The organism is Corallococcus macrosporus (genome assembly GCF_017302985.1).
Taxonomy (GTDB): domain Bacteria; phylum Myxococcota; class Myxococcia; order Myxococcales; family Myxococcaceae; genus Corallococcus; species Corallococcus macrosporus_A.
The window spans coordinates 284,349-339,346 of the sequence record NZ_JAFIMU010000004.1; the positions used below are offsets into that span (position 1 = coordinate 284,349).

The window sequence follows — 54,998 nt, forward strand, 5'->3', positions numbered from 1 at the left end:
GCTCGCACGGCGGGCTCACCCGCGTGGAGTCCGACAGCCTGGTGATGTGGCCCGCCAACGGCCCGGTGGACCTGTCCGGCCTCAGCCATTGCGCGCGGCTGCACGAGCGGCTGGCGGAGGCCTACCTGGACACCGGCTCGCCGCGCATCCTGCATTGAACCCAACGAAGGGGAGGACCATGCGGCTTCCCAACGCCGGTGGACGCACGTGGCTCAAGGTGCTGGGCGGGGTGGTGGGACTTGTCCTGTCCGTGCTCCTGCTCTCCACCGCGTTCTTCAAGTGGAACCTGAGCGGGACCGGGGCCCTGCTGACGCCGCGCTTCCCGCTGGACAAGTTCGTGCGCGACCTGCCGGGGCACCTGGTCTGGCTGGTGCCGTTCATGCTGCTGCAGGCGTCGTTGGTGCCGCTGAGGGCGGTGCAGTGGCAGGCCACGCTGCGCAAGCCCATCCCGTTCAAGGACCGCTTCCAGATGGTCGGCATCGGCGTGTTCGTGCACAACGCGCTGCCGGGAAAGCTGGGGGAGGTGACGCGCTCCTTCCTGCTGTCGCGCACGCACAAGATTCCGTTCATCCGGAGCCTGGGCTCCGTGGGCGTGTGCAAGCTGATGGAGTTCGCGTGCCTGATGCTGCTGGTGGCCCTGTCCTTCCTGGGGCCCTTCGGCGAGACGATGGCCCACTTCCGCACGGAGCTGCACGTGGCGCTGTCGCTGTGCATCGGCCTGGTGGCCCTGGTGGTGCTGCTGGCCCACTGGGCGGCGCCGCTGGGCAGGTGGCTGCACCAGCGCCACACCATGCCCCGCGTGGACAGCTTCCTGAACCACGTGGGCGAGGGCCTGGGCACCGCGCGCTCCTTCAAGGGCATGGCGAAGGTGTTCTTCTTCTCCATCTTCCCGGTGTTCGCCTCCGCGCTGGCGTACGGCCTGGCGCTGCACGGCGTCCACATCCCGGGCGGCCTCTTCGCGGGCGCCGTGGTGCTGGGCGCCATCTCCCTGGGACAGTCGCTGCCGGGCGTCCCGGCGGGCATGGGCATCTACTACTTCGTCACGAGCTGGGCGGCGCGCGCGCTGGGCTCCAACCCGGAGGACGCGGCGGCCTTCGCCACGCTCACGCACCTGGGCACCGTCATCAGCCAGGTGGCCGTGGGCGCTTGGTCCGTGCACAAGTCCAAGCTGCGGATCCGCGACCTGCGCAAGGGCGGGCGGCTGGCCAACGCCGCCGCGCACCACGTGGCGCATGAAGCGGTGGAGCCCGCGCCGCCCTGAACGAAGAGAGCAGGCCAAAAACAAAAAGGGCCCCGACTTGTGGTCGGGGCCCTTCTTTTTACTTCATGCCCAGGAGAGGACTCGAACCTCCATGCCCTTGCAGGCGCTAGACCCTGAATCTAGTGTGTCTACCAATTCCACCACCTGGGCAGGTGGCTCGCGGTGCCTCGCGGCGCCGTGATGGGCGAGACGTATAGAGAACCTCCCCCGCCCGGTCAACACCCTTTTTCAACCCGCCTCGCGGCTACTTCTTCAGCGGCCAGCGGCCTTCGGACTCGAGCTTCCGGCGGATGACCGGGTTCTCGTCCATGAAGGCGACCAGGGACTCCTCGGTGATCTCCACCGTGACGTCCTCGGCGCCGACCTCCGTCTGGCAGGACAGGCGGGAGTACGGCCGGACGTCGAAGCCCATGTCCAGGCGGTCCATCTCGTCGTCCCGCTGCTCGCTCAGCGAGTCCAGGCCCTTGCGGACCCAGACGTGGCAGGTGGAGCACCCGCACACGCCGCCGCAGCTGTGGCCCACCTGGGCCTCGCCCTTCTCCGCGGCGTCCAGCAGGGTGGTGCCCGAGGGCACGTCCACGGCGACCTCCGCCAGGGGACTCTTGAAGGTGACCTTGGGCACGGCTCAGTACTCCTCCACGGAATGGCCGGACACCACCTGGGTGATGGCGCGGTTCATGACCCGTTCAATGAAGCCCCGGGACGCCTCGTCCAGCGCGTGCAGGGCCTCCTTCACGGCCAGGTAGTCCTTGCCGGCGGCGGCTTCGCGCACGCGGGCCATGGCGGCCTGGATGGCCTCCGACTCGCCGGGCTCCAGCAGGGACGCGTTCTCGCGCAGCTGGCGGTCGGCCTCGGAGAGGACGCGCTCGGCCTCCACCTGCTGCTCGCGCAACTGGCGGGCCTGGATGTCGTCCTCCGCGAAGTCGATGGAGTCGAGGAGCATCTTCTCGATCTCCTCTTCCGTCAGCCCGTGGCTGGGCTTCACGGTGATGGCCTGCGCGGCGCCGGTGGTCTGCTCCTTCGCGGTGACGGACAGGATGCCGTCCGCGTCCACCTGGAAGCGCACCTCCACGCGGGCCATGCCGGCCGCCATGGAGGGGATGCCGGAGAGCGTGAAGCGCGCGAGGCTGCGGTTGTCCTGCACCAGCTCCCGCTCGCCCTGCACCACGTGCACGTCCAGGCCGGTCTGGCCGTCCTTGAACGTGGTGAACACCTGCGCCGCCGCCGTGGGGATGGTGGAGTTGCGGGGGATGAGCTTCTCCGTGATGCCGCCCATCGTCTCCAGGCCCAGCGACAGGGGGATGACGTCCAGCAGCAGCACCTCGTCCTCACGGCCGGTGTCGGTGAGCAGGCTCGCCTGCACCGCCGCGCCCAGCGCCACGACCTGATCCGGATCGATGTCACCCAGGGGCTCGCGGCCGAACAGCTCCGCCACGAAGCGGCGCACCGCGGGCACGCGCGTGGAGCCGCCCACCAGGATGACGCCGTCCAGCTCACCCGCCGCCACGCCCGCGTCCTTCAGGGCCCGCCGGCACACCGCGCCCGTCTTCGCCACCAGGGGCTGGATCCACGCCTCGAAGTCCGCGCGGGACACCGGCTGGGAGTGACCCTCCACGCTGAGCGTGACCTCCGCCGCGTCGGTGAGCGCCTCCTTCGCCTTGCGAGCGGCGGCCATCAGCTCCGCCACCTGCGCGGGGGAGGGGGCCTGCACGCCGCGCTTCTGGAGCACGTGCTGCGCGATGGCGCGGTCGAAGTCGTCGCCGCCCAGGGCTGAATCACCGCCGGTGGACTTCACCTCGAAGACGCCGTCCTCCAGCTTGAGGATGGAGATGTCGAACGTGCCGCCGCCCAGGTCGTAGACGGCGAACATCCCCTGGCTGCCCTTGTCCAGGCCGTAGGCCAGCGCCGCGGCGGTGGGCTCGTTGAGCAGCCGCAGCACCTCCAGGCCCGCGAGCTTCCCTGCGTCGCGGGTGGCCTGGCGCTGGGCGTCGTCGAAGTACGCGGGCACGGTGATGACGGCCTGCTCCACCTTGCCGGAGAAGTGCGCCTCCGCGCGGCGCTTCAGCGTGCGCAGGATTTCGCCGGAGACTTCGATGGGCGTCACCGGCTGGCCGCCGGCCACGTTGAAGCGGACGACGTTGGCGCCGGGCGCGAAGTCGTAGTGGCCCAGCTTGCGCGTCTCCGGGTCGTCCGGGCTGCGGCCCATGAAGCGCTTCACCGACACGATGGTGTCCGTGGGGGCCTCGGCCGCGAGCTTCCGCGCGCGCACGCCCACCACCACGCCGCCGTCCTTACCGTAGTGCACGACGGAGGGCAGGAGCAGCGAGTCGCCCTCGTCCACGGGCACGCACCGGGGCTTGCCCTGCGTGACGGACGCCACCAGCGAGTGCGTGGTGCCCAGGTCGATGCCCACCACGTGGCCCTTCGGCTTGAGCGGGTCGTGGATCTGCAGATAGCCGTTGTTGCTCACGCGAGCACCTCCTCCTCGAACGCGTCCACCTGCTCGAGGAAGCGCGTGAAGTAGCGCACCCGCCCCAGCGCGTGCGACGCCTTTCTCACCCCGTCCGGCGAATCCCCCGCGCCCTCCAGCGTCCCGAGCGCCGCGACGGCCTCCTGGAGCGCCGCCGCCTTCCTGCCCGCCACGTCCTTCGCCATTCCTTGCGCCCTCGGCAGGTCCCTGGCCGCGATGGCTTCATCCAGCGCCTCGCGCAGCTCCATGACCTCCTCCAGGAACTCCAGGGGCATGTCCTTCTGGGCGCCCGCGTCCTCGCGGTCCAGGTCCACGCCGTGGAGCTTGAGCAGGTAGAAGGCGCGGCGCACCGGGTCCTTCAGCGTCTTGAAGGCCTCGTTGAGGGCGGTGGTGCCCTCCACGGCCGCCAGGCGCGCCTTCGCGTCACCGGGGCCGACGCGGTCCGGGTGCAACTGGAGCGACAGCTCCCGGTACTGCTTCTCCAGGGCCGGCACGTCCACGGCGTGGGAGCGGGGAAGCCCGAACACGTCGAAGTGGGTCCTCACGGTGCGCACATCCTCACGGGGGAAACGAAAAAGGGGCCCGGCACCGGGCCGGACCCCTGCTGCCCGCTCCCTGACCGACGGGGCGGGCGGGAAGGCCACTTCAGGCTCAGACGGAGAAGCTCTCTCCGCAGCCGCAGGCGGCCTTGACGTTGGGGTTGTTCAGCTTGAAGCCGGACGCCATCAGCGTCTGCTCGAACACCAGCTCCGTGCCGATGAGGTACAGGTAGCTCTTCGGGTCCACGAAGACGCGCACGCCGTCGCGCTCGAACACCTTGTCGCGCTCGCGGGACTTCTCCGACCACTCCATGGAGTACTGGAGACCGGAGCACCCGCCGCCCTTCACGGCGATGCGCAAGCCCGCGTCCGGCGTCTGCCGCTCCGCCAGCAACTGCTTGAGGCGCGCCACCGCGCTGTCCGCCAGGCCAATGCCCTTGGGGGCCGGCTTGGGGGGCGTCGTCTGAGGGGCCTGGGTCGGCTGGGCCTGCTCGTTCATGGGTCGTCCTCGGTTCCTGGAAGAAGTGCCGCGAGCTGTTTGACGCTACGCCTGCCGCGACGCGCGCTTCTTCTTGAAGTCTTCGATGGCCGCCTTGATGGCGTCCTCGGCCAGCACGGAGCAGTGGATCTTCACCGGGGGCAGCGCCAGCTCCCGGGCCACGTCCTTGTTGGAGATGGTCATGGCCTGATCCACGGTCTTGCCCTTCACCCACTCGGTCACGAGCGAGCTGGACGCGATGGCGGAGCCGCAGCCGAAGGTCTTGAACCGCGCGTCCTCGATGACGCCCGAGTCGCTGATCTTCAGCTGGAGCCGCATCACGTCGCCGCAGGCGGGGGCGCCCACGAGGCCGGTGCCGACGTTCGGGTCGTTCTTGTCGAGCGTCCCCACGTTGCGGGGGTTCTCGTAGTGCTCGATGACCTTCTCGCTGTAAGCCATGCGTCTCACGCTCCTTCTGCACAACGCTTGAAAGGATGCGCTCCGGGGGAATCCGATGCGCGGCCGGGCGGGCGGGGGCTCCCGTGCCCGGCGGGAAGTCTTGAGGGGAGGGGAGCGCCTAGTGCGCGGTCCACTCGATGCTCTTGAGGTCGATGCCTTCCTTGGCCATCTCGTACAGGGGGCTCATGTCTCGCAACTTGCGGACTTTGTCCACCACCAGCCGGATGACGAAGTCGACCTCCTCCTCCGTGTTGAAGCGGCCCAGGCCGAAGCGGATGGAGCTGTGCGCCATGTCCTCCTCGACGCCCAGGGCGCGCAGCACGTAGGAGGGCTCCAGCGACGCGCTGGTGCACGCGGAGCCGGACGACACCGCGACGTCCTTGATGGACATCATCAGGGCCTCGCCCTCCACGTAGGAGAAGGAGATGTTGAGGCTGCCCGGCATGCGGTGCTCCAGGCTGCCGTTCACCGTCACCATGTCCAGCTGCTCCATGATGCCGGTGCGCAGCCGCTCACGCAGGCGCAAGAGGCGCGCGGCTTCTTCAGGCAGGTCCAGCCGGGCCACCTCCGCCGCCGCGCCGAAGCCGACGATGGACGCCACGTTCAGGGTGCCGCTGCGCATGCCGCGCTCGTGGCCGCCGCCGTCCACCATGGGCGCGATGCGCACGCGCGGCTTGCGGCGCACGTAGAGCGCGCCCACGCCCTTGGGGCCGTACATCTTGTGCGCGCTGATGGAGGCCAGGTCGACGTTCATCTTCTCCACGTCGAAGGGCACCTTGCCCACGCCCTGCACCGCGTCGCAGTGGAAGAGCACGCCGCGCTCACGGCACAGCTTGCCAATCTCCGCCACCGGCTGGACCACGCCGATCTCGTTGTTGGCGAACATGATGGAGACGAGCACCGTCTTGGGCGTCATCGCCGCGGCCAGCTTCTCCAGGCTCACGCGGCCATCCTTCTCCACGTCCAGGTAGGTGACGCGCGCGCCGCCCGTGGGCATCTCCGCCCACTTCTTGTACGTCTCGTCGGCGTCCAGGTTGAACTTCGCCGCCAGCTCGGGGACCTCTTCCGGGGTGACGTCGCGCTCGGCCAGCTGGCCCAGGCGCAGGAGCTTGAGCTCGTCCAGCCGCTCCTGGCGCACGCGCTCCAGGCGCTTGCAGGTGTCCAGGACGGCCTTGTGCTCCGTCTTCAGGGTGATGATGTGGTCGCCCTTGGACTTGTAGAACTCGATGACGCCCTTGATGGCTAGGTTGTCGGACTCCGTCGCGCCGGAGGTGAAGACGATCTCCTTCTCCGACGCGCCGATGAGCTCCGCCACTTGCCGGCGCGCCTTCTCCACCGCGGCCTCGGCCTTCCAGCCGAACGCATGGTTGCGGCTGGCCGCGTTGCCGAAGTCCTCGCGGAGGTAGGGCAACATGGCTTCCAGCACCCGGGGGTCCATCGGGGTGGTCGCGTGGTTGTCCATGTAGATGGGCAGGCTCAGCATGAAGTCCTCGGAAGAAGTGACGCAGGAGGGTGGAACATCCCTCCGCTCCCCGGCGACGCGGTGGGTCCGCGCGCAGCGGCAGGGTCTACATGGGCCCACACGAATGTGGACCGGACTGGTCAATTATAAAATCGACCCCCCTCGGGTCAAGGGAACATAAGGCGCGAGGCCCCCTTCACCGACGCACCGGGTCGCGGGTGGGCCGGGCTGGTTCAACCCCTGTCCGGAGTGGAGCACTCCGGCCGCGCCGGGTTGGCGCGGGGTGATCCGAAACGGCGCTTCGCGCGCCCATAAGTGCCCGTTTCATGGCCCGGGAGGACATGGCCGGGCGCCTGCACTGGAGCGGACGCGGAGGGTGCCAAACATGAGCGCCAACGCGAAGTCGCAGGCCCGGAACAACGCCCAGGACATGCAGCAGGAGATGGGGCGGCCGTCGCTGATCCGCCTGGAGGGAGGCCTGGAGCGCTCCCGCTACTCGGACGGGTGGCGGGCGGGCAAGCCCGCGGAGGACCCGGACAAGGTGAAGAAGTGGGGCCTCATCACGGCGCGGCCCAGCGAGTTCCTCATCCACATGCGCCGCGGCCGCGTGCGCGAGGTGAGCGGCCAGGGCGCCAGCTGCTTCAAGCTGCCGGGGGACTCGGTGGCCATCGTGCCCACCAGCATCCAGCGGCTCCAGTTCACCGCAGATCAGGTGACCAGTGAGAAGGTGGGCGTCGCGGTGACGGGCCTGGCGGTGTACCGCATCGCGGATCCGCTGATTGCCTTCCGGATGCTCAACTTCAGCTACCCGGAGCGCGCGCAGGAGAAGCTGGCGGAGCTGCTCGGGGAGATGTTCGTGGGCGCGGCCCGGCGCCTGGTGGCGAACCTCTCCGTGGAGGAGTGCCTCACCCGCCGCAAGGAGGGCATCGCCGAGGAGCTGATGCGCGAGATCGCGCCCGTGCTCTCCGGGCGCGGCCGGCTGGAGGACCGCACGGACTCCGGCTGGGGCGTGCTGCTGGACACCATCGAGATTCAAGACGTGCGCGTGCTCTCCGGCGCCGTCTTCGAGCACATGCAGGCCCGCTTCCGCCGTGAACAGGAGCGGCAGGCGCGCGAGGCGGAGCTGGCCAAGGAGCGCTTCGTGCGGCGCGAGGAGACGGAGGCCGAGCGCGTGCTCAACCTCCAGAAGCTCGCCGCGAAGGAGGAGGTCCGTCAGCGCACGCAGGCCACGGAAGAGCAGGCCCGGCTGGAGCAGCTCGCGGTGGAGGCGCGGCTCGCACAGGCGAAGATGGAGCAGGTGCGCCAGCAGCAGGCGGAGCGCACGTCCGTGGAGCGCGAGGTGGCGCTCGCCAAGCTGACCGCGCAGGAGGAGGTCCGCACGCGCACGCAGGCCCTGAAGGAGCAGGCCCGCCTGGAGGCGCTGGCCACGGACGCGCGGCTGGAGGAGGCGCGGCTCACCAGCGAACGGCAGCTCGCGTACAACCGCGCCCAGGGCTCGCTGGAGCAGCTGCGCTGGGAGCAGGAGGCGGAGGCCGCCAAGGCGCAGGTGGAGCTGGAGCGCCTGCGCCGCCAGCAGGAGGCGGAGGCCGCGCGTCACGACGTGCAGCTCGCCGAGGCCCGGCAGGAGGCCGAGCAACTGTCCGCCCGGCTCCAGGTGCTGCTGGCGAAGCAGTCCATCGCGGAGGCGGAGGCCGGCATCGCGGAGCTGGAGCTGCGGCGCACCCGCGCCCATCAGGGGCTGGAGATGGAGCGCGCCAAGGCGCTGCGCGACATCGAGAACTCGGTGAGCGCGGAAGTCATCCAGCTGACGTTGGCCCAGCAGCTGCCGCAGGTGGCGGCGGCCTTCCAGCAGCGGATGGGCGAGGTGCACGTGACGGCGGTGGATGGAGCGAACCCCTTTGGCTACATCGCCGCCGCCGTGGAGGGCGTGATGGGGCTGGCGCGCTCCGCGGGCCTGAAGGTGCCTGCCTCCCCGGCGCAGCAGTAGCCGCGTCCGCTGCCTCCGCGTATAGAAAGGGCCTCGGACACGCGGAGGCGGAAGGCACGCATGGACACGAAGAAGCTGACGCTGGCGGCGGTGGTGGCGGGAGTGGCGGTGGCGGTGGTGCCATGGCTCCTGCCCGCCGGCCCGAGCGCGGGGCTGGACGCGGCCCAATTCCTGGAGAGCGGCAGCCTCGCGTGGGGCGCGCTGGTGGTGTTCGCCGGCGGCCTGCTCACCGCGATGACGCCGTGCGTGTACCCGCTCATCCCCATCACCGTGTCGGTGTTCGGCGCACGGAAGGCGGAAGGGCGGGGCCGCTCACTGGCGCTGACGTCGGCGTACATCGTGGGCATGGGCGTGGTGTTCAGCGCGCTGGGCATCCTGGCGGCGAAGACGGGCCAGGCCTTCGGCTCCATGCTGGGCAGCCCCGCGGTGGTGATGGGGCTGGCGCTGTTCCTGCTGCTCTTGGCCTCGTCCATGTTCGGCGCGTTCGAGCTGGCGCTGCCGTCGTCCCTGCAGACGAAGCTCAGCAACGTGGGCGGCGCGGGCCTGGCGGGCGCGTTCGTGATGGGCAGCGTGTCCGGGTTCCTGGCGGCGCCGTGCACGGGGCCGGTGCTCACGGGCCTGCTGGCCTTCGTGGCGAAGTCCGCCAACACGACGCTGGGCGCGACGCTGCTGTTCATCTACGCGCTGGGCATCGGCGTGCCGTTCTTCCTCATCGGCGTGTTCACCGTGCGCCTGCCGCGCGGCGGCGTGTGGATGGAGTGGGTGAAGAGCGTGCTGGGCATCATGCTGGTGGCGCTCGCGTTCTCGTACCTGAAGGACGCCTTCCCCTGGGCGCGCGACACCGTGAAGGCGCTGGGCGCCGAGGTGGGCCAGGTGCCCGGCGCGGTGATTGCCGCGGTACTGGTGACAGTGGGCGTGCTCGTGGGCGCGGTGCACCGCTCGTTCAAGGAGGGCGCGCGCGACTTCGGCTTCAAGGCGCTGGGCGTGGTGCTGGTGGTGGGCGCGCTGGTGGTGCGCGGCGGCGCGCTGGACGCGCGGCCCACGGGTGAGCTCTGGGTGCGCATGGGCCTCCAGGAGCGTCCGGTGGCGCCGTCCTGGCAGTGGCACCACGTGATGCCGGCGAAGACGGCCACGTTCGACGCGAGCCAGTTCGAGCAGGTGCTCGCGGCGGCGAAGCAGGAGGGCCGCCCGGTGCTCATCGACTTCTTCGCGGACTGGTGCGCGGCCTGCAAGGAGCTGGACCGGCTGACCTACCCGTCCACGGAGGTCATCTCCCAGGCCCAGGACAGCCGCTTCCTCACCATCAAGATCGACGCGACCAACAGCGAGGACCACCTGGACGCGCTGATGGAGAAGCTGGGCGTGGAGGGCCTGCCCACGGTGGCCTTCGTGAACCCGGACGGCACCGTGCTGACCAGGCCGCGCGTGACGGGCTTCCTGGAGCCCGTGCCCTTCGCGGCGGAGATGCAGAAGGTCGTCCTCCAGTAGGCCGCTAGAGGTAGTTCTCCCAGCCCAGCCGGCCCCGGCTCGCGAGCACGCGCTCGATCATCAGCTCGTGCAGGGTGAGGAGCGGCTTCGCGAGCTCCTCGCCCTCCAGCCGCGCGAGCGCTCCAGCCATGGCCTCCAGCGTGGACATCCCGTCCGGGTGCGGCGGCTTGCGCAGCCGGCGCGTGTCCGGCGCGGGCGGCGGCAGCCTCAGGCCCGGCAGCCGGCGCAGGGCGGGGACGCGCTGCACCATGCGCCGCGCCTGCGCCCAGCTCCCGTCGATGACGACCAGCCGCTTCGGAGGAGGCCCCTCCGCCTCCGGCGCGTCGGGGAACAGGAGCCACGTGTCCGGCGTCTCCAGCACCGACGGGTCGAACGGTGCCCCGGGCGCGCCATAGGAGACGATGTGGCAGCGGGGCAGGGCGAGCGCCGCGATGCGCGCCGTGTTGGTGCTCTTCTGCGACTCCTTGTTGTGCCGGATGATCAGCAGCTCCGTGCGCGTGGGGATGACGGGCACCTCCGCGCACAGGCACAGGGCCGTGGGCAGGTAGCACCGCTCACAGCGGCCGGACAGGTCCTCCGGGGTGCTGGACCTCATTTCGCCGCGGTGCGGTAGCGCTCCATCAGGGCCCGCGCCTCGCGCAGCTTCTCCTCGACGAAACGGTCATCCGCGTCCGGCTCGTATTCGGCGTCCGGAGGGTCCAACTGGAAGAGGGCGGACAGGCTCGCGGGGGCGACCTCCAACCACTCGGACGTGCGGGTGAGCGCGGCCTGCCGGCGCCCGGCGAAGGTCTCCGGCCCGTCCTCCGGGCCGCAGCGACAGATGCGCGCGGAGTCCCCGGACACGTCCACGTAGAGCCCCAGCACCTCCGCGTCCACCTCCGCCGCCAGGGCGCAGGTGGCCTCGCTGACGTAGGCCGCCATGGCCTGCGCCGCGGAGCGCTCCGTCAGCGAACGCACCAGGTAGACCTGCCACCCGGCCTCCGTGAGGGCCCCGGCCTCGCTCAGCGGGGCCAGCTCCGCCGGGGGCGCCTGGATGCGCGACAACAGCCGGCGCACGGGGACCTCCAGGCGCTCCAGCCGGGCGTTGGACGCGGGGCAGAAGAAGACCACGCGGTACTCTCGGCTGTCGGCGGCGGTTTCCATGGGCATACGGCGGTGCCCCAAGAGGACCAAAGGACTCCCCAGGCACGCAAGGGGGGAGTTTCGCTCCGGGACGCTTCCCCGGGCTCCCGGGAGGCTGCCCGGGCCCGGAACGCGCCCCGCGGGTTCACGAAAACGCTCCAGGCGCCTCCATCCGCTGGGGCATGCTGCGCCCCATTTATTCGCGCTTTTTCCACGCTGGCGGGGCGCACGCCACCCGGAGGCAAGACACACCCATGGAGAGACATTGAGCCGGGGAGTGCCTGGATGTCTGTCTATTCCATGCAAGGAATTGGCGTCTGCTTGAAGTGTTCCAGCGGCACTGGCCGCCATGACGCCGGATGAAGCGCGACACCGTGTGTCGCATCCGGGAGTGAAAAAGAATCCGACCCTCGGCGTTTTCTGGAGGGAAGGGAGGCGGTCGCATGGTGCCAGGGAGGGAGGAGCCGCCAGTCCGGGAGGGCTCTGGAGGGGAGTTCGCCGCGTTCGCGATCCGCCATCAGCCGGTGCTGGTCGCCATCGCGCGCAACGTCTGCGGCAAGAGTGCCAGTGATTGCGACGACCTGGTGCAGGACGTGCTCTTGCGCGCGCTCCTTCAGTGGGAGCGGCTCAAGCGGTGGCCGGAGCCCGCGCGCCGCGCGTGGCTGGTGCGCGTGCTGCACAACCGGTTCCTGGACCAGTGCCGCCGGCAGGGCGCGGAGACGGACCGCCGGGTGGACCTGCACAACGTGCACATGCTCTTCGAGGACCCGGAGGACACGCCGGAGCCCGAGCAGTGGGAATACGTCACGGAGGACGAGCTGCGCCAGGCCGTGGCGAGGCTCAACGAGAAGCTGCGCCAGGCGTTCGAACTGCATGCGCGGGGCCTTCGCCACGCGGAGATCGCCCGGCGGATGAACACCCCCAGCGCGGGAACGGTGGGCACGTGGCTCTTCCACGCCCGCCGCCGCCTCAAGGCCATGCTCCACGACACCGCGGAACGCCGCCGCCAGGAGAGGGAACGATGAGCACCGCGTGTGAGGACCTCCAGCCCTTCCTGGACGGAGCGCTGTCCGCCGAGGACCAGCGCCGCATCCGGGGCCACCTGGCCCATTGCGACGTCTGCGCCCGGCGCTTCCACGACCTCTTGCAGCTGGAGATGCTCGCGAGGCTCGCGCTGGAGGACGCGGCGGAGAGCGAGCGCTGGGTGTCCGCCCGTCAGGCCCGTGACACGGTGCCCGGCTCCTGGGACGACGACGTGCCGGAGCACTGGCCCGGGGACGTGCTCCCCACGGAGGCGCCGCCGCCCCCAGAGCGCGAGGGCCGCGCGTGGCACCAGGGCGCCCGCCGCTTCCGCCGCCGCTGTCCGGGGTGCGCCAACTGCTGCCCGTGGTTCTCGCGGACCGAGGCCGTGGAGGCCGTCAGCGCGCCACGCCTCCCGTGTCCGCGCTCCAGCCGCTCCGGTGGGACGCTGCTGCGGCCCCGCTCGCGGCGCTGAAGGGGCTCGGGCCGCCTGCTCCTCCCTGGGGAGCAGGCGGGCGGGCCAGCGCCAGAACGCTGTCAGCGGAATCCACCAAGGATTGCTTCCGCTCGCGTTTCGCAAGGGACGGGAGGCGGCCGCGTGACTCGGGGCCCTGACGCTTGATGGATCTCTGGTGCAAGAAGCTCTACCGGTTCCTGGATGGGGAGCTGGAGTCGGGGGACGAGGAGCATTTCCGGCTCCATCTGGCCCTCTGCCGCGCGTGCGCCAGCGGGCTGCATGATGCCATGCAGCTGGAGATGCTCAGCGTCCAGGCCCTGTGTGGAGCGGTGGCCCACAACGACGCCCCACCCCCGCCATCCGCCGTCCGCGAACCGTTCCGCTTCACCCTCCCGCGTGGCCGCTGGCTTCAGGCGCTGGGGGCGCTGCTGGCCATGGGGCTGGGGGCGCTCGCCGCGTTCGTGACGGGGGACGGCTTCCGCACCGGGGACGCATGGCGGGCGGATGCGTCCGCGCGGGAGCTGGAGGCGCGCATCGCGTACCCGGCCGCGGACCGCTACCTCCCCTACGTCCCCGTCCGGACGGGCGCGGGGGACCTGGCGGCGATCGCGGCCGAGCCTCCCGTTCCGCTGCGGACCCTGGCCGCGCTGGAGGACCGGGGGGACCTGCACGGCATCGCGGCGGCGTACCTCGTGCGTGGCGAACTGCGTCAGGCGGCGGACTTCCTGTCGCGCACCGCGCCCTCGCTGGACCGGGACAGCGACCGGGCCGTGGTGGCGATGGAGGCGGGGAACCTGCGGGGGGCGTTGGACCTGCTCGAAGGCGTGCTGCGTCAGGCGCCGGACCATCCCCAGGCGCTGTGGAACCGGGCGCTGGTGCTCCGGGCCATGGGGCTGCCGCTCCAGGCGGCGGAGGCCTTCGAGGCGGTGGCCCGCCGCGGCGAGCCCGGGTGGAGCGAAGAGGCCGGCATCCGCGCCCGCGCGCTGCGGCAGGGGGGACATTTCCTGAAATAAATGAGGCAGGAACGACCCAAGGATTTTCGCGGTCGGCGTCTATTTATTGGGACGCGGCTTTGGCGGCGGCGTGGATGGACCGGAGACACCGCACCCCGGGGGGACGCGATGTACCGCATCGAAGCGTGGAGCCAGGGGGATGGTGCGCTCTGGGCACCCGGTTCCAACGGGGGCGCGGGTGTGCGGCCGGACGACGAGGCCCGGGAGTCCAAGGGATACCGGGTCGACGAATCTGAAGGGGACGGGGAAGAGGCCTCCCGGAACGAGGGGGAGGAAGCGCTCTTCGAGTTCGATGAAAGCGCCCTGTGGGATGGGGTCGCCAGCTACTGACGTGACGGCGCGCGCGGTTGGATGTCCGCGCTCCACGCGGCCTTCGGGGGAGGGCCGCCGCTTCCAGTGGATCCGCCGGCCGTGAGGCCTGACGGGTTCCAGGTGTCCCGGACCGGGGGGGACGGGACCCGGAAGCGTGAAGGAGCGAGGCCATCCGAGCGGGTGAGCAGGTGGGATGCGCCCCAGGCCCTCCGCGCCCGGAACCCATGAGGTTCCGGGGCGGGGGGCTTCGGTTTTCGGGCACGCTACGCTGCCGCACCTTCTTCCCGACCCGGAGTTCCCGACATGAAGCGTTGGCGCAGCGTCCTTCTGCCCGCCCTGAGCCTGGGCTGCCTGGTGGCGTGTGCCACCGCCCCGGTGCGTGACACCGCCGTCTCCACCTCCTCGCCCGTGCCTCCGCCTTCCCAGGAGCGGGCCCTGCGCGAGTCCTGGCTCAAGGAGCGGCACGGCCTGCTGCTGGACATGATGCGCCGGAACAACGTGGGCATGTGGATCGTGGTCAACGAGGAGTTCCACGATGATCCGCTGACGGCCTGGGTCGCGCCGCCCCTGCCGTACGCGGGCAACCGCGACGTGTTCGTCTTCGTGGACGCGGGCGACGCGGGGCTCCAGAAGGTGGCCTTGACGGGCTACGCCACGGAGGCCGTGACGCGCTTCTTCACGTCGCCCGCGGTGGAGCGCAAGCAGGAGGAGGCGCTCGCGGAGCTGGATGCGCGCTACCACCCGCGCACCATCGCGGTGGCCATGGACGGCCGGCGCGGCGTGACGCGCAGCCTCACGCATGACAGCTACAAGTGGCTGGTGACGGCGCTGGGCCCGTCCGCGGAGGCGCGCTTCGTGAGCGCGGGGCCGCTCATTGAAGAATACCTGGACACGCGGCTGCCCGGTGAGTTCGCGCCCTACCGCGACCTGGTGGCGCTGACCGAGTCGCTGGTGAAGCGGGCGCTCTCCAACGAGGTGGTGGTGCCCGGCAAGACGACGGTGGGGGACGTGCGCCGCTGGCTCTACGACGCGCTGTTCGAGGCGCGCGTGGGCACGTGGTTCCAGCCGGACCTGCGCGTGCAGCGCCAGGGCATGAAGGACGGCTTCTCCCGGGGCTTCCTGGCGGTGGCGGACGAGGCGGTGGTCATCCAGCGCGGGGACCTGCTGCACGTGGACTTCGGCGTCACGGCGCTGGGCCTCAACACGGACTGGCAGAAGATGGCGTACGTGCTGAAGGACGGGGAGCAGGACGCGCCCGAAGGGCTGAAGCGCGCGCTGGCGAACACGCAGGCGCTGCAGGACGCGCTGATGCTGCGCGCGTCGCGGCCGGGCCGCTCGTCGGCGGACGTCTACGACGCGACGATGGCGGAGATGAAGGAGCGCGGCATCGAGGCCAAGGTCTACAGCCATCCGCTGGGCGCGCAGGGCCACGCGCTGGGCGCGTCCATCGACTTCCGCGCGGCGTCGCGCAAGGAAGCGCCCCGGCTGTTGCGCAAGGGCTCGTACCTCGCGGTCGAGCTCAGCACCACCACCCCCGTGCCAGAGTGGGACGGGCAGCAGGTGGCGGTGATGCAGGAAGATCCGGCGTACCTGACGGACGAAGGCTGGCGGTTCTTCGTGCCGCGCCAGGACGCCTTCTATCTCATCCACTGATGACACGAAGGGAGCGGACGTGATGCGCGTGGGCAGGCCATGGACGACGTTCGGTGGGGAGGGCCGCGCACGAGTCGCGCGGCTCGCCTTGGGATTGGGATTGGGGCTGACGGGGTGTAGCGCCGCCAGCGGGGACGAAGCCCCCGCGGCACAGGAGCGCCCGCTGGTCGCGGACGCATCCCTCCGGCCGCCGCGCGCGGTGGACAGCCTGCTCAGCCTCTTCGACCAGACGGCCTCCGTGGTGGAGGGAGAAGTGCTGGACGTCCGCTCCGAGTTCTCACCGCGCACGGGTCCATGGACGGTGGTGACGCTGGGCAACGTGCGCGCGCATCTGGGCGCGGCGCCTCGGGAGCTGCGTCTGAAGCAGGCCGGAGGATTGCTGCCGGATGGACGCCAGCTCGTGGTGAGCCACGTGCCCCGCTTCGTCCGGGGCGCGCGCTATGTGGTGTTCCTGCGCAACACCGGGTGGAGCCTGTCGCCGGTGCTGGACGAACACGCGTTCCGCGTGGAGTCGGTGGGAGGCCGCGAGGTGCTGGTGGGGGCCGAGGGCGGGCTCGTGTCCGGCCTGGGTTCGGAAGGCGTTCGGCAGACCGCGCCGGTGTTCGAGACGGTGGACCTGATGGGTGCGCGTCCGACGATGCGCGCGGAGGCCCGGGGGATTCCCGAGGCAATGGACCGGGAGGCCTTCCTCTCGCTGCTCCAGAACCACCTGCGCGCGCGAGGGCTCAGCGTGACGGGGGCGTTCCGCGAGGAGCCCGTCACCAACGCGTCGTCCCTGTCCGTGCCGGTGACGCCCGCCGTGGCGAACCCGGCGGCGCCGCGTGCCGTTCCCCTCCAGCCCGAGCGGGACATCCCGCCCGGCCAGCCGTGATGAGGTCCGCCATGAAGACAACGACATTCCTGGGCGCCGTCGCGGCGCTGGTGCTGGGCGGCACGGAGGCGGCAGCCGCCGCCTGGGACACGTGCAACGGGACGCCGGTGAAGTGGTACAGCGGGCCGGTCGTGTACCGGAACCGGTGCAGCATCCCGGACTCCGGCAACGTCAACACGGCGTACTGGAACGGCCTGCGGCAGTGGGACGACCTGTCGCACATCGTCAGTGGCTTCAACGTGAACGCGGCGACGGACTGCTCGTTGGATCACAGCGACGGGCAGAACGAGATCGGCCTGTGTGACCGGGCGGCCATCGACGGGAACAACGGCGTGACGTACTCCACGGTGGGGCTGTGCTTCATCGGGAGCAACGGCATCGACGAGGCGGACATCTGCATCGCCAGCGACCTGGACTTCACGCCGCGCATCGGCAGCGCGTTCGGCACGTCGGGCCGCAGCACGTTCGTGCACGAGGCGGGGCACTTCTTCGGCTTCAAGCACGAGGGAGGGCACAGCATCCTGCGCACCTCGCCGCCGCACCTGGTGACGGGAGGCTATGAGTCCTCCACGCTGTGGCCCACGAACGCGCAGGGGATGAACACGTTGTACGGCTATTCGGTGACGAAGCCGAACCTGCTGCCGTCGTCGATGGGCGTGGTGGGGGACGTGGCGCAGACGTTGGATCCCTCGGGCACCGTGACGGTGTGCCGGGGCACGGCGCAGAGTGTGAAGTTCTACGTGGGCAACATGGGCAACGCGGCCGTGTCGTCCTACACGATGCGCGTGCGCATGAGTCCGACGGCGCCGCCGAATGGCTACAGCGAGTCGACCACCGTGGTGGCCACGTTCAACCATGCGCTGGGAGCGTTCTCGGAGGGCACGTACTCGCTGGGCTTCACGGTACCGGCGTCGCTGCCCTTCAACACGTACTACGTCTACCTGGACATGGATCCGGCGGGCGTGGTGGACGAGTTGAAGGAGAACGACAACACCACCGTCAGCGCGATGACCCTACGGGTGGGCTGCTGACCATGCGATACGGCGCCCTGATGGCCGCACTGCTCCTGGGCGCCTGCGCGAGGCCGAAGGAGGAGCCGACGGTGTCGCGAGGAGCGCTCAAGGGCGCTCCCGCGGAGGCCTCCTCCTCTGGAGGCTCCGAGCGTCCGCAGCCACGAGGCGCGGCCACTGCACGCACGGACAAGGGCACCTATTCGGCCCCGTCCGTGCGGTTCATCACCGACTTCCGGGGCAGTCCGCCCGAGCCTCGGATGCTGGTCATGCTGAGTGCGCAGTCGGAAGACGGAGGGACCTGGCGCTTCCGCATGCCGGTGGACGCAGAGTTCGTGAAGTCGAAACACGCCACCGCGCGGATCATCCCGCAGACGGTGCTGGGTCCAGGGCTGGCGGTGGTGGACTACCAACTGGCCCAGGGCCCCGAGATGGCGCTCGACGAAGGCACCCTGGAACTGACCGTCACTGGAAACCAGGCGAAGGGCGAGGTGCGAGCGAAGGACGGACGCGTGCGTGCGACGTTCGAAGGGCCGCTCACCGTCGAATGCACGGTACCGCCCGCGTGGCTGCGTGGATCGAACGCGCCAATCCCGACCTCTCCGGACGACGGGACAGTCCGGGTGCCCGACGACGCACTGGCCACACCGCAATGCCGGTCCATGGCGGACGCCTTCCGCTGAGGCCGTGCCGACCCCAGGCCCCGGCCACCCAAGCCGCACCTCCCAGGCCGATGCCATCCCAACTGGTCCGACAGTCGGACCAGTTCCTCCGGCTCGCTGAAACGACCGCCCGGCCGATGCCATGCCAACTGGTCCAACAGTCGGACCAGTTCCTGGCCTCGCTGGAACGAGCGCCCCGGCCCGCGCGGTCCCAACTGGTCCGACAATCGGACCAGTTCCTCTGCCTTGGTGAAACGAGCGCCCCGGCCGACAGGGGTCCAACTGGTCCGACAGTTGGACCAGTTCCTTGGCTTCGCTGAAACGACCGCCCGGCCGATGCCATCCCAACTGGTCCGACAGTCGGACCGGTTCCTCAGCCTGGTGCCGGTTCCTCAGCCTGGTGGGAGACGAGAGCGCGGCCGGCGGGGTTGTAACTGGTCCAACAGTCGGACCAGTTCCTCTGCCTGACGGGAACCGAGCCTCCGGGCCGACGCGGCCCAACTGGTCCGACAGTCGGACCAGTTCATTGGCTTCGCTGGAACGACAGCCCAGCCGACGCGGGCCCCAACTGGTCCGACAGTCGGACCAGTTCCTTGGTCTCGTTGAACGGGTGCCCCGGCCAGCGCGGTCCCAACTGGTCCGGCAGTCGGACAGGTTTCCGCCGCTTGGCGCCTGGGTGGACCGGATGCCCATGGCAGGGGACCAACCTGTCGGACATGTTTCCGCTGCTCGGAGTGGACCGACGCCCCCTACCAGGGCCGTTGTCCAAACCTGTCCGACTGTCGGACAGGTTCGTGCGGTGAGCCCCGGAGGGGGAGCCATCGCGGGATTCTCACCTTCTCATCCCTTAGGCCCGCGAGGGTGTCACTCCGCGTCGCGACCGCTCACGTCCGCCCATGCCAGGCCGAAGCGGGCCAGGTACTTCCGGAGCCGGTCCGCGTCGTTGACGCTCTTCTTCTGCGCACGCGACTGCGCGAACAGCGTCCGGCCCGCATCCGACAACGAGCGCGCGGCGCGGCACACCGTCACCACGTCCGCGAGCTGCACCCGATCGAACCGGTCCAGCTCCGCCGCGCGCTCAGGGCCCATCACCTCCACCAGCACGTCTTCATCCGTTGACACCACCGCCGCGCCCGCGGGCCGCCACTGTGTCCGCAGCCGCTCCAGCTCTTCGTCCACCACCTCGCGGGTCATCCGTCCGCCCGCCGCCAGCGTGGACATGCGCAGCACCGCCGCGTTGAGGTCGCGGAAGTTGCCGCTCCACCGGGCCTCCGGCGACGTGGCGAAGCGCAGGAAGTACTCCTGGGCCTCCTTGCTCATCGTCACGCGTGTGCCCAGCGCCTGTGAGGCCTGATCCAGCTCGTATTGCAGGTTGGGCGCGATGTCCTCCGGACGCTCGCGCAGCGCGGGCAGTCTGAAGGTCCACAGGTTGATGCGCGCGAGCAGGTCCTCGCGGAACCGTCCCCGCTCCACGTCCAGTTGGAGGTCGCGGTTCGTCCCCGCGATGAGCTGGAAGTCGCTCTCCGCCTCCTTGTCCGCGCCCACCGGCAGGAACCGCTTGTCCTCCAGCGCGCGCAGCAACATGGCCTGCTCGTCCGCGCCCAGTTCTCCAATCTCATCGAGGAACAGCACGCCGCCGTTCGCCTGCCGCATCAATCCGGGCCGGTCACCCACCGCGCCCGTGAACGCTCCCTTCACGTGGCCGAAGAGTGTGGACATGGCCCCGTCGCCTCGCAGCGTGGCGCAGTTCAGGTCCACGAACGGCCCCGCCACCTGGTTGCGCGCCTTCTTCAACGCGTAGATGCGCTTCGCGAGCTGCGACTTGCCCGCGCCCGTGGGACCCGTCAGCAAGAGCGGCGCCCGGGACTGCACCGCCACCTGCTCAATCCGCTCGATGATCCGGTTGAACGCCGCGTTGCGCGTGTCGATGCCGGACTTGAGGAACGACAGGCCCTCGCGCTGCTGCTGCCGGAAGCGCGCCGCCAGCGTGTCGTACTTCGACAGGTCCAGGTCGATGATGGCGTGCGAGCCCACCGCCGCGTGTTCCTTCCCCTTTCCCGGAGACGTCTGCACCAGCCGGCCCGGAATCAGCCGGCTCTCCACCAGCAGGAACATGCAGATCTGCGCGATGTGCGTGCCCGTGGTGATGTGCACCAGGTAGTCCTCGTCCTCTGGATGGAAGGACTGCGCGCGCACGTGGTCCAGGAGCGCGCCATACGTCTCCTCCAGGTTCCACGGGTCCCGGATGGGCAGCGACGTCAGCCGCACCTCCGTCTCCGGAGACACCTGCGCGATGTCCTCCTGGATGACCGCTGCCAGCGCCGTCCCATGGGGCGGGTAGAGCAGCTCCAGCCGGTGCACCAGCAGGTCCTCCTGCTGACATAGCGACACCGTGGGCCGCCACCGCGTCCAGCGCTGTGACCCCATCCCCGTGTCCAGCGTCGTCCCCAGCATCCCGATGACGACCGTGCGCCGTGTCTTCGCCTTTTGAGCCATCAGGATAGGTATTTATCCCATGGGATATGGATTTCCAGCCCACCTCAGGGACTTCCCTCGGGAGCGGCGTTGGCACGCCGGCTGCTCTAGCTCCCCTGCGTGACCGGGACACAGCGCCCGGTCGAACGACCGAAAGGTGCAGAGCCATGGACCGCGTGAACACGAACTACGAGGTGCTGTCGGACGAAGCGGGCCGCCCCATCAAGGCGTGGACGGTGGGCGTGCCCTTCGAGGACGAGGCGAAGAAGCAGCTTCGCAACCTCCGCGGGCTGCCCTTCATCCACAAGTGGGTCGCGGTGATGCCGGACGTGCACCGCGGTTATGGCGCGACGGTCGGGAGCGTGGTGCCCACGGTGGGCGCGGTGGTGCCGGCGGCGGTGGGCGTGGACATCGGATGCGGGATGATCGCCGTGCGCACGACGCTGCGCGCGGATCAGCTGCCGGACTCGCTGCGCGGGGTGCGCTCGGCCATCGAGGCGGCGGTGCCGCACGGCCGGACGGACAACGGCGGCCGCAATGACCGTGGCGCCTGGAAGGACTCGCCCGTGACGCATACCGCGGCCTGGGCCCGCCTGGCGGAGGGGTACGCCCGCATCGTCGCGAAGCACCCGCGCATCGGCCGTGGGCCGGAGCTGGCGCACCTGGGAACGCTGGGAACGGGTAACCACTTCATCGAGCTGTGCGTCGATGAGTCGGATGGCGTGTGGCTGATGCTGCACTCGGGGTCGCGCGGCGTGGGTAACCGCATCGGAAGCCACTTCATCGAGCTGGCGAAGCAGGACATGGAGCGCTTCTTCATCCACCTGCCGGACGCGGACCTGGCGTACCTGCCGGAGGGGACCGAGCACTTCGACGACTACGTGTTCGCGGTGAGCTGGGCGCAGGACTTCGCGGCGATGAACCGCGAGCTCATGCTGCACTCGGCGGTGGAGGCCCTGAAGGCGAGCGGTGAGCTGCCGCCGTTCGAGCTGTCCGAGTCCGCGGTGAACTGCCACCACAACTACATCTCGCGCGAGCACCACTTCGGAAAGAACTGCTTCGTGACCCGCAAGGGCGCGGTGCGGGCGCGCGAGGGCGACATGGGAATCATCCCCGGCAGCATGGGGGCCCGTTCCTACATCGTCCGCGGGAAGGGAAACGCGGATGCCTTCCACTCGTGCAGCCACGGCGCGGGCCGGGTGATGTCGCGCGAAGCGGCGAAGAAGCGCTTCACGCTGGAGGACCACGCGAAGGCGACCGCGGGCGTCGAGTGCCGCAAGGACGTGGACGTGATTGACGAGACGCCGGCCGCGTACAAGCCCATCGACGCCGTGATGGCCGCGCAGGCGGACCTGGTGGAGGTCGTCCACACGCTCAAGCAGGTCGTGTGCGTGAAGGGATAGCCGCAGCGTCAACTCCACCCGCCGCCCCGCGGAGGTGCACATGCCGGGATGAAGCCACCGAGGCGCCCGTTCCCCCGAAGAGGTCCGCGCAAGCGGCCGTTAAGGTGGGGGAGCGGGCGCCGCTATTTTTTGTAATCAGGGATGGGATGCTGCATCCGTCCGCGAGCGCGCAAAGGAGCACCACGCACATGGTTCGCATCGATGGTTCACAGGGGGAGGGTGGCGGCCAGGTGCTGCGCACCGCGCTGGCGCTGTCGCTGGTGACGGGCACGCCGTTCGAGATGGTCAACGTGCGCGCGGGCCGCGCCAAGCCGGGGCTCCTGCGCCAGCACCTCACCGCGCTCAAGGCCGCGGAGGCCGTAGGGGCCGCGGAGGTGGCGGGCGCGGAGCTGGGCTCCAAGCAGTTGTCCTTCCACCCGCGCGCGCTGACGGCGGGCAACTACCACTTCGCGGTGGGCACTGCGGGCAGCGCGACGCTGGTGTTCCAGACGGTGCTGCCCGCGCTGCTGCACGCGGAAGGCGCCTCCACGCTGACGCTGGAGGGCGGAACGCACAATCCGGCGGCGCCGCCGTTCGACTTCCTGGAGAAGACGTACCTGCCGCTCCTGCGCCGCATGGGTCCGCGCGTGGACGTGACGCTGGAGCGTCCCGGCTTCTATCCGGCCGGCGGGGGCCGCTTCCGCGTGGACATCCATCCCGCGAAGCTCCAGCCGCTCCAGTTGATGGAGCGCGGCCGGGTGCTGCGCACGGAGGCCGTGGCCCAGGTGGCGGCCATCCCCTTCGACGTGGCGAAGCGCGAGCTGGACGCCGTGGCCTCCGTGCTGAAGCTGCGGCCGGATCAGCAGCGGCCGGAGGAACTCAAGCGCGGCTTCGGTCCGGGCAACGTGCTGCGCGTCGAGGTGGAGAGCGAGCACGTGACGGAGGTCTTCACCGGCTTCGGCGAGCGTGGCAAGCGCGCGGAGGTCGTCGGCGAGGAGGTGGCCACGAAGGTGAAGCGCTACCTGGACGCCGGCGTGCCCGTGGGCGAGCACCTGTGTGATCAGCTCCTGCTGCTGTGCGCCCTGGCGAAGGGCGGGAACTTCCGCACGCTGGCGCTGGACAGCCACGCGCTCACGCAGCGCGAGACGATGGCGCACTTCCTCGACGTGAAGGTGGACGTGCGGGAAGTGGAGCGCGACGTGCACGAAGTGACCGTGCGCGCCTGACACGGGGAAGGGCCCGTCCGGCCGCATGCCTTGCGGACGGACGAGACCCCCGCTCCAGCGGGAGGCAACCCCTGACGTTACCTCGCATCCTTCCTACGTTGTGACCCGTGGGGGAGGCTGCGCGTGGCTGAAGTTCCTGAAGTGGAGATCATCGTTCGTGACCTGAAGCAGGCCGTAGTGGGCCGCCGCTTCGTGGACGCGGAGGTGCTGGTGCCCTCGGCGGTGCGCTTCGCCTCGCCGCCGGACTTCATCCAGAACCTCAAGGGCCGCAAGGTGCTTGGGGCGGAGCGGCGCGCGAAGTTCATGCTGCTCGCGCTGGATGACGGACAGACGCTCGCGCTGCACTTCATGCTGTGGGGGGAGCTGCAACTGCGGCCCTCCGGCAGTGAGCGGCCTCCCGAGACGCTCGTGGTCCTCACGCTGGAGGGCAACGAGGAGCTCCAGCTCACCGACACGCTGGGCTACGCGCGCGTGGCGTTGGGGCCCACGGCGGTGCTGGCCGCGCAGCTCAAGCTGGAGGAGCTGGGGCCGGAGGCGCTGGATGAAGCGTTCACGCCGGAGGTGCTGGCGAAGCTGCTCAGGCGCAGACGCAGCGCGCTCAAGACGGTGCTCCTGAACCAGCGCGTGCTCGCGGGGCTGGGCAACCGCGACGCGGACGAGAGCATGTGGGCCGCGGGCATCGATCCACGTCGCCTGGCGTCGTCGCTGTCTCCCGCGGAGCTCGTCCGGTTGCACCAGGGCATCCGCGACGTGCTGGAGGAGGGCTTGAGGCTGCGCGGCACGCAGCGGGACCTGTTCGGCGTGCAGGGGCAGGCGAAGCACCGGCGCAACATCTTCGGCAAGACGGGGGCGCCCTGTCCCCGCTGCGCCACGCCCGTGTCGCACCTGCGCATCGGGGGCCGCAACACGCACTGGTGCTCGCACTGCCAGCCCGCGGACGGCGCCGCGCCCGAGGCTCCGGCGCAGACGTCACTGCTCTGACAAGGCCCCCGGGTGGCTGGTATGAACGGGAGCGTGTCCGACGTTCCCGCCCCCTCGCCCCTGGCCCTCGAAGAAGCGCTCAACCTCGCGAGCGCCGAGCACCAGCTCCCCAGCTACTACCAGTCCAGCGTGCGCCCGCTCCTGCGCGACCCGGAAGGGCGCTGGCCGCACTGCTGCGGCGGAGGCTGCGAGCCGTGCGCCCAGACGCTCATCCGCGTCGCGCTGCGCACCCTCGAACTCATGGGCACGCCGCGCCAGAGCCCGCCGCCCGAGTTCTAGAGCCGTCTAGAACAGCCGCGTCCCCAGGCCCACGCGCCCGGTGAGGCCCAACCGCGTGTGGCCCGCGCCCGCGCGCTCCTGGAACGTCTCCACGCCCACCTGTCCCGCCGCGAGCAGCGACAGGTTGCCGCCCAGGTAGACTTCCACGCCCAGGCCCCCCAGCGCCTGGAAGCGCCGCTGCTTGTCGCCGTTGAGCCCCAGGTCGATGGGCAGGTCCACCAGCCCCAGCAGCGCCACGGTGTCCGCCACCCGGTAGCCCGCCACCATCCCCGGCAGGATGCGCACCAGCACGCCCGAGAAGTTGTCGTCGTCCATGTACGTGGCGCCGGAGTTGAGCACCAGGCCCAGGCCCAGCGTCGGCGCCAGCGAGAACGATCCGCTGCGCACCACCTCCCTGCGGCCCACGAGCTCCAGCGACGCGCCCAGCTTGAACCAGTCGAAGCGCGCCCGCGCCTCCACCTCCAGCGCGCCCAGCCCCTGCCGGAACCCGAGGCCCACCTCCGGCGCGCCCGTGTAGCCATAGAGCGCCGTCGCCCCCGCGGGCAGCACCACCGGCGCCACCACGGAGCCCAGCGGGTCCTCCTGCGAAAGGGACACTTCGGCGTCCTGGGCCAGGGCCAGGGCGGGCACGACGAGGAGGGCAAGCAGGGGTCCGAGGCGCGTCATGGGCGCGCACCCTAGCGTGGGATGCAGTCTGGCCAAAACCCAACGAATCCAGGGACTTGGGGGTAGGTTGTGCAATTGTTCGGGTTCCCTGGAAGAATGGGGAATCCATGGTTGCCTACCTGCACGCCGCACCCGCCCCTGAGAGCTCCACCCCGCCGGGAGGTCGTGACGCACTCGCCCTGCCGGGTGAGGCGTTGGGCTCGGTGTTGCTGGTGGGCGAGGCGGCGCGGCCGGCGGTGACGCAAGCGCTGGTCGCGGAGGGCTTCGAGCCCGTCCACGTGGAGGGCGCTCGCGCGGCGCTGACGTGGCTGGGCCTGGAGGCGGGCGTGTCGCGGCCGGAGTCGGAACCGATGCGGCCGGCGCCGGCGCTGCCCCGGCTGGTCATCATCGACGCGGACCTTCCGGACGGCGACGGCTTCAGCCTCTGCGGCGTGCTCCGGGCGGATGCGCGGTCCGCGCACCTGCCGGTGCTGCTGGTGGCGCGGCACCCGGAGGAGTTCCACCGCGACCTGGCCGCGGGCGTGGGCGCGGACGAATACCTGGTGGAGCCGGTGGACGCGCGCGACGTGGCGGTGCTCGCGCGGCTCAAGGCGGGGCGGCGCGGCGAGGAGGACGTCTACGACGCGCACACCACGACGCTGCCCCTGGTGGGGCTGGTGCGCGCGCTGCTGTCCGGCGTGCGCTCCGGACGCGTGGTGCTGGCGGAGGACACCGGCGCCTTCGTCTTCCGCCACGGCCAGGTGGTGGACGCGAGCTTCCACGGCGAGCGCGGCAGCCTCGCGTTCCGGCGCCTGCTGTGCTTCGGCGCGGGCGAGTACACGGTGACGTTCGGCCCGGAGCTGCAGCGGGGCAGCTTCTCCCTGGACCGCGCCTTCCTGTGCGAGCAGCTGGAGCCCGGCCTGGAGCGCTTCGAGCAACTGCGCGTGAAGGGGCTGCCCCTGGCGGCGCGGCTCACGGTGGACTTCAACCGGCTGGCGCGCGAGCTGCCCTCGCTCCCTGAAGACGTGGAGCAGGTGGTGCGCCTCTTCGATGGCCGGCGCACCGTGCGCGCGATGCTGCTGGAGTGCCGCTTCCCGGAGGCGCTGGCCTACGAGGCGGCCACCCGCCTGTTCATGCTGGGCGTGCTGGTGCCCGCCATCCTGGTGGAGGAGCGCGAGCGCGCCCGGGAGTCTGCGGGGCCGCCCCGCCTGTTCGAGCCCGTCCTGGCGCCCGACTCGGAGCCGGACGCGTCGTAGGGGTTTGACTCGGGCGGCCTGCTCGGGGCACAAGGCCGGGAGCGCCACGGGCTGAACGCCCGTCCACCCCTCGCCGAAGCCGCCGCCATGTCCGGTCACAACCGATGGTCGAAACTCAAGCGCCGCAACGCCGTCCTGGGCGTGGCCAAGGGCAAGCTCTACTCCAAGGCCATCAAGGAGATGACCGTCGCCGCGCGGCTGGGCGGGGGTGACCCGGCCAGCAACGCCCGCCTGCGCGTGGCCGTGGCCCAGGCGCGCGAGTCGAACATCCCGCGCGACACCATCGAGCGCGCCATCAAGAAGGGCACGGGCGAGCTGGCCGGCGAGGCCTACGAAGAGGTGACGTACGAGGGCTACGGCCCCGGCGGCGTCGCGCTCATCATCGAGTGCCTCACCGACAACCGGAACCGCTCCGCCAGCGACGTGCGAAATCTCCTGGGCAACTACGGCGGGAACATGGGTGCGGAAGGCGCCGTGGGCTGGATGTTCCACAAGAAGGGCGTCATCACCGTGAAGCCCGGCCCCACCGAGGACCAGGTGATGGAGAAGGCCCTGGACGCGGGCGCCGAGGACGTCGTGGACCAGGGGCCGGACGGCTTCGAGGTGCGCACCGCCCCGGCGGACCTGCACGCGGTGGGCGCGAAGCTGGAGGCCGCCGGCCTGCCCCTGGGCGAACAGAAGTGGACCTTCGTGCCGCAGAACACCGTGAAGGTGGAAGGCGACAACGCGAAGCGCCTGTTGAAGCTGATGGACGCGCTCGACGACAACGACGACGTGCAGCACGTGCACGCGAACTTCGAAATCGACGAGTCCCTGATGGAGTCGCTGTCCACGTAAGGCCCTGACGGGCGCGTGGGAAAGGAACGGCCGGTGCGCGTGCTCGGCGTGGACCCTGGCAGCCGCTTCATGGGCTTCGGGGTGGTGGAGGAGAAGAAGGGCCGGCTCGTGCACCTGGGCCACGGCGTCATCAAGGTCGTGGAGTCCGCGCCCCTCGCGGAGCGCCTGAAGGACCTGCACGCCGCCCTGAGCGCCGCGCTCCAGCGCTACCAGCCGGAGGCCGTGGCCGTGGAAGGCCTCTTCACCTTCCGCAACGCCCGAAGCGCCCTGGTGCTGGGCCACGCGCGCGGCGTGGCGCTGCTGGCCGCGGCGCAGGCGGGCCTGCCCGTGCACGAGTACGCCCCCGCGAGCGTGAAGAAGTCCGTGGGCGCGAGCGGCGCGGGCAACAAGGACGCGGTGGCGCGCATGGTGCGCACGCTGCTCGGCGTGGACGAGGCGACGCTGGAGCGCGCGGATGCCAGCGACGCGCTCGCCGTCGCGCTGTGCCACCTGAACCAGTTCCGCGTGGGCATGCCCCGCGCCAGCGCGCCCGGCAACGGCAAGCGCAAGGGGGCCGCGTCGGTGCTCGCGGACCGCCTGTCGTCCGCCTACCAGCGCCCGGAGGCCCGCCGATGATCGCCCGGTTGCGTGGCAACGTGTTGGAGAAGGGCGCGGAGGACGCCGTCGTCGACGTGAACGGCGTGGGCTACCGCGTGAACCTGTCCACCGTGTCGCTGGGGAAGCTGCCCGCGGACGGCCAGCCGGTGGACCTCCGCATCCGCACCGTGGTGCGCGAGGACGCCTTCGAGCTCTTCGGCTTCCTCTCCCCGCAGGAGGAGGAGCTCTTCCAGTTGCTCAACACCGTGTCCCGCGTCGGCCCGCGCATGGCCCTGGGCGTGATGTCCGGCATGGAGGTGGGCGAGCTCATCGCGGCGCTGTCTCGCGGTGAGACGGCCCGGCTCGCGAAGATCCACGGCGTGGGCAAGAAGACCGCGGAGCGGCTCGTGCTGGAGCTCAAGGAGAAGGTGCGCAACCTCCACTCGGAGGGCATCGCGCGCGGCACCACGCCCCGCGCGCCCGTCACCTCCGGCAACAAGTCCGACCTCGTCTCCGCGCTGCTCAACCTGGGCTACAAGCAGCCCCAGGCGGAGAAGGCCGCGGACGTCGTCATCGAGCGGCTGGGCCCGGACGCCACCTTCCAGGCCCTCTTCCGCGAAGCCCTCAAGTCCCTGCGCTCCACGCCGTGACTCCCGGACACCGCCTTGCCCTCCAGGGCAAGACGCGGTGTTTCCGGGGCTGGGAAATCCTCGGAAAATACGCGCAACTCTTTTTCCCGTATGACTCCGCGGACATCCCCCGGCGAACGGTTCTTCCGTTCGCTGGACGGCATCCGCCACTCCACGCCGCTCACGGCCTGACAGTGCTGGGCCATCCTGGCCGGCCATGAGCTGGCTCATTCCGCTGAAAACATCAATTTCCAGCGCAGGTGCGGTGACTCCGAAAGGATCCTGCCGCCCCGAGGAGGCGTGTGTGATGGCGGCGTGGCGTGGTGTTCCGGTCCTCGTGCTGCTGCTCTCCGGCGTCTTCTTCGGGGTGGGGTGTGGCGCGGCGGACGGTGAGGCCGGGGTGGCGTGGGGCAGGGCGTCGGTGGCGATGGAGGACGCGGTGGACGCGGTGGCTTCCGAAGCACCGCAGCCGTGTGGTCCGTCCGCGCGGCCCGTGGGCGACCTGCGTGCCGGCGCGGAGGGCAGCGCGCCGGAGCTGCTGGTGGAGGTGGACGGGCGCGTCTTCTACGGCGCGGATGACGGCGTGACGGGCAGCGAGCTGTGGGTGACGGACGGGCGCGACACGGACTCGCGCCGGGTGAAGGACCTGCGGCCCGGGGCGTATGGCAGCACGCCGCGCTTCCTCACGCGGATGGGCGGGCGGCTGTTCTTCGTCGCGGACGACGGGGTGAGCGGGCCGGAGCTGTGGCGGAGCGACGGCACCGAGGCGGGCACGGTGCTGGTGGCGGACCTGCGGCCCGGAGCGCAGGGCAGCGCGCCGGACGGGCTGCGGGTGGTGGGCTCGCGGCTGTACTTCACCGCGGATGACGGCGTGCACGGCCGCGAGCTGTGGAGCACCGACGGCACGGCGCGGGGCACGCAGCTCACGCAGGAGTTCGCGCCCGGGCCCGGCTCCCTGTTCCTGGACGACCTCACGGAGTGGAACGGGAAGCTGGCGCTGGTGGCGTACGGCGACACGGTGACGCTCTGGGTGTTGGACGTCGGCACCGGAACCTCGCGAGCGCTCTTCCGGGGCACGGCCTGGACGGCGCTCTTCGCGCTGACGCCCGCGGGGAGCGACCGCCTCTTCTTCCTCGTGGACGCGGGCTGGGGGGAGGCGGACCTCTGGGTGACGCGGGGCCAGCCCCTCACCACGTTCCCGCTGCGCCACTTCGAAGGGGACTACCCGTCGGAGCTCACGCCGCTGGGCGGCAGCGTGTACTTCATGGCCGGCGCGGAGGGCTTCTTCGGCGAACCCGGCGACATGCTTCACGGCGGTGAGCTGTGGAGGAGCGACGGCACGCCCCTGGGCACGCGCATGGTGAAGGACGTGTGGCCGGGGCCCGAGGGCTCGCAGCCCTCCGGGCTGACGGTGATGAACGGGCGGCTGTACTTCGCGGCGGATGACGGCGTGCACGGCCGCGAGCCGTGGAGAAGCGACGGCACCGCGCAGGGCACGGGGCTCGTGCAGGACCTGGAACCGGGCCCGGTGGGCAGCGCCCCCATGGCCTTCGTCGTGACGGACGGGTGGCTCTTCTTCTCCGCGATGACGGCCGACCGGGGCCGCGAGGGCTGGTACTCCAACGGCGCCCCGGGCCACGTGGAACCCATGCGCGACATCGCGCCCGCGGGGCTCCACGCGAATCCGCGCGGGTTCGTGCGCGCGGGCGGGAACGTCTTCTTCCTGGCCAGCACGCCGGTCCACGGCGAGGAGCCCTGGACGCTGCCGTTCCTCCCCGCGGCCTACTGCAGCCCCCGCTAGGCTTGGAGTTTGAAGCCGCTCAGGCCGCGCGGCGCACCGCGGGCGTGGGGTGCAGCCCGCCCGTGTTCGGCGCGGGCAGCACCACGGTGGGGCCCAGGCCCGGGGCCAGGAGGTGCGCGGTGAGCAGCGAGGACGGGTGGAAGTTCACGAACGACGCGTCATGCGCGGACGGCCCCGCGAAGAGCTTCTCCACCACCATGGACGCGTACTGCTCCAGCGAGTCCTCGCGCGTGTTGCCGTTGAGCACCACCTCCCAGCCCATCTGCTCCGCGAAGCGGCGCACGCCGGGGATGCGCGACAACAGCGGCGTGAAGCTCTCCGTGCTCACGCCGTTCTCGCTCACCACGAACACTTCGTTCGCGGTGGCCACCGCCAGGGACATGTTCCCCTGCGTGTGGCCGGGCGTGCTCAGCAGCGCCGCGCCCTGGCCCAGCCACGTGTCCCCGTCCAGCAGCACCACGCGCTCCTCGGGGACGTCCGTGCCGCCGGGCACGAACCACACGTGCTGCATGGGGTGCAGGTGCTTCACCATGGTCCACTCGGCGCGCTGCACCAGCAGCTTCGCCCGGGGGAAGACGCCCGCCGAGCCGTCACCGCCCAGCCAGCCGCGCAGGTCCTGGATGTGCAGGTGGTCGAAGGCCAGGTAGTCCACGTCCGACGGCGTCAGCCCCAGCTGCTCCAGGTGGCCCTGCACCGTGCCGTGGCGGGTGGACATCACCTTGTCGGAGAGGAACGCGCCGTAGCGCTCGCGCAGCGCGCGGTAGAAGGGCGCCGCATGGCCCCGCTCGTAGTCGGTGGGGTTGAAGAGCAGGGTGCGCCGCTGGCCGGTGCCGGCCTCCGCGAACTGCACCACCTGCATGCGGTTGGTCATCATCACGTAGGGCGCCGGAGACAGCGCCGCCCCGCTGAAGGCGAACAGCGTGGGGTAGGGGAACGTGATGAGGTCGCGGGTGGCCACCGCCGCCACCGGACCCTCCCGGACGAAGGCCTCGCGCGCCTCCAGCGCGGCGCGGCGCAGCTTCTGCAGGCGGGGACCGGGCGAACGCTCGGCGCGGGCCTCGGGCAGCAGGGGCAGGGGACGGAACGGGGCGGAGGCGGAAACCATGACGCGACTCCCTTCGGGCAGGGGGACAGGCCCCCTGGCTGGCCGGCCGGCGTGCCACTCCGAGTGTAGCGCCGCCAGAAGGGCAGCGACACGTGGCCCCTTCGCTGTATAGGGTCGGAATGGCGATGGCGAGGAAGTCCGACGACACCCTCTCGGGAGATGTTCAGCCGGAAGACATCCGGCTGGAGGCCTCCCTGCGCCCGCGCACCTTCGACGAGTACGTGGGGCAGGGGGCGGTCGTCGAGAAGCTCAAGGTGTACGTGGCCGCGGCGAAGAGCCGGGGCGACGCGCTGGACCACTGTCTGTTCTCCGGACCCCCGGGCCTGGGCAAGACGTCGCTCGCGCACATCATCGCGAACGAGCTGGGCGTGGGCATCCACGTCACCAGCGGCCCCGCGCTGGAGAAGAAGGGGGACCTGGCGGGCCTGCTCACCAACCTCAACGAGCGGGACATCCTCTTCATCGATGAAATCCACCGCCTCAACGCCGCCGTGGAGGAGTACCTCTACCCGGCGATGGAGGACTTCCGGCTGGACATCACCATCGACACCGGGCCCGCCGCCCGCGCGATGAAAATTGATTTGCCGCCCTTCACCCTGGTGGGCGCCACCACGCGCACGGGCCTGCTCACGTCCCCCCTGCGCGACCGCTTCCAGATCCAGGACCGCCTGGAGTACTACGAGCCGAAGTTCCTGGAGCAGATCCTCGACCGCTCCGCGCGCATCCTCGGCGTGCCCATGGACCGCGCCGCCAGCCGCGAGGTCTCCACCCGCTCGCGCGGCACGCCCCGCATCGCGAACCGCCTCTTGCGCCGCCTGCGCGACTTCGCCCAGGTGGAGGGCAACGGCCGCATCACCTACGACCTGGCGCACGACTCCCTGAGCCGCCTGGGCGTGGACGCCAGCGGCCTGGACGCGATGGACCGCAAGATCCTGCTGACCATCCTGGAGAAGTTCGGCGGCGGCCCGGTGGGCGTGGAGACCATCGCCGCGAGCGTGGGCGAGCAGCGCGACACCATCGAGGACGTCTACGAGCCCTTCCTCATGCAGGAGGGCTTCCTCATGCGCACGCCCCGCGGCCGCACCGCCACGCTGCGCACCTACCAGTACTTCAAGAAGACGCCGCCCCCCACCCCACAGGGGACCCTCTTCTAGCCCCAGCCCTTCCGCCATGAGCCAAGCCTCCGCGCCCGCCGTGCCCACGGTCCTCCCCGGTTCCCGCGACTACTACGGCGACCTGATGCGCGCCTCGCAGGCCACGCGCGCGGGCTTCCTCGCGGAGAGGGAGCGCTGGCTCCGGGGCGTGCCGGTGGAGGGCCGCGAGGAGCTGCTCTTCGAGTTCGAGATGTGGCTGCGCGCCGTGGAGCGCTACTTGAACCTCCACAACTCCGTGGTGGACGCCCGCGCCCGGCCGCTGGTCACGCGCGACTTCCACGAGGAGCTGGTGGACGTGCGCGACGCCATGGAGCGCGCGGTGCGCGTCGCCCGGCACCTGCAGGACCCGGACAGCGACCCGAAGATGGTCTTCCGCAAGTACGTGGAGACCCAGCTCGCGGATGACCGCGTGCGCCGGCTGCTGATTGAAGAAGAGCTGGACCAGGAGACCCCGCCGGAGAGCCTCTTCGTCGTGCGCGAGGCCTTCGACGCGCTGAAGAACCTGCTCGACAACCTGCTCCAGCTGCCGCTCATCGGCCTGTCGCTGTTCCAGGACGTGGGCAAGCTGACGCTGCGGGAGATCGTCCTCAACCGCTACTTCCGCCCCTTCCGCCCGCTGGAGTTCCGCGTCGAGTACGACCGGCTTCGCTCCGTGCGCCTGCTGGATGTCCTGGGCACGCTGCCTTCCGACACGCGGCCCCTCTTCACCACCGCGTTCCTGGGCCTCTTCCGCGTGCTGCACTACCTGACGCACGTGGACCCGGAGTCCCAGCCGCCCGTGCCGCGCCGCGTGCGCGTGCTCCTGTCGCTGGTGCGCGGGGAGGTCTCCGCCGTCGCCAGCTACCTGCACACGGAGCTGTCCCCCAAGGCCGGCCCCAAGCACCTGCAGGCCGCCACGCTGCGCGCCGCGCGCGACCTGGCCCGGGAGACGGACCGCATCTCCCGCGATGTGCTGGTGGACCTGGACCGCGACCCCGCCGCCCCCCTGCGCGCCGCGGAGGCCTTCACCACGCTGCTGCGCCAGCAGATCGTCGCGCTGGTGGACGCGCTGTCCCCCAACGGCTCGCTGGGGGACGAGGCCTTCGCCCACCTCACCAGCGCCCAGGACGCCGCGCTGCGCCTGCGCAAGGACCTGTGGGTCTACGCCCAGCTCTGCCGCGCCGCCGAGAGCCACCTGCGCGCGGAGGACGTCGTGGCCGCCGAGCGCGTGCTGGAGGCCCTCAAGTCGTTCCTCGACTACTTCCACGACGGCGGCTACCAGCTGCTGCGCTACGCGGACTACGACGCCTTCGACCGCTTCACCTCGCTCCTGGTGGAGCTGCCCTGGCCCCCGGAAGGCCCCGGCATCCGCAGCCGCCTGGCGGAGGACCTCCGGCGGTTCTCACAAACGCTGGAGACCACCTTCCACGCCGTCAGCCGCCGCTCGCTCCTGCAGGGCCGCGGCTTCGACCGGCCGGACGCGGAAGCCCTGCGCGATCGCTTCCTGCCGCCTTCCGGACGCTGACCCACCCTCCCGGTCATGATTTCCGTCAAGCCCCGGACTCTCCGTGAGTCCCGGGCCGGCGTTTGCTTCCGGGCACTCGCCTGCGATAGAGACGCGCCCCTGTTGCGTGGGTGACACGTACTCCCGGTTGGCGCGAAACCGTCCGGGGGTGGCGGGGTCCGAAGGATGGATTCCGGACATCGCTGTCACGGTGGGAGGAGCAGTGGTGGGTTTCCCAAGAGGGGTGTCCGCGCCCCGGTCCAGGCCGTACCCCGTCCGGGTCCCCGGTTCGCCAGCAGTTCCGGGGGGTTGGGAAGGGCCGGGGGGCCCCTCCACGCAGTCCTTGTGTCACGGCCCCGTGGCATGTTGATTGCTCCTATGTGCACCGCGTCAGACCGCGGTGGAACGGCCTGACGGGGCCATACCCCGCGTATGTCAGTACGAAGCAGTCCCTAGAGGCGACACCGACATGCTCCAGCTCACCGACTTCCAGCGCACCCTCTCCCAGCCGGCCGTCTGCCGCGGCGTGGGGCTCCACTCCGGGTTGCCCGTGACGCTGACCCTGAAGCCCGCGCCCGCGGGTCACGGCATCGTCTTCGTCCGCACGGACCTGGCGCGCCCGGTGAGCATCCCCGCGCTGGCGGAGTACGTGGTGGACACGTCGCTGGCCACCACCCTGGGCCGGGACGGCGTGAAGGTGGGCACGGTGGAGCACCTGATGTCCGCGCTCGCGGCGCTGGGCATCGACAACGTGCGCGCGGAGCTGGACGGGCCGGAAGTGCCCATCATGGACGGCAGCGCGGCGCCCTTCACCCACGCCATCATGGAGGCGGGCTCGCACGAGCTGGACGCGCCTCGCGAGTACCTGGTCATCAAGAAGAGCGTGGTGGTGCAGGACGGCGACAAGCAGGCCTCGCTCACCCCCGCCCGGCGCTTCCGCATCAGCTGCACCATCGACTTCGAGCACCCCGTCATCCAGGGCCAGTCCTTCGACGTGGACGTGAACGACCGGGGCTTCTCGCGTGAGATTTCCCGCGCCCGCACGTTCGGCTTCCTGCGCGACGTGGAGAAGCTCAAGACGCTGGGCCTGGCGCGCGGCGGCTCGCTGGAGAACGCGGTCGTCGTGGACGAGGCCTCCATCCTCAACCCGGACGGCCTGCGCTTCCCGGACGAGTTCGTGCGCCACAAGATCCTGGATGCCATCGGCGACGTGTCGCTGTTCGGCCGGCCTGTCATTGGCCACATGACTGCCTTCAAGACGGGCCACGCGCTCAATCACAAGCTGGTGCGCAAGGTGCTGGCGGACCCCTCCTGCTTCGACATCGTCACCGCGCGCCGCCGGGACGTGGAGGGCCGTGAGTCGGGCCGCGGAAGCCTCGCGGGCGCGTTGGAGCTGGAGCCCCTGGTCGCCTGAACGCCAGACTGGCAATTCCTTGCCAGTCCCGGGGACCTCTATTAAGTCGGCTGGCTATGTCCATGCGCTCTACTCGCATCGCCCTGGCCGCTCTCCTCGCGGCATCCCTCACCGCCGGTTGCAACAAGGAGAAGGCGCCGGCCAATGCCCAGGCGCCCGCCGCGCAGGCCCAGGCGGCCAATGCCGCGGAGCCCTCGGCGGACACCGTGGTGGCCACCTTCGGCAACAACGAGAAGGTCACCTTCGGTGAGCTCAACGAGCGCATCAAGGAGCCGCTGGCCAACCTGGACAAGCAGAAGTTCCAGCTGCGCAAGCGCGGCCTGGAAGGGCTCGTCACGGAGCGCCTGGTGAAGGCCGAGGCCACCAAGCGCGGCATCACCGAGGACCAGCTGCTCAAGGCGGAGATCGACGACAAGATCCCCGCGCCTCCGGAAGAGAAGATCAAGGAGGTGTTCGAGGGCGCCAAGGGCCAGCTGCCCCCGGGCGCGACCTACGAGCAGATGAAGCCGCAGATCGTGGACTTCCTGTCCGGCCAGCAGAAGCAGGAGCAGGCCCAGAAGTTCTTCGACTCGCTCCGCCAGGGCGCCAACGTGAAGTACGAGCTGCCCGAGCCCCCGCGCCCGCCCGCGGAGCGCAAGCAGGTGGCCGCCACCGGCCCGTCCAAGGGTCCGGAGAACGCGCCGGTCACCATCGTGGAGTTCAGCGACTTCCAGTGCCCGTTCTGCAGCCGCGCCATCGCGTCGGTGGACCAGGTGACGAAGACCTACGGCGACAAGGTGCGCCTGGTGTTCCGCCAGTTCCCCCTGGACTTCCACAAGCAGGCGCAGAAGGCCGCCGAGGCCTCGCTGTGCGCCAACGACCAGGGCAAGTTCTGGGAGATGCACGACAAGCTCTTCGCCAGCCAGCAGGCGCTGGGCGTGGATGACCTGAAGAAGTACGCGGGCGAGCTGAAGCTGGACACCGCCAAGTTCAACTCCTGCCTCGACTCCGGCGAGAAGGCCGCGACGGTGAAGGCGGACATGGCGGACGGCTCCAAGGTGGGCGTCAGCGGCACGCCGGCGTTCTTCATCAACGGCATCATGCTGTCCGGCGCGCAGCCCTTCGACGAGTTCAAGAGCGTCATCGACGCGGAGCTCAAGGGCGCGAAGTAGTCCTGAAGCTCGGCAGTGAGGGAGGGCTGCGGTGGCGTCCAAACCCAGGGCCACGCCCCGCGTGAGCGGTGAGGCGGCTTCGCTCGAGCTGGAGCGGCCGCTCGCCGCCGTCGTCTCTCCCACCCGGCCCCTCTCGGCGCACTTCCTGGCGCCGGAGGGGCTGGTGCTCCTCCCGGAATCCCACGGCGCGTCCGGCTTCTTCGCCGGCAGCCTGGAGACGCTCTCGGTCGAGGAGGTGTTCGCTCAAATCCTCTCCGGCATCCGCACGGGCCAGCTCGTCGTGCAGCACGGCGGCGTGCGCCGCACGGTGGCCTTCCGCGACGGGCAGGTGGTCTTCGCCACCTCCAGCGAGCGCTGGGAGCGGCTGGGCGCGGTGATGGTGCGGCTGGGGCTCCTGACGGAGGCGAAGCTCGCCCAGGCGCTCGCGCAGGTGACGCCCGCGCGCCGGATTGGCCAGGTGCTCACGTCGCAGGGGCTGGTCTCCGAGGCCAGCCTCTACAGCGCCATGACGTTCGTGGTGCGCGAGGTGGTGCTCAACCTCTTCGAGATGGTGGAGGGCAGCTTCCTCTTCCTGGAGGCCAAGGCCCCGGCGGTGGACGCGGTGAAGCTGCCGGAGCGCACGCGCGACCTGGTGCTCACCGGCATCAAGCGCGCGGAGGAGACGGGCCGGCTGCGCCGCCGCTTCCCGGACGACATGCGCGTGACGCCCGGCCCCCAGGGCGCGCTGCCCGGCGAGGAGGCCCTGTTCGCCAGGCTGGGCGAGGGCACCACGCTGGGCGTGCTCCGGGCCGCCTACGCGGGCAGCCTGTACGCGTTCTACAGCGGCGTGGAGGAGGCGGTGCGCGGCGGCCACCTGGCCGTGCGGCCCGCGGAGGCGCCTCCCGCCCCGGGCCCCGCGGTGGAGGGCATGGCCTGGGAGCTCCTGTCCGCGGAGGAGCGCTACAACCTCCTCCTGTCCCTGGTGCACCGCGCGCTGCGCGAGGCGGGCCGGGACGTGGACCTGCTGCGCGGCTTCGTGGAGGCGCCGCCCCCGGGGCTGGAGGACGCCTACCAGGGCGTCACGCTGGGGCCGGACGGGCGCGTGGACGTGGCCCGGCTGCGCGCCAACGTGTCCACCAGCGGCGGTGAGGCGGTGGGCCGGGCGATGGCGCTGGAGGCGCTGGACGCGTTCGTGTCCTACGCGCTGTTCTCCGCGCGCAACGTGCTGCCCGCGGACGTGGCCGAGCGGCTGGCCAACACCTACCGGACCCTCCAGGGCGGCCTGACGTAGCCCAGGCCCCAGGCGGGGAGTTTCCTCCGTCGGACAGCGTACACCGCCCCCACGTGCCCCTGGCGGCCCCTGGGGTGGGTGCCCACGTTCCTCGCCACGGCTGGTGGCAGGCGGGGGACGAGCGACATGGGCGCGATGCGGATGTTGGGGTGGGGTGTGCTTCTGCTGAGCACGGCGTGTGGCGCGTCCCGGACGGCGGTGACGAAGGCGGAGCCCGGCACGGGCGGCTCGGGCAGGGCTTCCGATGAGTCCGCCATCGCCTCCACCACGCGGCGCTACGTGGACGAGGACCTGGGCTTCGAAATCGTCCGGCCCACCGCGGAGTGGCAACTGGACGAGACGAACGAGCGCACCCCGGAGGGGCTGGCGATTCCCGTCATCCTGCGCCACCGCGTGACGGGGGCCCAGGTGGTGCTGCAGGTGGCGCCCGGCGTGGCCACGCCCGTGCAGTTCGCGGAGCGGCTGACGCAGGGGCTGCGCCAGCAGCCGGGCTTCACCACCACGGATCCGCGGCCCATCGCGCTGTCGGACAACGCCGTGGGCTTCGACTTCCAGGTGGGGGAGGGCGTGCGCGGCAAGGTGGCCGTGCGCGAGGGCAACTCCGGCCGCGTGCTGATGATGCTGGCCACGTGGCCCACGGAGGCCTCCGCCGACATCACCCAGAGCGTGGACGACCTGATGGCCGGTGTCCGTCCGCTCCCGGAGCCGAGCGTGGCGGTGCGCTCGACGCCCCGGACGCCCTGAAAAGGGAAAGGCCCCAGGCCTCACGCCGCGGAAGGCGTGGGACCCAGGGCCCTTGAAGCCCCGCGCTGACCTTAAGCGCGGGCCGGCTTGCCCTTGGCGGCCTTCGGGGCCTTGGCGGCCTTGGGCGCCTTGGTGGCGGGAGACTCGGCCTTGGTGGGCTCCGGCTGCGAGGCGACCTCCGTGGCCCGGCGGCGCACCAGCTCCACCAGCGTGCGCGCGCCCACGCCCGTGCCACCCTTGTTGAGGTAGCCGCGCTCCTTGGGGCTGTTGGACGGACCGGCGATATCCAGGTGCACCCAGGGCGTGTCGCCCACGAACTCCTTGAGGAAGAGGGCCGCGTTGATGGCGCCGCCCCAGCGCTCGCCGGAGTTCTTCATGTCCGCCACTTCCGAGCGCAGCGCGTCCTTCTGCAGGTCGCTGACGGGCAGGCGCCACATCTCCTCGCCCGCGGCGCGCGCGGCGGCGAGCACGCTGTTCACCGTGTCGTCGTCGTCGCCGAAGGCGCCCACGATGTAGTTGCCCAGCGCCACCATGCACGCGCCCGTGAGCGTCGCCAGGTCGATGATGGCGGACGGCTCGTGCTCGGCGGCCCAGGTGATCATGTCACCCAGCACCAGGCGGCCTTCCGCGTCCGTGTTGGTGATCTCCACCGTCTTGCCGGAGCGCGCCGTGAGGATGTCACCCGGCTTGTACGCCGTGCCGGACGGCATGTTCTCACACGCGCCGATGAAGGCGTGCACGGGGAAGGGCGGCTTCACCACGGAGCCGATGACCTTCATCGCGGCCAGCACCGCGGCGGAGCCGGCCATGTCCGTCTTCATCTCCACCATGCCCTCGGTGGGCTTGAGCGACAGGCCGCCCGAGTCGAACGTGATGGCCTTGCCCACCAGCGCCAGCGGGGCGCGCTTGGCGTCCTTCGCGTTCTTCGGCGTGTAGACGAGGTGGATGAGCCGGGGCTCCTGCACGCTGCCGGCGGTGACGCCCAGGAACATGCCCATGTTCAGGCGTTCGATCTCCTTGCGCCCGCCAATCTCCGCCGTGAGCCCGCCTTCCTTCGCGGCCTGCTGCGCGGCCTGCGCCAGCTTCGTGGGGGTCACCACGTTGGGGGGCTCGTTGACCAGGTCGCGCGCCCAGTTGACGGCCTCCGCCAGCTTCAGGCCCAGGTTCAGCGCGTCGTCCAGCGCGCGCGACTTCTCCGTGCCCTCCGGCAGGGACAGCGTGGCGCGCGTCAGCTTGGGCGCGCCCTTCTCCTCGCGCGCGGCGGACTTGTACTTGTCGAAGCGGTAGACGCCCAGCTCCAGGCCCTCCACCACCGCGCGCACGGCCATCGCCGCGTCGTCCGTGGCGGGCACGCGGAAGCCGATGGCGGTGGCCTTCAGCCGCTGCGCCGTCTTCGCCGCGCGGCCCGCGGCCAGCCGCAGCACCTCCGGCTGGAAGCGCGCGCGGTTGCCCAGGCCCAGCAAGAGGACGCGGTCGGAGCCCAGCTTCCCCAGGGTGTGCAGGAGGAAGGACTGGTCCCCCTTGCCCTTGAAGCCCTCCTGGGTGGCGGCGGCGCGCAGCTTGCCCTCCAGGGCCGAGTCCGCGGCAGCCAGCGCCGCGGGGGCGGAATCACCCAGCTCGCCCTCGAAGAGGGGGATGACGAGCAGCTCACCGCTCACCGGCGCGGCTTCACCGGAGACGAGACTGAATTGCATGGCGACTTGGACTCCTGAAAAGGAAGGGGGTGATCCGAGGGGCGCGACTGTAGACGCGGGCCGTGTTGCTCGCAAAGCGCTGGTTGCCACTCGGGCATTGCAATGCCCCGGCGCGCTGGATAGCTGTGCACTCCCAATGCCCACCCTGCTGCTGCATCTGACGGCCATCGAACGGTTGGCCGCCCATCCGGACGGGCTCCCCGCCGACTGGGTGCGAGCGCTGACCGAGGACCTGCCCTACGCGCGCTTCGGCGCGGCGCTGCCGGACCTGCCCCTGTGCGCGGGCGTGCGCGGGGGCCTGGGCGTGCTGATGCAGCCGGAGGCCGGCTGGCCCCCCTTCGCGCGGCTGTACCACGAGCGCGCCCCGGTGGGCCTGGGCCTGAAGATGGCGGAGCTCGTGGCCTCCGGGGCCCTGGTGGGCACGGAGGCGGGCCTGGCCATCCTGGCCGGCTACTTCACGCACCTGAGCCTGGACCGGCGCCTCCACCCGCTGGTGGACGGGCTGGTGCTGCGCCACCGCCGCAAGGGCGAGCGGGCCTGGGACGCACGGCGTCAGGTGGAGTGGGCCCAGACGCTCTTCTTCCTGCGCGAACAGGACGGCACGGATGGCGTGGGCACCGCGCGCATCCGCGAGAAGTTCCAGGTCGTGAAGAGCTCCGGCATCCCGCTGCGCGGCATCGGCCGGGGCATCTACGAGCTGGTCCGGCTGGCCTCGCAGGACCGCGTGGGGCAGGCCCCCACCAAGGCGGAGCTGGACGGCTGGGTGCGCGGCCTCTACGTCTCCGGCGCCTTCCTCTCCAGTCCGCTCGGCCGCATGAGGGCGCTGCCGGCGTACTCGCAGCTCTCCTTCCAGGAGCTGTACCGCAATGATCACTTTGACTTCGCGGTGGAACTGGACGCCGCGCTGGAAGTGACGCGCGGGCTGATCAAGAAGCTGCACGGCTACATGGCGCGCGGCACCTACACGCCGCGCACGCGCGCGCGCTTCCTGGAGGACTTCCCCGAGGGAACGCTGGGCGCCACCGCCGCGTAGTGAACGGATCCACACGGCCCGCGTCCCAGGGTCGTGTCCGCGTGCAGGGCATCCAACCAATCAAGCCGGTTGCCCTCGGGGATGTGCCGCTATCCGAAGCGGGGAGCGCCTCCTATCCTCGATAGGGAATGACGGTCTTCCTCCTCATGGCGGCGGGTGTGTTGGCGGGTGGGTTGGGGTCGCTCCTGGGCATCGGAGGCGGCATCGTCCTGGTGCCCGCGCTGGTGTTGGGATTCGGAATCCCGCTGGAGCAGGCCGTCCCCGCGAGCCTGATGTGCGTGGTGGCCAACTCCTGCGCCGCCGCCGCCAGCTACGTGGAGAACAAGCTCAGTGACTTGCGCCTGGGGCTCACGCTGGAGCTGGCCACGGTGCTGGGCGCCATCGCCGGCGGGCTCGTCGCCGCCTTCGTCGCGGAGGCGATGGTGGCCGTGGTGTTCGGCCTCTTCACGCTCTTCGTGTCGCTCCAGATGATGCTCCTGCGCACCCCGCGTCAGGAGCCCGCGACGGCGGCCAACTACGTCCCCGGCAACTACCCGCTGGGCATCTCCGGCTCCTTCGTGGCGGGCGGCCTGTCCGCGCTCCTGGGTGTGGGCGGCGGTCCGCTGAAGGTGCCGCTGATGACCTACGGCATGCGCGTGCCCTTCAAGGTCGCCAGCGCCACCAGCAACCTCATGGTGGGCGTCACCGGGGCGGCGAGCGTCGCGGCCTACGCCTGGCGCGGCCAATTGAATCTCGGGCTCGTCGCGCCGTTGGTCGTAGGGGTGCTGGCCGGAGCATCCGTGGGCAGCAAGCTGATGTTGAGGACGCCGACCGCGGTGCTGAAGAAGCTCTTCGCGGCCGTCCTGCTCATCGTGGCCGGACAGATGTTGTGGAAGGGAGGGGAGGGGTTGTGGCCGAGCGTATGGAAATGAGTGAAGCAGAGCCTGAAATACCCGGTGTCCACCCGTCGATGATGGTGCCGGATGCAGGGCCCCCGCGTCGCAACGCGCGGGCGACGTCGGTGGTGCTGGACGCGGAGTTCCCCCAGGAACTGCCGCGGGAACCCATCACCCAGCCAGAGGCAGTCCCTCGCGAGCGCCGGGGGGCGAAGCGGCTCGCGGCGGGAGAACGGTGGATTGCCCGCGTGCTGCGCACCGGGGCCGTGACGAGCGGCGCCATGTTCGTCACGTCACTCGCGCTGGAGCTGCTGCCACGCGACGAGTCCGTGCACGTGGCCATCGACCTGCTGCGCAAGGGCGCGGCGTCCATGCTGCTGGTGACGCCGGTGGCGCGGCTGGCGATGGCGGGCACGCTCCTGGGCCTGCGCGGCGAGTGGCGTTACGCCGCCATCGCCGCGGGCGTCATCGGGCTGCTCGCGCTGGCGGTGGGCGCGGGCTTCCAGGCCTGACGCGAAGCAAGACGCAGGAAGACCGCGCGCGGGGCTACACGCCGCGCGCGGCGAAGTGCGCGAGCACGTTCTTCACCTTCGCGACCTCGTCGTGCTGCTTCAGGTCCTCGTACATGGGCAGCACGGCCTCGAACTGCTCGCGGGCCGCGGGGTAGTCCTGGAGGTAGTAGCAGGACAGCCCCAGGTCCCATCTCGCGCGGGCCTCGTAGACGTGGTCGTGCAGGCCGCCGTACACGTCCACCGCGCGCAGGAGGTGCGGCCGCGCGTTGTCGTGGTGGCCCAGGAGCCCTTCCGCTTCGCCCAGCAGCAGGTGCCCCAGCGCGAGCGCCTCCGGGTCCTCGCCCTGCTCCAGCAGCGGCACGGCCTCCAGGAAGCGCTTGCGGGCGGGCTCGTACTCGCCCTTGGCCATGCGCAGGTCGCCGATGTCCAGGAGCAGCCGCGCGATGCGCTCGTTGTTGCGCGTCTGGCGGTAGAGGATGAGCGCCTCCTGGTATTTCTCCTCGGCGCCGTCGGCCTCGCCCAGCGAACGCAGGGACTCGCCGATGCACGCGCGGCAGAGCGCCTCGCCTTCGCGGTCACGCCCCTCGTTGAAGAGCAGGGCGGCGGTGGCCATGTGCTCGATGGCGCCCTTGTGGTCCTCGAAGTGGGCCTTCACCACACCCAGGCCGAAGAGGGCCTGTGCCTGACCGGGCTTGTTGCCCGCGGTCTTGAAGAAGCCATAGGCCTCCTCGTAGTGCTCACGGCTCTGCGCGTGGTCCTCCAGCATCCCGTACAGCTCCGCCAACTGCACCAGCCCCTGGCCCACCTCCGCGGGCGAGCCGGTGATGCGCAGCGGGGCGAGCGCGTTCTTCTGCTTCTGGATGGCGTCGGTGATGTGGGCGCGTTCGGTGTCGGACGGGTGCATGTCAGTTCTCGTGAACCTTGCGGCGGCGGACGCCCCTGTCCAGCGAATCGTGCTTCTCGGCGCCTTCAGCACCGTTGCCATCGGCTTCGGCGTTTCCGTTGCGCTCGGCCTTCTCCTTCTCGTGGACGAGCAGCGGGGAGAAGAAGCAGTCCTTCTTCGTGTACTCGTCGAAGGCGAACGCGAAGCGGTAGCTGGCCGCCGCGCGCTGGTTGCAGTCCGTGCGCTCGCAGAAGCGGCAGGAGATGCCGCTGGGGATGGCGTCCTTGCGCAGGTCGTTGGTGGGCAGGCCGTACGCCAGGTACTTCGCGTTCTCCGCGTGCGTGCCCAGGCCGATGGAGTACGCCGTGCCCTTCACGATGGAGCCTTCAATCGGCTGCAGCTGCACCTTCGCGAAGCAGAAGTACGTCGTGCCGTCCGGCATGATGGAGTACTGGCGCGTGATTTGAGACGGGTTGAGGAACGCCAGGTGCACCGCCCACTTCGCGCAGCTTCCGCCGCCCGAAGCGAAGCGGATGCCGGTGCCGCTGTAGCGCTTGGAGATGTTCCCGGCGATGTCCGCGCGCAGGAAGTGGAAGGGCAGGCCCTGGCGCTTGGGGTCGGACAGGTTGCAGATGCGGTGGGCCACCGTCTCGTAGGTGGTGCCGAAGATGTTGGAGAGCAGCTCCACGTCGTAGCGCGTGCGCTGCACCTCCTTGAAGAACTCGCCGTAGGGCAGCATCAGCGCGCCGGCGAAGTAGTTCGCCAGGTTTACTTTGATGAGGCGCTCCGTCTCGCCGTGGCGCATGCGGCCCGCGCCCAGGATGCGCTCCACCAGCTTCTCGCGGTCCATCACCATGAGGCCAATGGACGCGGCCACCTGGAACTTCAGCGGCTGCTCCGTCAGGTCCGGTGACAGCGTGAGCGTGCGCGCGTCCAGGTCCAGCCGGCGCACCACGGACGAACCGCTGGCCGCGCGCTCAATCTGGACCTTGAAGTCGAACCGCTCCTCCAGCATGCGGATGAGCTGGCTGCTGGTGAGCTGCTGCTCCAGGCGGAAGTCGCGCCGCAGCCCCTCCGCCTGCTCCTCCAGCTCCGGGAAGTAGTTGCGGTGCTTCTCCAGGAAGTCGCTGACCTCGTCGAAGGGCGAGTAGTCGAAGCGCACGCCCGGCGTGTTGCCCATGCCGGAGGTGGACCCCTGCGTGCGCGTCCTCTCCTCCACGTTGAGCTGCGCGAGCACGTTCTCCAGCTGCGTGCGCGTGTTCTTGTAGAGGTTGAAGAGGGCCGCGACGGTGCCCGCCAGCTTCGGCTCCGCGGACAGCGACTGGAGCGACTCCGAGTCGATGTCCAGACTCTTGAGCAGCGGTTCGTCCAACAGCTTCGCCAGGGCCTCGTCCACGCGGCCCTCGCCCAGCGTGGACATGAACTGCTCGGGGTCCTGCTCGAAGTAGCGCAGCGCCTTCCACAGCAGGGGGAAGGGCATCACGCGCTTCCCCTTCTCGATGAGGTTCAGGTACGCGGGCGAAACGCCCAGGTCCTTGGCGGCGTCCGCCTGCTTGATGTTGCGCTGCAAGCGGAGGCCTCGAAGCTTCAGCCCCACGTTCGCGTTCAGAGCGTTGTCGTTGTTCATGGCTCCAACCCCCGGCGGGCCGCGTCAGGAGGCGCGCTCCAAACGCCGGGTCTCTGGATCCACTCTGCAAATCGATTTACCGATTTGCAATCAACGTTTTCGGTTCGCCGCAGCGCTGTCCCGCAGGCGACGCGCGAAGGGTTGACTGCCCCCACCCTGGCCGTAGCGGGACGTAATCCCATGTAATCACGGCGCTTTCAGGCAGCCCCGGTGTGCGGCGACGGCCCCCGGGAGCCGCGCTGTCAACCCTTGACTGACGCGATGCGACAGGGCTGGGGAAAAGTCAGTAAACGGGCGCCATAATTTTTACAAAGTCTTAACGCGCCTCCGGGGCCCGCTGGAAGACGAGGGCAACGTTGGTGCCGCCGAAGCCGAACGAGTTGCTCATGACGGCGTTCACGCGCGTCTCCCGGGCGGTGTTGGGCACGCAGTCGAGCAGGATGCGCGGGTCCTGGTTCTCCAGGTTGATGGTGGGGGGCAGCACGCCGCGGGTGAGGGCGAGGATGCTGATGACGGCCTCCGCCGCGCCAGCCGCGCCGTTCATGTGGCCCGTCATGGACTTGGTGGAGGAGATGGCGAGCTGCTTCGCCGCGTCGCCGAACACCTGGGCGATGCCCTCCATCTCCAGCACGTCGCCGATGTCCGTCGAGGTGCCGTGGGCGTTGAGGTAGCCGATGTCCGCGGGGGCCAGGCGCGCGTCCTTGAGCGCGGCCCGCATGGCGCGCTGGGCGCCCTCGTGGGCGGGGGCGGGGGAGGTGACGTGGTGGGCGTCGGAGCTGGCGCCATAGCCGGTCAGCTCCGCGAGGATGCGGGCCCCCCGGGCGCGCGCGTGCTCGTACTCCTCCAGGATGAGGATGCCCGCGCCTTCGGCGAGCACGAAGCCGTCGCGGTCCTTGTCGAACGGACGGCTCGCCGCCTGGGGCGCGTCGTTGCGGGTGGACAGGGCCTTCATCGCCGCGAAGCCGCCCACGCCCAGCATGGTGATGGGGGCCTCCGCGCCGCCCGCCACCGCCACGTCGAACTCGCCGCGCTGGATGCCGCGCAGCGCTTCACCGATGGCGTGCGCGCTGGTGGAGCACGCGGAGTTGGTGGACCAGGACGGGCCCTTGATGCCGTGGCGCATGGAGATGTAGCCGGGCGCCATGTTGATGATCATCTGGAGGATGAAGAAGGAGCTGATGCGGTCCGGCCCCTTGTCCAGCGCCTTCTTGTACGTCTCCTCCAGGCTGCTGAGCCCGCCGATGCCGGAGCCGACGATGACCGCCACGCGCTCCGCGTTCTCCGGCGTGATGGTCAGCCCCGAGTCCTCCAGGGCCATGTCGGACGCGGCCACCGCGAACTGCGCGAAGCGGTCCATGCGCCGCACCTCGCGCCGCTCGATGTAGGCCTCCGGGTTGAAGCCCTTCACCTCACCGGCGAAGCGGCAGTCCAGCGGGCTCGCATCGAACAGGGTGATGGGGCCCACGCCGCTCCTGCCATTCACCAGCGCATCCCAGCTCGCCTCCACGCCGATGCCACACGGACTGATCATCCCCATTCCCGTCACGACGACGCGCCGCTGTCCCATCGCGAACTCCTTGACCCCAAGCATTGAACGGGATGGTATTATGACCATCCTTCAATGAGTTCAAGCCCAAGGGAGCGCTGATGAGCGAGCAGCCGGAGAATCCGCGCACGCGGACGGTGACGTGGAAGGACCCACGTGTGGGCGCGTCCGCGGCGAAGACGCTGTCGGGGCTGGAGTACCTGCGCGCCATCCAGCGCGGGGAGCTGCCGGCGCCGCCCATCGCGGAGCTGATGGGCTTCGCTCCGGTGGAGGTGGAGGAGGGCCGGGTGGTGTTCGCGGTGACGGCGGGCGAGCACCACTACAACCCCATCGGCATGGTGCACGGCGGACTGGCCGCGACGCTGATGGACTCCGCGATGGGGTGCGCCATCCACACGCTGCTGCCGGTGGGCGCGGGCTACACGACGCTGGAGCTGCACGTGAACTACGTGAAGGGCATCGCGCACGACACGGGGCGGCTGTTGTGCCGGGGGGAGGTCATCCACCTGGGCGGCCGCGTGGCCACGGCGCAGGGGCGGCTGGTGGACGAGAAGGGCACGCTCTACGCGCACGGCACCACGACGTGCATGGTGTTCCGGCCACCGGGCGCGGGCGGCAAGGAGTAGGAGCGATGCGCTACACCGCCGAACACAAGCAGGCCACGCACGCGCGCATCCTCGAGGCGGCGGAGAAGCTGTTCCGCGCGGAGGGCTTCAGCGGTGCGAGCGTGGAGCGGGTGATGCGCGCCGCGGGCCTGACGGTGGGCGGCTTCTACGCCCACTTCGCCTCCAAGGAGGCGCTGCTCGCGGAGTCGCTGCGCGCCTTCATGACGGCGAACAAGGCGCGCTGGCTGGCGGGGCTGCGGGAGGTGCGGGGCACGGAGTTCCTGGAGCGCTTCGCGAAGCGCTACCTGGGCCAGTACGACCGGGCCACGGGAGACACGCTCTGCATGATGCCGTCGCTCCTGTCGGACCTGACGCGCGCGACGCCGGAGGTGCAGGCCGCGTTCGCGCAGGGACTGGAGGACCTGGTGGGCGAGGCCCAGGCGCAGCTCCCCGCGCGCGAGGGTGCGACGCCCCGGCAGCAGATGCTGGCGACGGTGGCGCTGTGCTTCGGCGCCATGACGCTCGCGCGGGCCACCGCGTCCCAGCCCCTGGCGGGGGAGATCCTGGACGCGGCGCGCGCGCTGCTTGTCGCTGGGGCCCCGTCCCCGAAGCGCAAGAAGCCCCACTGAGCGGAGGACGGACCGTGGGGGCAAGGTGGACGCATTGAAGACGATGGCTGCTCGCGCGGGGCTCCTGTGGCTGGTGCTCACATTGGGGGCGTGTGCCTCCGTGCCCGTCACGCCTCCCTGGGAGGACCTCCCCCTCCGCTACAACGTCACGTACACGCACGACCCCTCGCCACGCTTGAACGTGGAGGTCGTCCTGCCGCCGCCGTTGGCTCCCAGGCTCTTCCTCTTCCGGCAACCCGGGCGCGCGAGCTCCGTGGTCGCCACGTTCGGTAACGGCAGCCGGGTCGAGCTCTTTCCCCGGAACGGTCAGGTGAGCGTGCCCGAGGGCGCGCGCGTCCTGCGCTACCACCACCCACTGGACTCCTCTCCTGGGGGCGGTGGCAGGCACCTGTTCGGAGGCATGGGGGAAGGGGACGCGTGGCACGTGGCCGGCAAGGCCTACCTGCTGACCCCCGGTCGCGTGACGCCGGACCTGCGCGTGGAGCTCACCGTGTCCGGCGCGGACGCGCTCCTGCCCTGGAAGCCCGACGCCCGAGGCGTCTACCACCTGCGCGGCGAGGACCTCATCGACGCGGGCTTCCATGCCTTCGGCGGCAGGCGCTGCGAGGCGCGCGTCGGTGCGTCCGTGCTGGAGGTCGCGCTGCTGGGCCGCTTCACGCACCTCTCCGACGCGGAGCTCTGCGCGTGGCTCGAACAGGCCGGGCGCGAGGTGGTCACCGTGCGAAAGGCCTTCCCGTTCCCGCGCGTCACCGTGCGCATCGTGCCCGTGCCCGGCGACGATGCGCCCGGTGTCTTCGGCATGGTCCAGTGGAGCTCGCCGCCCAGCATCTCCATCCTCGTGGGCCAGGACGCCACCGCCGCGTCCTTCGCGAAGGACTGGGTCGCCATCCACGAACTGCTCCACCTCACCCACCCGACGCTGATGCCCCGCGTGGCCTGGCTCACGGAGGGCCTGGCCACCTACTACACGGAGCTTGCCCGCGCGCGCTCCGGACGCCAGACGTCCCAGCGTGCCTGGCAGGAGCTGACGGAGGGCTTCGCGCGCGGACAGGCCGCCGCGGGCTCACGCACCATGGAAGAGGTCGTCGCCGAGGAGCGCAACTTCCAGGGCATCTACTGGACCGGCGCCTTCTTCGCGCTCCACCTGGACGTGGAACTGCGGCGCGTGACGCACGGCCGCGCGCGCCTGGAGGACGTGCTGGAATTGCTCGCCACGCGTGGTCCCACGGCATCGCTCGAAGGCTTCGGGGCCGCCGTGGACACGGTCGCCGGCCAGCCCCTCTTCGACGCGCTGCTCGCCCGGCATCTGCAACGGCCCGCCTTCTCCGAGCTGGCCCCTTTGCTGGAGAACCTGGGAGTTCGAATTGACCCAGGTGGCGTCAAGCTCCATGCTGCGCCGGGCAGTGGGTTGCGTGAGGCACTGGACGGCGGGAGGACCCCGGACGACGCGGGGTGAACACCCGGAAATGAAAAGGGGCCGTAACCGATTCCCGGATGTCGCGTATCGAATGCATCCGCGAGGTTCGCGGCTTCCGTAGATGAGGTCCGCCATGTTCCGCAGCGTCCTGATGCTCGCCGCCGCCCTGTCGCTGTCCGCGTCCGCCGCCGAGCCCGCGCCTTCCGACAAGCGCTTCGTCTTCAATGATCCGAACAGCCGCGACACGGTGATGTTCGTGTTGGACGCGCCGCTGGAGGTCATCAACGGCCTGTCCAACAAGGTGACGGGCCGCGTGGAGGTGAAGGGGCAGAAGGCCAGCGGCCGGTTCCAGGTGCCGGTGAGCTCCATCAAGACGGGCAACGAGACGCGCGACGGCCACCTGCAGAACGACCGCTGGCTGGACGCGGCGAAGTTCCCGGACATCGTCTTCGAGTTCAAGGACGTGGTCCTGCCCGCGCCGCTCGCCAACGCGAAGCCCGTGGTGCTGAAGACGAAGGGCACCTTCACCATTCACGGCGTCACGCGCGAGGAGCCCGTGGAGGTGACGGCCACGTACCTCCAGGAGACCGCCGAGACGAAGCACCGCGCCGCGGGCGAGCTCTTGCGCGTGCGCGCGAAGTTCCAGATTCCCCTGGAGGCCTACGGCGTCAAGCGCACGGAAGCGCTGGTGCTGAAGGTGGGCGAGCGGGCCGACGTCACGGTCGACGCCTGGGGCTCCACGCAGTTCAAGCCGTAGTTGTCTGTCCCCCGTAGTCACACCCCCTGCGGTACGAAAGGAAGCAACACATGAACGTCAAGGCTCTTGCGGCGGTCGTCGGCACCCTGTCCCTCAGCGCGCTGGCCACCGGCTGCGCGTCCAACAAGGCGGCGGAGGGCAGCAAGGTGCACGCCGCGTCGCCGGGCGCGGCCGAGGGCGCCGAGGCCAGCTGCAGCAACAAGCCGGCCGACGCCGCCGCTCCCGCCGCCGCCCCCGCCGCGACCCCGGAGAAGGGCGCCGAGGGCAGCTGTGGCGCCGGCTCCTGCGGCTCCGGCTCCTGCAGCGGCAAGAAGTAGTCATCCGCCGGGAGGGCCTGCGTGACAGGTCCCCTCCCAGGCTCGCGGGCGGCGGGAAGACTCCTTCCTGCCGCCCGTGTTGTTTCCTCCCCCTGCCTGAAGGAGCGCTGGATGCCGTCCCCCCGCTATGCAGACCGCCATGGATTGAAGCCGCTGGGGGCGGGCATCGGGCTGCGCCGCGACTTCTACGAAGCGCTGCCGCGCACGCCGCGCGCGCTGGACTGGGTGGAGATCATCCCGGAGAACTTCCTCACGCTGGGCGGCCGCTCCCAGCGCGCCCTGGACGCGTGCCGCGAGCGCTGGACGCTGCTGCCGCACGGGGTGGGGCTCAACATCGGCGGGCCGGACGCGCTGGATGACGACTACGTCACCCGCCTGGCCGCGCTGGTGAAGCGCCTGGACGCGCCGTTCTTCTCGGACCACCTGTGCTACTCGCGCCTGGGCGGCGTGCACCTGCATGACCTGTTGCCGCTGCCCTTCACGGAGGCCGCTGTGGAGCACGTGGTGCCGCGCGTGCGCGAGGTGATGGCGCGCGTGGAGCGCCCCTTCCTGCTGGAGAACCCCAGCTACTACGCGGCCATGCCGGGCGGCACGCTGAAGGAGGCGGACTTCCTGCGCCAGGTGGTGGAGGCCGCGGACTGCGGCCTCTTGCTGGACGTGAACAACGTCTGGGTCAACGCGCGGAACCACGGCTACGACCCGCGCGCCTTCGTGGACGCGCTGCCCCTGGAGCGCGTGGTGCAGGTGCACCTGGCCGGCCACGACGTGCGGGACACAGTCCTCGTCGACACGCACGGCGACCGCGTCTGCGACGACGTGTGGGCGCTGTACCGCTACACGCTGGAGCGCACCGGCCCCGTGTCCACGCTGATTGAGTGGGACCAGGCCATCCCGTCCCTGGACGCCGTGCTGGACGAGGCGGATCAGGCGCGCGGCGTGCTCGCGGAGGGAACGCGATGAAGTCGTCGTTGAAGCACTTCTTCGACAGCATGGACGCGTACCTCGCCGGGCCCCCGGGCGCGGAGGGGCTGCTCAAGCTGTCCGCGTCGCACCCGGGCTGGGTGGTGGATCCGGAGCGCATGGCGCTCTACGGCCAGTTCGTGCGCGGCCACGTGCGCTCCACGCTGGAGAAGCTCTTCCCGCTGACGCGCAAGGCGGTGGCGCCGGAAGCGTGGGACGCGCTGGTGGAGGGCTACACCCGCACGCGCCCCGCGCGGCACTACGAGCTCAACCGCCTGGGTGAGGGCTTCGCGCCCTTCGTCGCGGACGCCGCCGCCGCGAAGGGCCTGCCCCCGTTCCTGCCCGCGCTGGCGCGCTTCGAGTGGACCGACTTCGCGGTGTTCGCCTCCGAGGAGGACATCCCGGAGGCCGTGGAGCGCCTGACGCCCAACCCCACGCTCGCGGTGCTGGAGCAGCCCTACCGGCTCTGCGCGTTCATGCGGGCCCGGGGCGCGGAAGGGGCGCCCGCGGAAGGGGAGGAGCTGGCGCTGCTCTGGCGCCACCCGGAGCGGCTGGTGACCTTCTACATGGAGGCCACGCCATCCGCGCTGCTGGTGCTCAAGATGGCCGTGGAGGGCCTGTCGGAAGAGGCCGTCGCCCAGGCCACCGGCATGGCCGCCCCGGACGTCCGCGCGGAGGTGGCGCGCTTCGCGAAGGACGGCCTGGTGCTGCGGCCCCAGGGCTGAGGCCGCGCGCCCGGGCTCAGACGTTCCGGGTGCCAGAGCCGTTCGCCGTGGGCGAGGCGCTGCGGGAGTCTCCCTCGCCGGAGCTGGAGTCCGTGTTGCGGATCTGCTTCCCGGGCACCCACCGCTCGAGGAACTCCCTCACCGCGTGGCCCACCTGCTTGAGGCCGTCACCCCCGCCGCCGAGGGCATCCTGGAGCATCTGGCGGAGGGGACCGTTCAGGATGCGGTCCCACGACGAGCCAAACCCGCCGCTCGCCTGGGCCGAGCCGGAATCGCCACCGCCGACGGTGAGGTCCCTCGGGAAGAACGGGTCGCTCAAGGTGCCACCCGGCCGCGCTCGCGCGTACTCGGGTTCTCCCAGCCGGGCCGAAGACTTGCCGGAGGTCGCGGGCTCGAACCCCGTGGTCGACAGCGCGTGCGCCTTCCGGGCCGCAGCCTGTCCGCCCGCATCCCGACCCGGCGGCGGAGGAGCGGCCTTGGGCGTCGGCGGCGGGAGGGCCTTCGGGAAGAGGGACAGACGCATGGCCGGGGTTCTCCTGGAAGAACTGCTGTTCTTATTGTCCGAGAATCTGGACGGAAGTTGCGGTGGGCGCGGCTCAGGGCAGGACGTGTTCGCTTCTCCACCTCGCCACGGTCCGGGCGAGCTCCGCGCTGGGTTCGCCGGCCTCGGTGAGGGCCGCGAGGGCGGTGTCCGCGAGCGCCAGGGCCTGCGGGCGTGCCTCGCCCGCGTCCCATGAGGCGCGCGCCAGCTCGAACTGGAGCACGGCCATGCGCTCCGGGCTCCAGCCCAGGGGGCGGATGATGGCCAGGGCGCGCTCCGCGGCGTCACGGGCCCGCTTGGGCTGCTTCAGCGCCAGCGCGGTCCGCGCCAGCTCCGTGAGGCTGGAGACGAGCCACGGGGACTTCAGGCCCGCCTGGGCCTCCTTGAGGGCCAGCAGCCGCTCCAGCTCGTCGGAGGACTCGCGCGCCCGGCCCAGCTTGCGCAGGAGCGCGGCGCGCGCCTCTTGCGTGGCCAGCGTGGAGGCGTTCCTGGCATCCAGCAGCCGGCCCTGGAGCGCCAGGACGCGGTCATAGCCCTCCAGCGCCACGTCCAGCTGGCCCCGTCGGGCCTGCATGCGGGCCAGCTCCTGGAGCGACAGGGCGTACTCCGCGTGCTCGCGCCCCAGGCCGCGCTCGGTCAACGCCAGCGCCTGGGCATGGTAGCGCTCCGCGACGTCCCACTCGCCCAGGTCTTCGTGGATGCGGCCCAGGTCGTTGTGCAGCCGCACCGTGGCCAGGTGCGTGTCGCCCAGCATGGCGCGGCGCAGCTCCAGGGCCTGGGTGTAGAGCGGCAGCGTGGCGCGTCCTCCCTCCAGCGCACGGCGCGCATCCGCCAGGAGGATGAGGGTGTTGGCGACGGTGGGGTGATGCGGGCCCAGCTGCCGCCGCTGCGTGGCGAGCGCCCGCTCGTACATCTCCCGGGCTTCGCGCGTCCGGCCCTGGCGCTTCCGCACCAGCGCGAGGTTGGTCAGGACCTTGACCGTGTCCACGTGCTCCGGGCCCAGGACGCGCTCGCGCACGGCGAGCGACTTCTCGTAGTGCTCTATGGCCTGCGGAAGCAGCCCCTCGCCGAAGTAGAGGACGCCCAGGTTGTTCTCCAACTGGGCGGCGACCTCCTCCGCCGGGCCGGAGCGCTCCAGCAGTGACCGCGCGAGCATGGCCAGGTCCAACCCCTGGTCCACGTGCTCCAGCTCATAGCCCGCGATGAAGACCCGCTCCGTCACGGCGCGCAGCGCCTGGAGGTCATGGCGTCCCGCGAGCGCCGCATGGAAGCTGGCGGTGTAGCTGCGCTCCGCGTCCTCGTAGCGGGCCAGCCGGTACTCCAGCCAGCCCTGGGCATAGAGGGCCTCGGCCTCCAGGGGCCGGTACGAAAGCTCGCGCGCCACCGCGAGCGCGGCCTGCGCGTCACCCAGGCCCTGCGCGTAGCGTCCCGTCTCCAGCAGCGCCTGCGCACGGGAGAGCTTCGCGCGCGCGTCCGCGAGCTTCACCGCCACCCCGCGCCCTTCCGGCGGAGGCACCACGGAGAGCAGCGACTCCACGCGCGAGCAGTCCGATACACGCGGCAGCTTCTGCGACGCCTCCGCCGCCTTCTCCACCAGCGGCGCGTCCGCGTGCTCCAGCACGTCCGCGAACACGTCCAGCGACTGCAGCCGCGAGTCCAGGCACGCCATGCGCACGGAGAGCACGGACTCGGGTTGCTCGTGCCGCACGTGCGTGGCCCGGCACGTCTGGGTGTAGCCCGCCTCCCAGGCCCGCGCGTAGTCCTCCAGGTTGCGCGCCACCGCGTCGGCGGCCTCCGAGGCCAGCGGGCTGCCGGTGGCGGACAGGGCCTGCGTCACCTTCGCGGCGCGGGCGTCATTCCAGATGGGCGACACGCGCGCGGGAGCTCCGCCGCAGGGATCCGCCGCGCCTCGCGACACGAGCACGAGCGCCGTCACCAGCGCGAAGGCTCCCGCGCCCACCGCCACCTGCGTGCGCCTTCGCGGCGGGTCGCGCGCAAGCTCCTCCAGCAGCGCGTCCATGGACGCGAAGCGATCCGCCGGTGACACGCTCAGCCCGCGTACCACCGCGCGGCGGACCCACGCGGGCACGCCGGTCTCCTTCGGAGGCGCCTGGAGCCGGCTGAAGTCCGGCGGCTGGCCGCGCGCGAAGGGGCGGATGCCGAAGAGGGCTTCGTACAGCGCGACGCAGAAGCTGAACTGGTCGC

The 54,998-nt window shown here is 70.8% G+C and carries 54 protein-coding genes and 1 tRNA gene (2 of these 55 cut by a window edge); 37 read left to right on the forward strand and 18 right to left on the reverse strand.

All coding sequences use genetic code 11. The features are described from left to right. On the forward strand, window positions 1-158 hold the 3' end of the coding sequence (locus tag JYK02_RS06565) for an alkaline phosphatase family protein (RefSeq protein ID WP_207049725.1). Its footprint begins 1,435 nt before the window's first position; 158 of the gene's 1,593 nt are visible here — the last part of the coding sequence; its start codon lies off the left edge, out of view; it ends in the stop codon at window positions 156-158. Window positions 159-178: 20 nt separating this feature from the next. Further along, window positions 179-1,261 (forward strand): lysylphosphatidylglycerol synthase transmembrane domain-containing protein, encoded by a 1,083-nt coding sequence (locus tag JYK02_RS06570; protein WP_207049727.1) that lies wholly within the window; start codon window positions 179-181, stop codon window positions 1,259-1,261. A 66-nt stretch (window positions 1,262-1,327) separates the two neighbouring features. Here JYK02_RS06570 and JYK02_RS06575 read toward each other — a convergent pair. The 7 genes from JYK02_RS06575 to JYK02_RS06605 form a co-directional block, all read right to left on the reverse strand. Continuing rightward, a tRNA-Leu gene (locus tag JYK02_RS06575) sits at window positions 1,328-1,411 on the reverse strand. A 94-nt stretch (window positions 1,412-1,505) separates the two neighbouring features. Then, window positions 1,506-1,883 carry a 2Fe-2S iron-sulfur cluster-binding protein gene (locus JYK02_RS06580; protein ID WP_207049729.1) on the reverse strand — a complete coding sequence of 126 codons (378 nt, stop codon included), beginning with the start codon at window positions 1,881-1,883 and terminating at the stop codon, window positions 1,506-1,508. Window positions 1,884-1,886: 3 nt separating this feature from the next. Continuing rightward, window positions 1,887-3,731, reverse strand: coding sequence for a Fe-S protein assembly chaperone HscA (gene hscA / locus JYK02_RS06585; protein ID WP_207049731.1), 1,845 nt, complete (start codon window positions 3,729-3,731; stop codon window positions 1,887-1,889). Then, complete coding sequence (hscB, locus tag JYK02_RS06590) at window positions 3,728-4,276, reverse strand: Fe-S protein assembly co-chaperone HscB (RefSeq protein WP_207049733.1); 549 nt, start codon at window positions 4,274-4,276, stop codon at window positions 3,728-3,730. The genes hscA and hscB overlap by 4 nt, the downstream gene beginning before the upstream one ends. 106 nt (window positions 4,277-4,382) lie before the next feature. Continuing rightward, entirely contained in the window at window positions 4,383-4,769 is a 387-nt protein-coding gene (locus tag JYK02_RS06595) for a HesB/IscA family protein (RefSeq protein WP_207049734.1), read from the reverse strand. 45 nt (window positions 4,770-4,814) lie between these two features. After that, complete coding sequence (gene iscU, locus JYK02_RS06600) at window positions 4,815-5,207, reverse strand: Fe-S cluster assembly scaffold IscU (protein WP_120553652.1); 393 nt, start codon at window positions 5,205-5,207, stop codon at window positions 4,815-4,817. A gap of 118 nt (window positions 5,208-5,325) precedes the next feature. After that, window positions 5,326-6,687: an IscS subfamily cysteine desulfurase gene (locus tag JYK02_RS06605; RefSeq protein WP_242588540.1), complete on the reverse strand. Its 1,362-nt coding sequence runs from the start codon at window positions 6,685-6,687 to the stop codon at window positions 5,326-5,328. 367 nt (window positions 6,688-7,054) lie between these two features. Here JYK02_RS06605 and JYK02_RS06610 point away from each other — a divergent pair, with 367 nt between their 5' ends. Next, on the forward strand, window positions 7,055-8,656 hold the full coding sequence (locus JYK02_RS06610) for an SPFH domain-containing protein (protein WP_207049745.1): 1,602 nt from the start codon (window positions 7,055-7,057) through the stop codon (window positions 8,654-8,656). A gap of 60 nt (window positions 8,657-8,716) precedes the next feature. Beyond that, on the forward strand, window positions 8,717-10,144 hold the full coding sequence (locus JYK02_RS06615; RefSeq protein WP_207049753.1) for a protein-disulfide reductase DsbD family protein: 1,428 nt from the start codon (window positions 8,717-8,719) through the stop codon (window positions 10,142-10,144). A 4-nt stretch (window positions 10,145-10,148) separates the two neighbouring features. On the opposite strand, the gene JYK02_RS06620 is transcribed toward JYK02_RS06615, so the two are convergent. Both JYK02_RS06620 and JYK02_RS06625 read right to left on the reverse strand, forming a co-directional pair. Continuing rightward, window positions 10,149-10,739 (reverse strand): tRNA-uridine aminocarboxypropyltransferase, encoded by a 591-nt coding sequence (locus JYK02_RS06620; RefSeq protein WP_207049754.1) that lies wholly within the window; start codon window positions 10,737-10,739, stop codon window positions 10,149-10,151. Next, complete coding sequence (locus JYK02_RS06625) at window positions 10,736-11,287, reverse strand: hypothetical protein (RefSeq protein ID WP_014395291.1); 552 nt, start codon at window positions 11,285-11,287, stop codon at window positions 10,736-10,738. Before JYK02_RS06625 ends, JYK02_RS06620 begins: the two co-directional genes overlap by 4 nt. Before the next feature lie 422 nt (window positions 11,288-11,709). On the opposite strand from JYK02_RS06625, the gene JYK02_RS06630 reads away from it, so the two are divergent. The 8 genes from JYK02_RS06630 (at window position 11,710) to JYK02_RS06665 (ending at window position 18,285) form a co-directional block, all read left to right on the forward strand. Then, window positions 11,710-12,291, forward strand: coding sequence for an RNA polymerase sigma factor (locus JYK02_RS06630; RefSeq protein ID WP_207049756.1), 582 nt, complete (start codon window positions 11,710-11,712; stop codon window positions 12,289-12,291). Next, entirely contained in the window at window positions 12,288-12,761 is a 474-nt protein-coding gene (locus tag JYK02_RS06635; protein ID WP_207049758.1) for an anti-sigma factor family protein, read from the forward strand. Before JYK02_RS06630 ends, JYK02_RS06635 begins: the two co-directional genes overlap by 4 nt. A 146-nt stretch (window positions 12,762-12,907) precedes the next feature. Next, complete coding sequence (locus tag JYK02_RS06640; protein ID WP_207049760.1) at window positions 12,908-13,756, forward strand: zf-HC2 domain-containing protein; 849 nt, start codon at window positions 12,908-12,910, stop codon at window positions 13,754-13,756. A 108-nt stretch (window positions 13,757-13,864) separates the two neighbouring features. Further along, entirely contained in the window at window positions 13,865-14,086 is a 222-nt protein-coding gene (locus JYK02_RS06645; RefSeq protein ID WP_207049768.1) for a hypothetical protein, read from the forward strand. A 285-nt stretch (window positions 14,087-14,371) separates the two neighbouring features. Further along, window positions 14,372-15,721, forward strand: a complete 1,350-nt coding sequence (locus JYK02_RS06650) for a M24 family metallopeptidase (RefSeq protein ID WP_207049770.1) — start codon at window positions 14,372-14,374, stop codon at window positions 15,719-15,721. Window positions 15,722-15,743: 22 nt separating this feature from the next. Continuing rightward, window positions 15,744-16,592: a hypothetical protein gene (locus tag JYK02_RS06655; RefSeq protein ID WP_207049772.1), complete on the forward strand. Its 849-nt coding sequence runs from the start codon at window positions 15,744-15,746 to the stop codon at window positions 16,590-16,592. 11 nt (window positions 16,593-16,603) lie between these two features. After that, window positions 16,604-17,623, forward strand: a complete 1,020-nt coding sequence (locus tag JYK02_RS06660; RefSeq protein ID WP_207049773.1) for a hypothetical protein — start codon at window positions 16,604-16,606, stop codon at window positions 17,621-17,623. Between the two features lie 2 nt (window positions 17,624-17,625). Beyond that, window positions 17,626-18,285 (forward strand): hypothetical protein, encoded by a 660-nt coding sequence (locus JYK02_RS06665; RefSeq protein ID WP_207049776.1) that lies wholly within the window; start codon window positions 17,626-17,628, stop codon window positions 18,283-18,285. A gap of 843 nt (window positions 18,286-19,128) precedes the next feature. Here the strand turns inward: JYK02_RS06665 and rtcR are convergent. Further along, entirely contained in the window at window positions 19,129-20,760 is a 1,632-nt protein-coding gene (gene rtcR, locus JYK02_RS06670; protein ID WP_207049784.1) for an RNA repair transcriptional activator RtcR, read from the reverse strand. A gap of 146 nt (window positions 20,761-20,906) precedes the next feature. Between rtcR and JYK02_RS06675 the strand changes: the two genes are divergently transcribed. From JYK02_RS06675 to JYK02_RS06690, 4 genes are all read left to right on the forward strand, one after another. Beyond that, window positions 20,907-22,142, forward strand: a complete 1,236-nt coding sequence (locus JYK02_RS06675) for an RtcB family protein (protein ID WP_207049786.1) — start codon at window positions 20,907-20,909, stop codon at window positions 22,140-22,142. A gap of 188 nt (window positions 22,143-22,330) precedes the next feature. Continuing rightward, a complete protein-coding gene (rtcA, locus tag JYK02_RS06680; RefSeq protein WP_207049787.1) occupies window positions 22,331-23,347 on the forward strand; it encodes an RNA 3'-terminal phosphate cyclase in 1,017 nt (338 codons plus the stop codon). A gap of 123 nt (window positions 23,348-23,470) precedes the next feature. Next, window positions 23,471-24,328: a DNA-formamidopyrimidine glycosylase gene (gene mutM, locus JYK02_RS06685; protein WP_207049798.1), complete on the forward strand. Its 858-nt coding sequence runs from the start codon at window positions 23,471-23,473 to the stop codon at window positions 24,326-24,328. A 21-nt stretch (window positions 24,329-24,349) separates the two neighbouring features. Continuing rightward, window positions 24,350-24,607, forward strand: coding sequence for a hypothetical protein (locus JYK02_RS06690; protein ID WP_207049800.1), 258 nt, complete (start codon window positions 24,350-24,352; stop codon window positions 24,605-24,607). 6 nt (window positions 24,608-24,613) lie between these two features. On the opposite strand, the gene JYK02_RS06695 is transcribed toward JYK02_RS06690, so the two are convergent. Beyond that, on the reverse strand, window positions 24,614-25,273 hold the full coding sequence (locus JYK02_RS06695) for a hypothetical protein (protein ID WP_207049802.1): 660 nt from the start codon (window positions 25,271-25,273) through the stop codon (window positions 24,614-24,616). Between the two features lie 107 nt (window positions 25,274-25,380). Between JYK02_RS06695 and JYK02_RS06700 the strand changes: the two genes are divergently transcribed. The 5 genes from JYK02_RS06700 (at window position 25,381) to JYK02_RS06720 (ending at window position 30,351) form a co-directional block, all read left to right on the forward strand. Then, a complete protein-coding gene (locus tag JYK02_RS06700; RefSeq protein ID WP_207049804.1) occupies window positions 25,381-26,508 on the forward strand; it encodes a response regulator in 1,128 nt (375 codons plus the stop codon). Between the two features lie 87 nt (window positions 26,509-26,595). Then, window positions 26,596-27,345 carry a YebC/PmpR family DNA-binding transcriptional regulator gene (locus tag JYK02_RS06705; protein ID WP_207049806.1) on the forward strand — a complete coding sequence of 250 codons (750 nt, stop codon included), beginning with the start codon at window positions 26,596-26,598 and terminating at the stop codon, window positions 27,343-27,345. 33 nt (window positions 27,346-27,378) lie between these two features. Then, window positions 27,379-27,960, forward strand: a complete 582-nt coding sequence (gene ruvC / locus JYK02_RS06710; RefSeq protein ID WP_207049808.1) for a crossover junction endodeoxyribonuclease RuvC — start codon at window positions 27,379-27,381, stop codon at window positions 27,958-27,960. Further along, the gene (ruvA, locus tag JYK02_RS06715; RefSeq protein ID WP_207049810.1) at window positions 27,957-28,571 is read left to right on the forward strand and encodes a Holliday junction branch migration protein RuvA; all 615 of its coding nucleotides are present in this window, start codon (window positions 27,957-27,959) and stop codon (window positions 28,569-28,571) included. Before ruvC ends, ruvA begins: the two co-directional genes overlap by 4 nt. Window positions 28,572-28,857: 286 nt before the next feature. Beyond that, on the forward strand, window positions 28,858-30,351 hold the full coding sequence (locus JYK02_RS06720) for an ELWxxDGT repeat protein (RefSeq protein WP_207049813.1): 1,494 nt from the start codon (window positions 28,858-28,860) through the stop codon (window positions 30,349-30,351). 19 nt (window positions 30,352-30,370) lie between these two features. Here the strand turns inward: JYK02_RS06720 and JYK02_RS06725 are convergent, their stop codons facing one another. Further along, complete coding sequence (locus tag JYK02_RS06725; RefSeq protein WP_207049815.1) at window positions 30,371-31,456, reverse strand: hypothetical protein; 1,086 nt, start codon at window positions 31,454-31,456, stop codon at window positions 30,371-30,373. A gap of 119 nt (window positions 31,457-31,575) precedes the next feature. Between JYK02_RS06725 and ruvB the strand changes: the two genes are divergently transcribed. From ruvB to JYK02_RS06755, 6 genes are all read left to right on the forward strand, one after another. Next, the gene (ruvB, locus tag JYK02_RS06730) at window positions 31,576-32,610 is read left to right on the forward strand and encodes a Holliday junction branch migration DNA helicase RuvB (protein WP_207049826.1); all 1,035 of its coding nucleotides are present in this window, start codon (window positions 31,576-31,578) and stop codon (window positions 32,608-32,610) included. A gap of 16 nt (window positions 32,611-32,626) precedes the next feature. Then, complete coding sequence (locus tag JYK02_RS06735; RefSeq protein ID WP_207049828.1) at window positions 32,627-34,114, forward strand: hypothetical protein; 1,488 nt, start codon at window positions 32,627-32,629, stop codon at window positions 34,112-34,114. 448 nt (window positions 34,115-34,562) lie between these two features. After that, window positions 34,563-35,507 (forward strand): UDP-3-O-acyl-N-acetylglucosamine deacetylase, encoded by a 945-nt coding sequence (gene lpxC / locus JYK02_RS06740; RefSeq protein WP_207049829.1) that lies wholly within the window; start codon window positions 34,563-34,565, stop codon window positions 35,505-35,507. Between the two features lie 56 nt (window positions 35,508-35,563). Continuing rightward, window positions 35,564-36,658 carry a thioredoxin domain-containing protein gene (locus JYK02_RS06745; RefSeq protein WP_207049830.1) on the forward strand — a complete coding sequence of 365 codons (1,095 nt, stop codon included), beginning with the start codon at window positions 35,564-35,566 and terminating at the stop codon, window positions 36,656-36,658. 31 nt (window positions 36,659-36,689) lie between these two features. Beyond that, on the forward strand, window positions 36,690-37,928 hold the full coding sequence (locus JYK02_RS06750) for a DUF4388 domain-containing protein (RefSeq protein ID WP_207049831.1): 1,239 nt from the start codon (window positions 36,690-36,692) through the stop codon (window positions 37,926-37,928). A gap of 126 nt (window positions 37,929-38,054) precedes the next feature. Next, a complete protein-coding gene (locus JYK02_RS06755) occupies window positions 38,055-38,672 on the forward strand; it encodes a hypothetical protein (protein ID WP_207049832.1) in 618 nt (205 codons plus the stop codon). A 71-nt stretch (window positions 38,673-38,743) separates the two neighbouring features. On the opposite strand, the gene JYK02_RS06760 is transcribed toward JYK02_RS06755, so the two are convergent. Then, the gene (locus tag JYK02_RS06760) at window positions 38,744-40,366 is read right to left on the reverse strand and encodes a leucyl aminopeptidase (protein WP_207049834.1); all 1,623 of its coding nucleotides are present in this window, start codon (window positions 40,364-40,366) and stop codon (window positions 38,744-38,746) included. Between the two features lie 136 nt (window positions 40,367-40,502). Between JYK02_RS06760 and JYK02_RS06765 the strand changes: the two genes are divergently transcribed. The 3 genes from JYK02_RS06765 (at window position 40,503) to JYK02_RS06775 (ending at window position 42,786) form a co-directional block, all read left to right on the forward strand. Next, complete coding sequence (locus tag JYK02_RS06765) at window positions 40,503-41,399, forward strand: hypothetical protein (protein WP_207049836.1); 897 nt, start codon at window positions 40,503-40,505, stop codon at window positions 41,397-41,399. 128 nt (window positions 41,400-41,527) lie between these two features. Beyond that, on the forward strand, window positions 41,528-42,310 hold the full coding sequence (locus JYK02_RS06770) for a sulfite exporter TauE/SafE family protein (protein WP_207049837.1): 783 nt from the start codon (window positions 41,528-41,530) through the stop codon (window positions 42,308-42,310). A gap of 38 nt (window positions 42,311-42,348) precedes the next feature. Then, entirely contained in the window at window positions 42,349-42,786 is a 438-nt protein-coding gene (locus JYK02_RS06775; protein WP_207050589.1) for a hypothetical protein, read from the forward strand. A 34-nt stretch (window positions 42,787-42,820) separates the two neighbouring features. Here JYK02_RS06775 and JYK02_RS06780 read toward each other — a convergent pair whose 3' ends face one another. The 3 genes from JYK02_RS06780 to fabF form a co-directional block, all read right to left on the reverse strand. Then, entirely contained in the window at window positions 42,821-43,690 is an 870-nt protein-coding gene (locus tag JYK02_RS06780) for a tetratricopeptide repeat protein (protein WP_207049847.1), read from the reverse strand. A 1-nt stretch (window position 43,691) separates the two neighbouring features. Then, on the reverse strand, window positions 43,692-45,296 hold the full coding sequence (locus JYK02_RS06785; RefSeq protein WP_207049848.1) for a helix-turn-helix domain-containing protein: 1,605 nt from the start codon (window positions 45,294-45,296) through the stop codon (window positions 43,692-43,694). 316 nt (window positions 45,297-45,612) lie between these two features. Next, on the reverse strand, window positions 45,613-46,863 hold the full coding sequence (fabF, locus tag JYK02_RS06790) for a beta-ketoacyl-ACP synthase II (RefSeq protein WP_207049857.1): 1,251 nt from the start codon (window positions 46,861-46,863) through the stop codon (window positions 45,613-45,615). A gap of 80 nt (window positions 46,864-46,943) precedes the next feature. Here fabF and JYK02_RS06795 point away from each other — a divergent pair, with 80 nt between their 5' ends. The 7 genes from JYK02_RS06795 (at window position 46,944) to JYK02_RS06825 (ending at window position 52,252) form a co-directional block, all read left to right on the forward strand. Further along, a complete protein-coding gene (locus tag JYK02_RS06795; RefSeq protein WP_207049859.1) occupies window positions 46,944-47,468 on the forward strand; it encodes a PaaI family thioesterase in 525 nt (174 codons plus the stop codon). A gap of 5 nt (window positions 47,469-47,473) precedes the next feature. After that, window positions 47,474-48,076 carry a TetR/AcrR family transcriptional regulator gene (locus tag JYK02_RS06800; RefSeq protein ID WP_207049861.1) on the forward strand — a complete coding sequence of 201 codons (603 nt, stop codon included), beginning with the start codon at window positions 47,474-47,476 and terminating at the stop codon, window positions 48,074-48,076. A 25-nt stretch (window positions 48,077-48,101) separates the two neighbouring features. Then, window positions 48,102-49,532, forward strand: coding sequence for a hypothetical protein (locus tag JYK02_RS06805; RefSeq protein WP_347402442.1), 1,431 nt, complete (start codon window positions 48,102-48,104; stop codon window positions 49,530-49,532). A gap of 94 nt (window positions 49,533-49,626) precedes the next feature. Further along, on the forward strand, window positions 49,627-50,250 hold the full coding sequence (locus tag JYK02_RS06810; protein WP_207049863.1) for a YceI family protein: 624 nt from the start codon (window positions 49,627-49,629) through the stop codon (window positions 50,248-50,250). A gap of 50 nt (window positions 50,251-50,300) precedes the next feature. Continuing rightward, window positions 50,301-50,567 (forward strand): hypothetical protein, encoded by a 267-nt coding sequence (locus JYK02_RS06815; protein WP_120553614.1) that lies wholly within the window; start codon window positions 50,301-50,303, stop codon window positions 50,565-50,567. A gap of 111 nt (window positions 50,568-50,678) precedes the next feature. Further along, window positions 50,679-51,527, forward strand: a complete 849-nt coding sequence (gene bufB / locus JYK02_RS06820; protein WP_207049866.1) for an MNIO family bufferin maturase — start codon at window positions 50,679-50,681, stop codon at window positions 51,525-51,527. Next, window positions 51,524-52,252 carry an HvfC/BufC N-terminal domain-containing protein gene (locus tag JYK02_RS06825; protein ID WP_207049875.1) on the forward strand — a complete coding sequence of 243 codons (729 nt, stop codon included), beginning with the start codon at window positions 51,524-51,526 and terminating at the stop codon, window positions 52,250-52,252. The genes bufB and JYK02_RS06825 overlap by 4 nt, the downstream gene beginning before the upstream one ends. Window positions 52,253-52,268: 16 nt before the next feature. Here JYK02_RS06825 and JYK02_RS06830 read toward each other — a convergent pair whose 3' ends face one another. Then, on the reverse strand, window positions 52,269-52,775 hold the full coding sequence (locus tag JYK02_RS06830; RefSeq protein ID WP_207049878.1) for a hypothetical protein: 507 nt from the start codon (window positions 52,773-52,775) through the stop codon (window positions 52,269-52,271). Window positions 52,776-52,848: 73 nt separating this feature from the next. After that, window positions 52,849-54,998 carry the 3' portion of a serine/threonine-protein kinase gene (locus tag JYK02_RS06835; RefSeq protein WP_207049879.1) on the reverse strand. Its footprint extends 838 nt past the window's final position, so the window shows 2,150 of its 2,988 coding nt (coding positions 839-2,988); its start codon lies off the right edge, out of view; its stop codon occupies window positions 52,849-52,851.

Coding starts and splice junctions, on each gene's coding strand:
- JYK02_RS06595 (WP_207049734.1), bottom strand. CDS start 4,769: ATGAACGAGCAGGCCCAGCCGACCCAGGCCCCTCAGACGACGCCCCCC.
- JYK02_RS06825 (WP_207049875.1), top strand. CDS start 51,524: ATGAAGTCGTCGTTGAAGCACTTCTTCGACAGCATGGACGCGTACCTC.
- JYK02_RS06830 (WP_207049878.1), bottom strand. CDS start 52,775: ATGCGTCTGTCCCTCTTCCCGAAGGCCCTCCCGCCGCCGACGCCCAAG.
- JYK02_RS06610 (WP_207049745.1), top strand. CDS start 7,055: ATGAGCGCCAACGCGAAGTCGCAGGCCCGGAACAACGCCCAGGACATG.
- JYK02_RS06735 (WP_207049828.1), top strand. CDS start 32,627: ATGAGCCAAGCCTCCGCGCCCGCCGTGCCCACGGTCCTCCCCGGTTCC.
- JYK02_RS06665 (WP_207049776.1), top strand. CDS start 17,626: ATGCGATACGGCGCCCTGATGGCCGCACTGCTCCTGGGCGCCTGCGCG.
- rtcA (WP_207049787.1), top strand. CDS start 22,331: ATGGTTCGCATCGATGGTTCACAGGGGGAGGGTGGCGGCCAGGTGCTG.
- JYK02_RS06760 (WP_207049834.1), bottom strand. CDS start 40,366: ATGCAATTCAGTCTCGTCTCCGGTGAAGCCGCGCCGGTGAGCGGTGAG.
- JYK02_RS06615 (WP_207049753.1), top strand. CDS start 8,717: ATGGACACGAAGAAGCTGACGCTGGCGGCGGTGGTGGCGGGAGTGGCG.
- ruvA (WP_207049810.1), top strand. CDS start 27,957: ATGATCGCCCGGTTGCGTGGCAACGTGTTGGAGAAGGGCGCGGAGGAC.
- JYK02_RS06810 (WP_207049863.1), top strand. CDS start 49,627: ATGTTCCGCAGCGTCCTGATGCTCGCCGCCGCCCTGTCGCTGTCCGCG.
- JYK02_RS06695 (WP_207049802.1), bottom strand. CDS start 25,273: ATGACGCGCCTCGGACCCCTGCTTGCCCTCCTCGTCGTGCCCGCCCTG.
- JYK02_RS06765 (WP_207049836.1), top strand. CDS start 40,503: ATGCCCACCCTGCTGCTGCATCTGACGGCCATCGAACGGTTGGCCGCC.
- JYK02_RS06640 (WP_207049760.1), top strand. CDS start 12,908: ATGGATCTCTGGTGCAAGAAGCTCTACCGGTTCCTGGATGGGGAGCTG.
- JYK02_RS06660 (WP_207049773.1), top strand. CDS start 16,604: ATGAAGACAACGACATTCCTGGGCGCCGTCGCGGCGCTGGTGCTGGGC.
- JYK02_RS06795 (WP_207049859.1), top strand. CDS start 46,944: ATGAGCGAGCAGCCGGAGAATCCGCGCACGCGGACGGTGACGTGGAAG.
- JYK02_RS06745 (WP_207049830.1), top strand. CDS start 35,564: ATGTCCATGCGCTCTACTCGCATCGCCCTGGCCGCTCTCCTCGCGGCA.
- JYK02_RS06630 (WP_207049756.1), top strand. CDS start 11,710: ATGGTGCCAGGGAGGGAGGAGCCGCCAGTCCGGGAGGGCTCTGGAGGG.
- JYK02_RS06655 (WP_207049772.1), top strand. CDS start 15,744: ATGCGCGTGGGCAGGCCATGGACGACGTTCGGTGGGGAGGGCCGCGCA.
- JYK02_RS06780 (WP_207049847.1), bottom strand. CDS start 43,690: ATGCACCCGTCCGACACCGAACGCGCCCACATCACCGACGCCATCCAG.
- JYK02_RS06815 (WP_120553614.1), top strand. CDS start 50,301: ATGAACGTCAAGGCTCTTGCGGCGGTCGTCGGCACCCTGTCCCTCAGC.
- JYK02_RS06625 (WP_014395291.1), bottom strand. CDS start 11,287: ATGGAAACCGCCGCCGACAGCCGAGAGTACCGCGTGGTCTTCTTCTGC.
- JYK02_RS06635 (WP_207049758.1), top strand. CDS start 12,288: ATGAGCACCGCGTGTGAGGACCTCCAGCCCTTCCTGGACGGAGCGCTG.
- JYK02_RS06725 (WP_207049815.1), bottom strand. CDS start 31,456: ATGGTTTCCGCCTCCGCCCCGTTCCGTCCCCTGCCCCTGCTGCCCGAG.
- JYK02_RS06755 (WP_207049832.1), top strand. CDS start 38,055: ATGGGCGCGATGCGGATGTTGGGGTGGGGTGTGCTTCTGCTGAGCACG.
- iscU (WP_120553652.1), bottom strand. CDS start 5,207: ATGGCTTACAGCGAGAAGGTCATCGAGCACTACGAGAACCCCCGCAAC.
- JYK02_RS06700 (WP_207049804.1), top strand. CDS start 25,381: ATGGTTGCCTACCTGCACGCCGCACCCGCCCCTGAGAGCTCCACCCCG.
- bufB (WP_207049866.1), top strand. CDS start 50,679: ATGCCGTCCCCCCGCTATGCAGACCGCCATGGATTGAAGCCGCTGGGG.
- JYK02_RS06785 (WP_207049848.1), bottom strand. CDS start 45,296: ATGAACAACGACAACGCTCTGAACGCGAACGTGGGGCTGAAGCTTCGA.
- JYK02_RS06645 (WP_207049768.1), top strand. CDS start 13,865: ATGTACCGCATCGAAGCGTGGAGCCAGGGGGATGGTGCGCTCTGGGCA.
- JYK02_RS06650 (WP_207049770.1), top strand. CDS start 14,372: ATGAAGCGTTGGCGCAGCGTCCTTCTGCCCGCCCTGAGCCTGGGCTGC.
- JYK02_RS06620 (WP_207049754.1), bottom strand. CDS start 10,739: ATGAGGTCCAGCACCCCGGAGGACCTGTCCGGCCGCTGTGAGCGGTGC.
- ruvB (WP_207049826.1), top strand. CDS start 31,576: ATGGCGATGGCGAGGAAGTCCGACGACACCCTCTCGGGAGATGTTCAG.
- lpxC (WP_207049829.1), top strand. CDS start 34,563: ATGCTCCAGCTCACCGACTTCCAGCGCACCCTCTCCCAGCCGGCCGTC.
- JYK02_RS06705 (WP_207049806.1), top strand. CDS start 26,596: ATGTCCGGTCACAACCGATGGTCGAAACTCAAGCGCCGCAACGCCGTC.
- JYK02_RS06775 (WP_207050589.1), top strand. CDS start 42,349: ATGATGGTGCCGGATGCAGGGCCCCCGCGTCGCAACGCGCGGGCGACG.
- JYK02_RS06690 (WP_207049800.1), top strand. CDS start 24,350: ATGAACGGGAGCGTGTCCGACGTTCCCGCCCCCTCGCCCCTGGCCCTC.
- JYK02_RS06570 (WP_207049727.1), top strand. CDS start 179: ATGCGGCTTCCCAACGCCGGTGGACGCACGTGGCTCAAGGTGCTGGGC.
- JYK02_RS06770 (WP_207049837.1), top strand. CDS start 41,528: ATGACGGTCTTCCTCCTCATGGCGGCGGGTGTGTTGGCGGGTGGGTTG.
- JYK02_RS06675 (WP_207049786.1), top strand. CDS start 20,907: ATGGACCGCGTGAACACGAACTACGAGGTGCTGTCGGACGAAGCGGGC.
- rtcR (WP_207049784.1), bottom strand. CDS start 20,760: ATGGCTCAAAAGGCGAAGACACGGCGCACGGTCGTCATCGGGATGCTG.
- JYK02_RS06800 (WP_207049861.1), top strand. CDS start 47,474: ATGCGCTACACCGCCGAACACAAGCAGGCCACGCACGCGCGCATCCTC.
- fabF (WP_207049857.1), bottom strand. CDS start 46,863: ATGGGACAGCGGCGCGTCGTCGTGACGGGAATGGGGATGATCAGTCCG.
- JYK02_RS06720 (WP_207049813.1), top strand. CDS start 28,858: ATGGCGGCGTGGCGTGGTGTTCCGGTCCTCGTGCTGCTGCTCTCCGGC.